The sequence below is a fragment of the Acinetobacter sp. ANC_7511 genome, from assembly GCF_056779975.1.
In genome coordinates this window covers 57,521-115,191 of sequence record NZ_JBWYIY010000012.1, presented here as the reverse complement: position 1 = coordinate 115,191, position 57,671 = coordinate 57,521, and the positions used below count along the sequence as shown (strand labels likewise).

60 protein-coding genes (2 of these 60 running past the window's edge) are annotated in these 57,671 nt (G+C 39.7%); 24 read left to right on the top strand and 36 right to left on the bottom strand.

Features of this window, described 5'->3' with window-relative positions; genetic code table 11:
- Positions 1-4, bottom strand: partial view of a type VI secretion system ATPase TssH gene (tssH, locus tag AC1M9L_RS09875; protein ID WP_481592019.1) — the 5' portion only. Its footprint begins 2,693 nt before the window's first position; the window shows 4 of its 2,697 coding nt (coding positions 1-4); the start codon lies at positions 2-4; its stop codon lies off the left edge, out of view.
- A gap of 434 nt (positions 5-438) precedes the next feature.
- On the opposite strand from tssH, the gene AC1M9L_RS09870 reads away from it, so the two are divergent.
- The 12 genes from AC1M9L_RS09870 to AC1M9L_RS09815 all read left to right on the top strand — a co-directional run bounded on the left by AC1M9L_RS09870 (position 439) and on the right by AC1M9L_RS09815 (position 14,235).
- A complete protein-coding gene (locus AC1M9L_RS09870) occupies positions 439-1,026 on the top strand; it encodes a hypothetical protein (RefSeq protein ID WP_481592011.1) in 588 nt (195 codons plus the stop codon).
- A 28-nt stretch (positions 1,027-1,054) separates the two neighbouring features.
- A complete protein-coding gene (gene tssB, locus AC1M9L_RS09865; RefSeq protein WP_092766613.1) occupies positions 1,055-1,567 on the top strand; it encodes a type VI secretion system contractile sheath small subunit in 513 nt (170 codons plus the stop codon).
- Positions 1,560-3,041: a type VI secretion system contractile sheath large subunit gene (gene tssC / locus AC1M9L_RS09860; RefSeq protein WP_092766612.1), complete on the top strand. Its 1,482-nt coding sequence runs from the start codon at positions 1,560-1,562 to the stop codon at positions 3,039-3,041. Before tssB ends, tssC begins: the two co-directional genes overlap by 8 nt.
- A gap of 44 nt (positions 3,042-3,085) precedes the next feature.
- Positions 3,086-3,589 (top strand): Hcp family type VI secretion system effector, encoded by a 504-nt coding sequence (locus tag AC1M9L_RS09855; RefSeq protein ID WP_092766611.1) that lies wholly within the window; start codon positions 3,086-3,088, stop codon positions 3,587-3,589.
- A gap of 68 nt (positions 3,590-3,657) precedes the next feature.
- Positions 3,658-4,137 (top strand): type VI secretion system baseplate subunit TssE, encoded by a 480-nt coding sequence (tssE, locus tag AC1M9L_RS09850; protein WP_092766610.1) that lies wholly within the window; start codon positions 3,658-3,660, stop codon positions 4,135-4,137.
- 13 nt (positions 4,138-4,150) lie between these two features.
- Entirely contained in the window at positions 4,151-5,959 is a 1,809-nt protein-coding gene (tssF, locus tag AC1M9L_RS09845; protein ID WP_481592010.1) for a type VI secretion system baseplate subunit TssF, read from the top strand.
- The gene (tssG, locus tag AC1M9L_RS09840; RefSeq protein WP_481592009.1) at positions 5,923-6,918 is read left to right on the top strand and encodes a type VI secretion system baseplate subunit TssG; all 996 of its coding nucleotides are present in this window, start codon (positions 5,923-5,925) and stop codon (positions 6,916-6,918) included. The genes tssF and tssG overlap by 37 nt, the downstream gene beginning before the upstream one ends.
- On the top strand, positions 6,915-8,318 hold the full coding sequence (locus AC1M9L_RS09835; protein WP_481592008.1) for a hypothetical protein: 1,404 nt from the start codon (positions 6,915-6,917) through the stop codon (positions 8,316-8,318). Before tssG ends, AC1M9L_RS09835 begins: the two co-directional genes overlap by 4 nt.
- Before the next feature lie 26 nt (positions 8,319-8,344).
- Positions 8,345-12,184, top strand: coding sequence for a type VI secretion system membrane subunit TssM (gene tssM / locus AC1M9L_RS09830; protein WP_481592007.1), 3,840 nt, complete (start codon positions 8,345-8,347; stop codon positions 12,182-12,184).
- 43 nt (positions 12,185-12,227) lie between these two features.
- The gene (gene tagF / locus AC1M9L_RS09825) at positions 12,228-13,187 is read left to right on the top strand and encodes a type VI secretion system-associated protein TagF (protein WP_481592006.1); all 960 of its coding nucleotides are present in this window, start codon (positions 12,228-12,230) and stop codon (positions 13,185-13,187) included.
- Positions 13,187-13,945 (top strand): OmpA family protein, encoded by a 759-nt coding sequence (locus AC1M9L_RS09820; RefSeq protein WP_092766604.1) that lies wholly within the window; start codon positions 13,187-13,189, stop codon positions 13,943-13,945. Before tagF ends, AC1M9L_RS09820 begins: the two co-directional genes overlap by 1 nt.
- A gap of 23 nt (positions 13,946-13,968) precedes the next feature.
- A complete protein-coding gene (locus AC1M9L_RS09815) occupies positions 13,969-14,235 on the top strand; it encodes a PAAR domain-containing protein (RefSeq protein ID WP_092766603.1) in 267 nt (88 codons plus the stop codon).
- Between the two features lie 135 nt (positions 14,236-14,370).
- Here AC1M9L_RS09815 and AC1M9L_RS09810 read toward each other — a convergent pair whose 3' ends face one another.
- The 5 genes from AC1M9L_RS09810 to ribF all read right to left on the bottom strand — a co-directional run bounded on the left by AC1M9L_RS09810 (position 14,371) and on the right by ribF (position 19,953).
- On the bottom strand, positions 14,371-14,913 hold the full coding sequence (locus AC1M9L_RS09810; protein WP_481588750.1) for an NADPH-dependent FMN reductase: 543 nt from the start codon (positions 14,911-14,913) through the stop codon (positions 14,371-14,373).
- A 120-nt stretch (positions 14,914-15,033) separates the two neighbouring features.
- Positions 15,034-15,516 carry an FKBP-type peptidyl-prolyl cis-trans isomerase gene (locus AC1M9L_RS09805; protein ID WP_481592005.1) on the bottom strand — a complete coding sequence of 161 codons (483 nt, stop codon included), beginning with the start codon at positions 15,514-15,516 and terminating at the stop codon, positions 15,034-15,036.
- Positions 15,509-16,051 (bottom strand): signal peptidase II, encoded by a 543-nt coding sequence (gene lspA, locus AC1M9L_RS09800; RefSeq protein ID WP_035270556.1) that lies wholly within the window; start codon positions 16,049-16,051, stop codon positions 15,509-15,511. The genes AC1M9L_RS09805 and lspA overlap by 8 nt, the downstream gene beginning before the upstream one ends.
- Complete coding sequence (gene ileS, locus AC1M9L_RS09795; protein ID WP_481592004.1) at positions 16,044-18,890, bottom strand: isoleucine--tRNA ligase; 2,847 nt, start codon at positions 18,888-18,890, stop codon at positions 16,044-16,046. Before ileS ends, lspA begins: the two co-directional genes overlap by 8 nt.
- A gap of 61 nt (positions 18,891-18,951) precedes the next feature.
- Positions 18,952-19,953 carry a riboflavin biosynthesis protein RibF gene (gene ribF / locus AC1M9L_RS09790; protein WP_481592003.1) on the bottom strand — a complete coding sequence of 334 codons (1,002 nt, stop codon included), beginning with the start codon at positions 19,951-19,953 and terminating at the stop codon, positions 18,952-18,954.
- A 201-nt stretch (positions 19,954-20,154) separates the two neighbouring features.
- On the opposite strand from ribF, the gene AC1M9L_RS09785 reads away from it, so the two are divergent.
- On the top strand, positions 20,155-21,288 hold the full coding sequence (locus tag AC1M9L_RS09785; protein ID WP_481592002.1) for a TDT family transporter: 1,134 nt from the start codon (positions 20,155-20,157) through the stop codon (positions 21,286-21,288).
- Positions 21,289-21,405: 117 nt separating this feature from the next.
- Positions 21,406-21,972, top strand: coding sequence for a 5'-methylthioadenosine/S-adenosylhomocysteine nucleosidase family protein (locus AC1M9L_RS09780; RefSeq protein ID WP_481592001.1), 567 nt, complete (start codon positions 21,406-21,408; stop codon positions 21,970-21,972).
- A 77-nt stretch (positions 21,973-22,049) separates the two neighbouring features.
- Here AC1M9L_RS09780 and AC1M9L_RS09775 read toward each other — a convergent pair whose 3' ends face one another.
- From AC1M9L_RS09775 to AC1M9L_RS09730, 10 genes are all read right to left on the bottom strand, one after another.
- Positions 22,050-22,664 carry a TetR family transcriptional regulator C-terminal domain-containing protein gene (locus tag AC1M9L_RS09775; RefSeq protein WP_481592000.1) on the bottom strand — a complete coding sequence of 205 codons (615 nt, stop codon included), beginning with the start codon at positions 22,662-22,664 and terminating at the stop codon, positions 22,050-22,052.
- A gap of 315 nt (positions 22,665-22,979) precedes the next feature.
- A complete protein-coding gene (locus AC1M9L_RS09770; RefSeq protein WP_481591999.1) occupies positions 22,980-23,774 on the bottom strand; it encodes an ABC transporter ATP-binding protein in 795 nt (264 codons plus the stop codon).
- An 8-nt stretch (positions 23,775-23,782) separates the two neighbouring features.
- Complete coding sequence (gene ssuC / locus AC1M9L_RS09765) at positions 23,783-24,580, bottom strand: aliphatic sulfonate ABC transporter permease SsuC (protein WP_481586967.1); 798 nt, start codon at positions 24,578-24,580, stop codon at positions 23,783-23,785.
- A gap of 53 nt (positions 24,581-24,633) precedes the next feature.
- The gene (ssuD, locus tag AC1M9L_RS09760) at positions 24,634-25,809 is read right to left on the bottom strand and encodes an FMNH2-dependent alkanesulfonate monooxygenase (protein ID WP_092766595.1); all 1,176 of its coding nucleotides are present in this window, start codon (positions 25,807-25,809) and stop codon (positions 24,634-24,636) included.
- 21 nt (positions 25,810-25,830) lie between these two features.
- Positions 25,831-26,823, bottom strand: a complete 993-nt coding sequence (locus AC1M9L_RS09755) for a sulfonate ABC transporter substrate-binding protein (protein WP_481591998.1) — start codon at positions 26,821-26,823, stop codon at positions 25,831-25,833.
- Between the two features lie 21 nt (positions 26,824-26,844).
- On the bottom strand, positions 26,845-27,819 hold the full coding sequence (locus AC1M9L_RS09750) for a sulfonate ABC transporter substrate-binding protein (RefSeq protein ID WP_481591997.1): 975 nt from the start codon (positions 27,817-27,819) through the stop codon (positions 26,845-26,847).
- Between the two features lie 363 nt (positions 27,820-28,182).
- Positions 28,183-29,535, bottom strand: coding sequence for an amino-acid N-acetyltransferase (gene argA / locus AC1M9L_RS09745; protein WP_035264904.1), 1,353 nt, complete (start codon positions 29,533-29,535; stop codon positions 28,183-28,185).
- Between the two features lie 150 nt (positions 29,536-29,685).
- A complete protein-coding gene (locus AC1M9L_RS09740; protein WP_035264902.1) occupies positions 29,686-30,063 on the bottom strand; it encodes an RcnB family protein in 378 nt (125 codons plus the stop codon).
- Positions 30,064-30,242: 179 nt separating this feature from the next.
- Entirely contained in the window at positions 30,243-30,641 is a 399-nt protein-coding gene (locus AC1M9L_RS09735) for an RcnB family protein (protein ID WP_092766593.1), read from the bottom strand.
- 280 nt (positions 30,642-30,921) lie between these two features.
- Positions 30,922-31,077, bottom strand: a complete 156-nt coding sequence (locus tag AC1M9L_RS09730) for a hypothetical protein (RefSeq protein WP_171076739.1) — start codon at positions 31,075-31,077, stop codon at positions 30,922-30,924.
- Positions 31,078-31,297: 220 nt separating this feature from the next.
- On the opposite strand from AC1M9L_RS09730, the gene dapB reads away from it, so the two are divergent.
- Together dapB and AC1M9L_RS09720 are read left to right on the top strand one after the other, a co-directional pair.
- Positions 31,298-32,119: a 4-hydroxy-tetrahydrodipicolinate reductase gene (gene dapB / locus AC1M9L_RS09725; RefSeq protein WP_035264896.1), complete on the top strand. Its 822-nt coding sequence runs from the start codon at positions 31,298-31,300 to the stop codon at positions 32,117-32,119.
- Positions 32,120-32,174: 55 nt separating this feature from the next.
- Complete coding sequence (locus AC1M9L_RS09720; RefSeq protein ID WP_481591996.1) at positions 32,175-32,825, top strand: START domain-containing protein; 651 nt, start codon at positions 32,175-32,177, stop codon at positions 32,823-32,825.
- A gap of 18 nt (positions 32,826-32,843) precedes the next feature.
- Here the strand turns inward: AC1M9L_RS09720 and AC1M9L_RS09715 are convergent, their stop codons facing one another.
- Positions 32,844-33,254 carry a hypothetical protein gene (locus AC1M9L_RS09715; RefSeq protein ID WP_481591995.1) on the bottom strand — a complete coding sequence of 137 codons (411 nt, stop codon included), beginning with the start codon at positions 33,252-33,254 and terminating at the stop codon, positions 32,844-32,846.
- Between the two features lie 94 nt (positions 33,255-33,348).
- On the opposite strand from AC1M9L_RS09715, the gene AC1M9L_RS09710 reads away from it, so the two are divergent.
- Positions 33,349-34,791 carry an aminotransferase-like domain-containing protein gene (locus AC1M9L_RS09710; protein WP_481591994.1) on the top strand — a complete coding sequence of 481 codons (1,443 nt, stop codon included), beginning with the start codon at positions 33,349-33,351 and terminating at the stop codon, positions 34,789-34,791.
- Positions 34,792-34,796: 5 nt separating this feature from the next.
- On the opposite strand, the gene AC1M9L_RS09705 is transcribed toward AC1M9L_RS09710, so the two are convergent.
- The 7 genes from AC1M9L_RS09705 to AC1M9L_RS09675 form a co-directional block, all read right to left on the bottom strand.
- Entirely contained in the window at positions 34,797-35,366 is a 570-nt protein-coding gene (locus AC1M9L_RS09705; protein WP_481591993.1) for a DNA-3-methyladenine glycosylase I, read from the bottom strand.
- An 18-nt stretch (positions 35,367-35,384) separates the two neighbouring features.
- Complete coding sequence (locus AC1M9L_RS09700; RefSeq protein ID WP_035264881.1) at positions 35,385-35,630, bottom strand: hypothetical protein; 246 nt, start codon at positions 35,628-35,630, stop codon at positions 35,385-35,387.
- Between the two features lie 29 nt (positions 35,631-35,659).
- Positions 35,660-36,184: a M23 family metallopeptidase gene (locus AC1M9L_RS09695; protein WP_035264946.1), complete on the bottom strand. Its 525-nt coding sequence runs from the start codon at positions 36,182-36,184 to the stop codon at positions 35,660-35,662.
- A 59-nt stretch (positions 36,185-36,243) separates the two neighbouring features.
- Positions 36,244-37,275 (bottom strand): A/G-specific adenine glycosylase, encoded by a 1,032-nt coding sequence (gene mutY / locus AC1M9L_RS09690; RefSeq protein ID WP_035264874.1) that lies wholly within the window; start codon positions 37,273-37,275, stop codon positions 36,244-36,246.
- A gap of 106 nt (positions 37,276-37,381) precedes the next feature.
- Positions 37,382-37,750 carry an HIT family protein gene (locus AC1M9L_RS09685; protein WP_265596980.1) on the bottom strand — a complete coding sequence of 123 codons (369 nt, stop codon included), beginning with the start codon at positions 37,748-37,750 and terminating at the stop codon, positions 37,382-37,384.
- Between the two features lie 62 nt (positions 37,751-37,812).
- Positions 37,813-38,550: a dienelactone hydrolase family protein gene (locus AC1M9L_RS09680; RefSeq protein ID WP_481591992.1), complete on the bottom strand. Its 738-nt coding sequence runs from the start codon at positions 38,548-38,550 to the stop codon at positions 37,813-37,815.
- Positions 38,551-38,780: 230 nt separating this feature from the next.
- Positions 38,781-38,939, bottom strand: a complete 159-nt coding sequence (locus AC1M9L_RS09675; protein WP_035264869.1) for a DUF1328 domain-containing protein — start codon at positions 38,937-38,939, stop codon at positions 38,781-38,783.
- Positions 38,940-39,129: 190 nt separating this feature from the next.
- Between AC1M9L_RS09675 and AC1M9L_RS09670 the strand changes: the two genes are divergently transcribed.
- From AC1M9L_RS09670 to AC1M9L_RS09660, 3 genes are all read left to right on the top strand, one after another.
- Positions 39,130-39,582, top strand: a complete 453-nt coding sequence (locus tag AC1M9L_RS09670) for a YcgN family cysteine cluster protein (RefSeq protein WP_481591991.1) — start codon at positions 39,130-39,132, stop codon at positions 39,580-39,582.
- A gap of 110 nt (positions 39,583-39,692) precedes the next feature.
- Complete coding sequence (locus AC1M9L_RS09665) at positions 39,693-40,877, top strand: PQQ-dependent sugar dehydrogenase (RefSeq protein WP_481591990.1); 1,185 nt, start codon at positions 39,693-39,695, stop codon at positions 40,875-40,877.
- Between the two features lie 102 nt (positions 40,878-40,979).
- Positions 40,980-42,254 carry a replication-associated recombination protein A gene (locus tag AC1M9L_RS09660; protein WP_092766586.1) on the top strand — a complete coding sequence of 425 codons (1,275 nt, stop codon included), beginning with the start codon at positions 40,980-40,982 and terminating at the stop codon, positions 42,252-42,254.
- Positions 42,255-42,673: 419 nt separating this feature from the next.
- On the opposite strand, the gene purC is transcribed toward AC1M9L_RS09660, so the two are convergent.
- The 3 genes from purC to dapA are packed head-to-tail and all read right to left on the bottom strand — an operon-like array spanning position 42,674 to position 44,953.
- Positions 42,674-43,393 carry a phosphoribosylaminoimidazolesuccinocarboxamide synthase gene (gene purC, locus AC1M9L_RS09655; protein ID WP_092766585.1) on the bottom strand — a complete coding sequence of 240 codons (720 nt, stop codon included), beginning with the start codon at positions 43,391-43,393 and terminating at the stop codon, positions 42,674-42,676.
- A gap of 37 nt (positions 43,394-43,430) precedes the next feature.
- Positions 43,431-44,036 carry a lipoprotein-34 precursor (NlpB) gene (locus AC1M9L_RS09650; RefSeq protein ID WP_481591989.1) on the bottom strand — a complete coding sequence of 202 codons (606 nt, stop codon included), beginning with the start codon at positions 44,034-44,036 and terminating at the stop codon, positions 43,431-43,433.
- Between the two features lie 17 nt (positions 44,037-44,053).
- A complete protein-coding gene (dapA, locus tag AC1M9L_RS09645) occupies positions 44,054-44,953 on the bottom strand; it encodes a 4-hydroxy-tetrahydrodipicolinate synthase (protein WP_481591988.1) in 900 nt (299 codons plus the stop codon).
- Between the two features lie 681 nt (positions 44,954-45,634).
- On the opposite strand from dapA, the gene mhpT reads away from it, so the two are divergent.
- From mhpT to AC1M9L_RS09630, 3 genes are all read left to right on the top strand, one after another.
- Positions 45,635-46,843 (top strand): 3-(3-hydroxy-phenyl)propionate transporter MhpT, encoded by a 1,209-nt coding sequence (gene mhpT, locus AC1M9L_RS09640; protein WP_481591987.1) that lies wholly within the window; start codon positions 45,635-45,637, stop codon positions 46,841-46,843.
- Positions 46,844-46,986: 143 nt separating this feature from the next.
- Entirely contained in the window at positions 46,987-47,640 is a 654-nt protein-coding gene (gene pncA / locus AC1M9L_RS09635; RefSeq protein ID WP_481591986.1) for a bifunctional nicotinamidase/pyrazinamidase, read from the top strand.
- Between the two features lie 49 nt (positions 47,641-47,689).
- Positions 47,690-48,655: a bile acid:sodium symporter family protein gene (locus AC1M9L_RS09630; protein ID WP_481591985.1), complete on the top strand. Its 966-nt coding sequence runs from the start codon at positions 47,690-47,692 to the stop codon at positions 48,653-48,655.
- 6 nt (positions 48,656-48,661) lie between these two features.
- Here AC1M9L_RS09630 and AC1M9L_RS09625 read toward each other — a convergent pair whose 3' ends face one another.
- The 9 genes from AC1M9L_RS09625 to AC1M9L_RS09585 all read right to left on the bottom strand — a co-directional run bounded on the left by AC1M9L_RS09625 (position 48,662) and on the right by AC1M9L_RS09585 (position 57,484).
- Complete coding sequence (locus AC1M9L_RS09625) at positions 48,662-49,126, bottom strand: 2-thiouracil desulfurase family protein (RefSeq protein WP_481591984.1); 465 nt, start codon at positions 49,124-49,126, stop codon at positions 48,662-48,664.
- Positions 49,127-49,187: 61 nt separating this feature from the next.
- Positions 49,188-51,026, bottom strand: coding sequence for a glutamine--fructose-6-phosphate transaminase (isomerizing) (gene glmS, locus AC1M9L_RS09620; RefSeq protein ID WP_481591983.1), 1,839 nt, complete (start codon positions 51,024-51,026; stop codon positions 49,188-49,190).
- Positions 51,027-51,038: 12 nt separating this feature from the next.
- Positions 51,039-52,403: a bifunctional UDP-N-acetylglucosamine diphosphorylase/glucosamine-1-phosphate N-acetyltransferase GlmU gene (glmU, locus tag AC1M9L_RS09615; RefSeq protein WP_481591982.1), complete on the bottom strand. Its 1,365-nt coding sequence runs from the start codon at positions 52,401-52,403 to the stop codon at positions 51,039-51,041.
- Between the two features lie 26 nt (positions 52,404-52,429).
- Positions 52,430-52,936: a phosphatidylglycerophosphatase A family protein gene (locus AC1M9L_RS09610; protein WP_481591981.1), complete on the bottom strand. Its 507-nt coding sequence runs from the start codon at positions 52,934-52,936 to the stop codon at positions 52,430-52,432.
- Complete coding sequence (gene thiL / locus AC1M9L_RS09605) at positions 52,917-53,846, bottom strand: thiamine-phosphate kinase (protein ID WP_481591980.1); 930 nt, start codon at positions 53,844-53,846, stop codon at positions 52,917-52,919. The genes AC1M9L_RS09610 and thiL overlap by 20 nt, the downstream gene beginning before the upstream one ends.
- A 12-nt stretch (positions 53,847-53,858) precedes the next feature.
- Positions 53,859-54,308, bottom strand: coding sequence for a transcription antitermination factor NusB (nusB, locus tag AC1M9L_RS09600; protein WP_035264834.1), 450 nt, complete (start codon positions 54,306-54,308; stop codon positions 53,859-53,861).
- 3 nt (positions 54,309-54,311) lie between these two features.
- Positions 54,312-54,782 carry a 6,7-dimethyl-8-ribityllumazine synthase gene (ribH, locus tag AC1M9L_RS09595; RefSeq protein ID WP_481591979.1) on the bottom strand — a complete coding sequence of 157 codons (471 nt, stop codon included), beginning with the start codon at positions 54,780-54,782 and terminating at the stop codon, positions 54,312-54,314.
- Between the two features lie 24 nt (positions 54,783-54,806).
- On the bottom strand, positions 54,807-55,928 hold the full coding sequence (gene ribBA / locus AC1M9L_RS09590) for a bifunctional 3,4-dihydroxy-2-butanone-4-phosphate synthase/GTP cyclohydrolase II (protein WP_035264829.1): 1,122 nt from the start codon (positions 55,926-55,928) through the stop codon (positions 54,807-54,809).
- A 284-nt stretch (positions 55,929-56,212) separates the two neighbouring features.
- Positions 56,213-57,484, bottom strand: coding sequence for a hypothetical protein (locus AC1M9L_RS09585; RefSeq protein WP_092766563.1), 1,272 nt, complete (start codon positions 57,482-57,484; stop codon positions 56,213-56,215).
- Positions 57,485-57,561: 77 nt separating this feature from the next.
- Between AC1M9L_RS09585 and serB the strand changes: the two genes are divergently transcribed.
- On the top strand, positions 57,562-57,671 hold the 5' end (the start) of the coding sequence (serB, locus tag AC1M9L_RS09580) for a phosphoserine phosphatase SerB (protein ID WP_035264823.1). Its footprint extends 1,111 nt past the window's final position; the window shows 110 of its 1,221 coding nt (coding positions 1-110); it begins with the start codon at positions 57,562-57,564; the stop codon falls past the right edge of the window.

Here is a 57,671-nt window from a genome sequence, read left to right as displayed (position 1 = left end):
TCAGAATTCTCTGTGTTCAAATTATTTATAGTTACTTAAAATAAACCTACATAACGTCTATTTTTAAGATTTTTAACGACTAAATATTTAATAAACAATAATTTTTAGTATGAAAAAATTCACCCATATTTTTTATTCTACCTAAATAAAGGTGATAAAAAAACTATCCTATAGTGTGAATCGTTTACAGAACTATATAATTTTGTAACTTAAAAAACTTAATTGTTTCTTTATTATAATGGTCATAATGTTGACTAAGTTTGCATTTATAAGTTTAAATTTTAATTAAATCTAATATATATAGAAGACATTGCTCTAAACATTGAGTGTGTTAAAAAATGATTCAGTGAATCATATAGTTAATGTAAATTTTATAATAAATGAGGGTGTATTTTGAATACTAAAATTTTGCTTACAACTCTGCTAATTGGGTTGGGGATGGCGTCTACAACTTACGCAGATGAAGTAAAACTCAAAAGAGGTTGTGTTAAAGATCATCCATTAGTAGCGGGTGAAACAGACCAGACATTGCTACAAATTTATGCTCAAGCATGTGATAAAAAAAATAAAGACAATAAAAATGGTTTTCTAGCACAAGCAGCTCAGCGTTTTCAACAAATCGGACAAAATCAGAAAGCACTTCAATTGGTGAACAGTCTTAATGTACAAAATGTTCAGCACTCATCGTTAACAGATACTAAGTTTTTAGCTGGAATCGGAATCGCGAATGAGGCATTAGAGCAAATGCGTGGACCAGAAGTACGTTATTTGACTGAAGAGACTTACGAACCAGCATTGGCACTTTCTGAAGCAGTTAAAAAAGCTAAACCTTTGACTGTAATCGAAACCAAAGTTGAAGAAGCACCTAAGCGTGTTCAAGAGACTCGAACTACTCGACAGCCTGCACGTACGACGCGCCGTGCATCGACTCCAGCAAAAACAACACCCGCTAAAACAACGACACCTGCGAAAGTTGAAAAACCAGCAGCACCAAAACGTGAGAATCCATTTGGCTCGTTGAACTGATCAAATTACAAATTTAGGAAAAAATAATATGGCTAAGCGTGAAAGTGTTCAAAAAAAATTACAACGCATTCGACCACCTCGAGTACAACTGACATATGACGTAGAAGTAGGTGATGGTAAAGAAATAAAAGAACTTCCTTTTGTTGTTGGTGTATTAGGGGACTTCTCAGCAGCATCTGAACTTGAAAGAACCAAACTGAAAGATAAGAAATTTATTAATGTGGATTTGGATAACATTGATGAAGTAATGAGTTCGCTAGCACCAAGAGCAGCCTTTCAAGTTGAAAACACAATTTCGGAAGAGGGTGGAAATATGTCGGTAGATCTTACTTTTAACTCAATGGAAGATTTCCGACCTGAAAATGTTGTTCAACAAGTTGACCCTTTACGCAAATTGGTTGAAGCGCGTGAACGCCTTTCAGATTTGCGTAATAAAATTTCAAATAGTGAACGTCTAGAAGATCTGCTTGATGAAATTCTTCAAAATACAGATCAAGTACGCAAATTAAGTGCTGAAGCAGGAGGCGACGACCGTGAGTAATTTACAAACCGCACCTGCGACAAGCAATGCTGTTGAAGAAACGAGTCTTCTAGATTCGATTGTTGAACAAAGTCGAATTGCGCGTAACGATGATGAACATGTTCGTGCGAAAAATTTAATTGGGGAATTAGCCAAAGAAGTTATGGCTGGAACAATTACTGTTTCAGAAAACATGACGGTCTCAATAGATAAGCGTATTGCTGAAATTGATGCTTTAATTTCTGCTCAATTAAGCAAAATTATGCATCATGAACAGTTTCAAAAGATTGAGTCGACTTGGCGTGGACTTTACTATTTCTGTCAAGAAACACCTTCAAATCCTTTAATTAAAATCCGCATTTTAAATACCACTAAAAAAGAATTGATTAAGGACTTCCAAGGCGCAACTGACTTTGATCAAAGCACATTGTTCAAAAAAGTGTATGAAGAAGAATATGGTTCTTTTGGTGGTGCACCTTACGCAACTTTGATTGGTGATTTTGAATTCGATCGCACACCGTCAGATATGTATCTTTTAGAACAAATCTCTCATGTTGCCGCTGCCTCTCATGCACCCTTTATTTCAGCAGCAAGCCCTTCAATTCTAGGTCTTGAATCTTTCACTGAAATTGATCGTCCTCGTGATGTATCTAAAATTTTTGAAACTGCAGAATATGTACAGTGGCGCTCATTCCGTGAAAGTGATGATTCTCGCTATGTGGCTTTAACTATGCCACGCGTTCTGGGTCGCCTGCCTTATGACCCTAAAGAGGGTTGGGCAACAGAAGGCTTTAACTTCGTTGAAGAAGTCTCAGGTGAAGATCACGATCAATATCTCTGGATGAATGCAGCATACGGTTTCGGTACACGTTTAACGAATGCATTTGATATGCATGGTTGGTGTGCAGCAATTCGTGGAGTTGAAGGTGGTGGTTTAGTAGAAGGCTTGCCAGTACATACCTTCAAAACCAATGATGGTGAAGTCGTATTTAAGTGTCCGACAGAAGTTGCGATTACGGACCGCCGTGAGAAAGAGTTGAGCGATCTCGGTTTTATTCCATTAGTACACTGCAAAAACACAGACTACGCAGCGTTCTTTGGGGCTCAATCGACCCAAAAGCCTAAGAAATATGATAGCGATACAGCGAATGCAAATTCAGCACTCTCAAGCCAGATTCAATACATCATGGCTGTGTCGCGTATTGCGCATTATTTGAAAGCAATGATGCGAGATAAAGTCGGAAGTTTTGCTTCAGCTGGAAATGTAGAAAGCTTCTTGAATGATTGGTTATCTCAATATGTATTACTAGATGATGGTGCATCACAAGAGGCCAAAGCTAAGCGCCCGCTTCGTGAAGCATCTGTAAAAGTTGTGGAAGACCCGGCGAACCCTGGTCACTACAAATCGGTCGTGTTTTTAAGACCGCACTTCCAGTTGGACGAGTTGTCGGTATCTTTGAGACTTGTCACTGAGTTACCTCAGTCCTCTAATTAAATAGAGCAACTTTATAATAACGTTAAATAAAACAGGAAATCTTCATGAAAGATATATATGTTCAATTTCGAGGAAAATACAAAGTAGACGGCGAATCTCGTGACACTGAGCACAAAGATTGGTTGGAAGTTAATTCTTGGTCTCATAACATCCGTCAGCCTAAATCTGCGACATCTTCAAGTGTTGGTGGTCATACTTCTGAGCGTGTTGAACATTCAGACATGTTATTCGTTAAAGATTTAGATGCGACTAGCCCGAAACTTTGGGAAGCATGTTCTGCTGGTTACACTTTTGATGAAGTACAAATCGATTACTACCGTGCGAATGGTGATAAGCGTATTAAGTACCTTCAAATCAAATTGAAACATGTTCTAGTTTCAAGCGTAACACCATCTGTAAATGCTGAAGGTGTTCCGACTGAAGCATTTGGTTTGAAATATGCTGCTGTTGAGTGGACATACAACCAACAAGATATCGATGGTACTCAAAAAGGTGCGATCACGAAGCAATGGTCACTTTCTAACAACACTGCAAGCTACAAAGCTTAAAGTCTTGAAAGTGAGAGGAGTAGGGGCTGACTTAAGTTGGCCTTTATTCATCTTTTAGAGTAGGCAAGATGAAAACAAATTTAGATCATCTTTATCCATTTGGCTTCCGTGCAACTTTATTTGACCGCTTGATTCCAGAATATGAGGATCAGATCAAAGGCTTATCTATGCAAGAGCTACGTGAATCTGTTGCACATGACTTGGAAGATCTACTCAATAGTCGAGTAGCCAAGTTTGATCAAATTGATGACTTCCCTACGGTTAAAGGCTCGATTGCACAGTTTGGCATTATTGATTTTGTTGGATTATCAACAGCCAATCCAATGGATCGAGACAAAATTTGCCAATCTATTCAGCAGTCCATTGCGGCACATGAACCTCGCCTACGACAAATTCAAGTTGAAATGTTGTTAGACAGCGACAATATGGGCGCACTTTGCCTCAGTATTCAAGCATATTTAAATATCCATCCATTGTATGAGCCTGTAGTTTTTGATGCTTTATTGAAACCAACGACACAACAATATGTAATTTCGGCTAGATCTTAAGATTGGGGCTTTTGTGATAGAAGAACTTTTACCGTACTACGAAAAACAATTACAAGAATTTGGACAACAATCTCGTGAATTTGCTCAGAAGTATCCTAAAATTGCCCAACGGCTCTCGCTCAACCAAGAACAGATTGATGATCCACACATTGAGCGCTTAATTCAGGCGTTTTCGTTGATTGCTGCTCGAATTGATAAAAAATTAGCAGACAGTTATGACGTTTTTACACGTGCTTTATTTGAGGTGATGTTCCCTCAATATTTAAGACATTTTCCAAGTTGTACTGTCGTCAGTTTCGAAGATCAAAATAAAATAAAACAATTAACTGAAGCTCACGTCATTCCGCAGGCAACAACGCTAAAATCACGAAGCTTTAAGGGGGTTCAATGTGAATTTAATACCTGTCAAGCTGTACGATTACTTCCCATTCAACTGAATCAAGTTCAATTTAAAACGAACCCAAGTGCTCAAATTCATCTCAATCAAAATGCCACTTTGCAATTAAGTTTTGAAACTTTCAATGAAGCAGGCTTGTGGATTCATCAAGAAAAACTCCCTATTTATTTAGATGCTATTTCAAATTTTCCGCTGCAAGTTTTGGATAGTATTTTCAAAAAAGATACGACTTTTACGGTACGCATTAGAACACAGCTTTATCAAATTTCTAATCCATTTTCCTTAATGGGCTTTGAGGAAGATGAGAGTTTATTGCCTATTGATCAACATACACATCATGCCTATCGCTTGTTGATGGAATATTTTTGTTTTGCAGATAAATTCAGCTTTCTTAATCTTGATTTGTCTTTTTTAAGAAATTTATTAGATCAACAAACGAGTTTTGATCTCCAAATTCATTTTAAGTTAAACCTAAACGATCAGGCGATTATTCGTAATTATTCAGAGCTGAATGTTGCAAATTTCAAATTATTTAGCACGCCGGCTGTTAATCTTTTTGAAAAAAATGCTGAACCACAAAAAATACATCATCGACAACTTGAATATCCATTGATCACGGATGCGCATCATCCTGAGTTTTATCAGGTCTATTCGATTCAGAAAATGCACATGGTTCGTGAAAAGATTAATCAGGAACAGGTTTATCATCCAGTGTTGCCGTTCTTTGGAATGAGTCATTACCATGATGAAAATGTCCAATTTTTCTATGCATTGAACTCATCACAGCTCAACAATAAGTTTGTTGAAACGGGTTATTCCATTATTTCTAAGCATTTACAGCCGTATGATACAAAGTCTGATTTTATTAGCACCGTATTGCTATGTTCGAATCGGAATTTACCGCATGAAGCATTAAGCCAGTCAAATAATATTTTAAATCTAAATGATAGTAGTTTGGCACGTCGTGCTTTGGTATTGAAGCGTCCGAGTTTACCCTATCAATTTGAGCAAAATCAGAAAGAGCAATGGCGCATTATTTCTCATCTTTCATTAAATACTTTAGCACTGATGAAAGGGGATGCGGTAGCGCATTTAAAAGAACTATTAGAGTTATATAACTTACCGTCGAATAAAGAAAATCATCTGTTAATTAATTCGATTAAACAAATTGAATTTAGCCTGACGCATAAGTTGGTTGAAGCCAAACCTTTCCCGCTTTTCGTTCGAGGACTCAAAGTTGTTATCCGAATCGATGAACAAGTATTCAGAGGTCATAGTCTTTATATTTTCAGTCAATTGCTGAGCCATGTGTTTAACTTAAAAGTGCAGTTAAACAGTTTTGTCGATGTCATAATCGAAGATGCTCAATCACAACAGGAGTTATACCAATGCGTGCAGAACGTTGGTGGCAAGAAGCTTCTGTAATAGACCATTTATTTCAACAGCCGACTGCTTATGAATTTATTCAGTCGATTCGATTGTTAAGACATGTGCCCTATGCTCGGCCACATACACCATGGGATCGTGATTTTAAATTTCATCCTTCCTTAGAGCTTAACTTCCCTAAAAAAGAAATTGAATCGCTAGCTTTAGAAGATGAAAAAGTTCAGCTTACAAATTTAATGGTAGGTTTGACTGGCATGCAGGGGGCATTACCCTATAGCTATACCAATAAAGTTAAATCAGCACCACGCAAATTTCGAGTTGAAACAACGCAATTCTTGAGTTTATTTAATCATAAGCTCACTTCACAATTCGTTGATGCGACGGTTAAGTACAATTTACCAGTACGGTATGAGGTCGAGTCTGAAAATCATTATCTGAATATTATCCATGCTTTAAATGGTTATATTAGTCAGCAACATCAACAACAAGAACTTGATGATTATTTTGCTGAATTTGCAGGATTAATGCAGGGGCAAAATAATACAGCACATGCTTTAAAAACCATGATTGCACAGGTATTTAATCAGCATGTGGCAATACAAGAATTTATCCCTGAAAAATTTAAATTAGAGCTTCAGCAGAGAACATCCTTAGGAGGGGCGACGCCAAGCTTGTTAGGATTGAATACATTTTGTGGAGAGACTATTACCCAAATTGATGGCAAAATTGAAATTCAAATTGGACCGTTGGATCGTAAAACTTACCTAGATTTTCTACCACAACAAAAACTAAGTTTAAAATTAAAAAAACTACTACAAAGCTGGTGTAGCCCAACCTTATTGGTTGATGTTCGTTTAATTTTATCAAAACAAGAAATACAGCCTATTACTTTAAATTCGGAGCATTCTATGGGGCTTAGTCAGGGTGCCTTTTTAGCTCATAATCAACCGCTAGACAATGATGAAACTTGCTACCCATTGCTTGGAGTAGCGTCATGATCAAAATCATTGTTGGAGTATTCCTTACTGTTTATCTGGTGATTTCTGCGATTGTGGTGCTGTATTGGCGTGACATCAATTTTGATCCTTCTGGCAGTGATCTACTTATCTTTTTTGGATTGTTACCTGTTGCAATCACTGCTTTTTTGGTGATGCCATATATGATTTATCATTGGATAAAAGAGCAAAAAAATAAACAGAATGATCCTCAACTTAGCGATGAGACCACAATTGAGGAGCTACAGCCTGAGCCTGTGGAGTGGATCAATTTAAATGTCTATCGCGCTTATGCACTCAATGCTTTGGGTGAAAATCATCTGATTATTGATGCGATTCGGGAATTCAAGAGTCCTGAACTTGATGACAAATTATTGAATGGGTATGGCTTGCCTATTCTGAGTTATCGAATTTCTGATTTAGACGTCGAACAAAATGAAGAGGATGAATATAGCTTCAAACGGCAATACCGCATTCATCAATTGATTCTGACTCAACTCGAACAACAAACAGAAATACTCTGGGAAATTAGTGAGCATTTAAAAAAATCAGCGCTTTTCTACGATACTCAAATTAGCCAATCTTATCGTATGCATCCAGCATGGATTGATCCTCAGGCTGAGTATCATGATGGGGAAGATACTCTTTCTGTGCAGCAAGTTTATCGACTGAATAAGCTTAAAATCCACCTGGTTCTCGCTGAAGAATTACTGCATGTTTGGGATGAAAAAGATTCTGAGCAACTCATTTCAGACTACCTGAGTCAGCTCAATTATATTCCTGAAGTGTTTCACGTGGAACACCACTATTGGGGTGCTGAAACAAGCTATAGTGAATGGATTCATCTTTTACAAAGTATTGAAAAAGATGAGTCGTCTATAAGTCTTGTGTTTATCGTTGATTCCGAAATTGATCAAGATACATTGGATGAAAAGATTTGGATTTCAGAACAATATATTCCTGCAGAATATATTTCGAGCTGTTGTTTAGCTTCACCTAAAATTCAAATTGAAAATGTTTTACCTACGAAAACATTAGATATTGCGATAAATGAAAAACAACTGAAACAGAGTTTAGATCGCTATAACATTGATCATCAGTTCAAAGTGGAAAATGAGCAGCCCTTTACAGTTCTGTTGGATGACATTACTCAACTCAAAACACTTAAAAAAATTGAGCAAAATTTTGCCAATACGAATATTGAGCAACATCATTATTTAATGCTTCATCCAACACTTGGGAATACACAAAGCTTAGCTAAAATTTTTGGATTTACTCTCGCTTTTCAGTTTGATGATGCGTTAATGACAATGGTGTATACAACTCAAAACCCTGATGTTCAGACATTTATTCAAACTTATCAATCAGAAACAGACATAAATCCTGAGCAGCAAAACGTTTAAAAATTTACGAAAAAAATGAGAATACAATGCACACGATATTAGGCTATGTATGGCAGTACGTTTCAAACCCAAAGGCAATTATTGCATTGTCATTGTTTGTTGCCTTAGTGTCTGCCTATCACACGATACCTAGACAGTATTTCTGGCCGCTTGCGGTGGCTTATGTACTGGGTCTAATCGGTTATGGAATCTATTGGTTCATTCAACGCAAACGCCATGAGAAGCAAGGGGAAGAATTGGCGGAAGCAATCGAAAAAGATACCCAAGCTGAGTATGGTAAGCAGAAGGATAAAGATGAACTACAATTGGTTCATCAACAGATGAAGGATTCAATTCAGCTCATTCGTAAGTCAAAGCTGGGTGATAAAAAAGGGAATGCAGCGCTATATGAGTTGCCTTGGTATATGGTCATTGGTAACCCTGCTGCCGGTAAGAGTTCTGCCATTTATAACTCGGGCTTAAAGTTCCCATTCGAAGAAACGCATAAAAATGCAGTGTCTTCAGGTTTGAGTGGAACACGTAATTGCGACTGGTTTTTCTCAACAGAAGGGGTGTTGTTGGATACTGCTGGTCGTTATTCAGTCTATGCAGAAGATCACTCTGAGTGGATTGGTTTTTTGAACTTGCTCAAAAAAAATAGATCTAAAGCGCCGATTAATGGACTGATTGTCACCGTCAGTATTGCCGAGTTAGTTAGTCAAAGTCCTGAAAAATCGTTGAAACTTGCTAAAAACTTGAGAGCACGTATACAAGATTTGACGGAACGTTTAGAAATCTTTGCACCTGTATATTTGGTGTTTTCGAAAATGGATTTGATCGCAGGATTCACTGAGTTTTTTGATTGTTATGATCAAGATGAATTTGACCAAGTTTGGGGATCAACGCTGCCTTATAATCCAGATTCATCTGAAAATGCTGTTGATCTATTCGAGCATCATTACAACATTTTGTATGATGGATTGAAAAGCGTGAGTACGACTCATTTAAGTCGCCGTCATGCACAGAATATCTCACCAAGTGTGATGACTTTTCCGCTTGAGTTTAAGACTTTAAAGCCAGCACTCAAAACTTTTATAGGAACACTATTTGAGGAAAACCCGTATCAGTTCAAACCTGTATTCCGTGGTTTTTACTTCACCAGTGCCTTACAAGAAGGAACGATCGAGAGTCCAATGACGGAGCAAATTGCTCAAGAATTTAGACTTCAGAAAATTCCGAACAGCGAACATGGTATTCCACAAAATTCTGTATCACAGAATCATGGGTATTTCTTAAAGGGATTATTTTCAGATGTCATTCTGAAAGATAAAAACTTGGTGAAGCAACATATTAACCCAGCGAAAAAGCGCCAACGTTATTTGAGTTTTATTGCAGCTTTACTTGGGGTATCTGTAATTTTAGGCCTGTGGGTGTGGTCTTACCGTAACAACCAACAGTTGATCGCAGATGTTCAAGCCGATCTGAATAAAGTGATGCAAATGGAGCAGGCATCAGGTCAGCATTTGGCGACACAGCTCGACTCGTTACTAATTTTACAACAGCGTTTAGAACAGTTAGATCAATTTGAAGAAGATCGTCCATTAAAGTTTGGCTTTGGTTTGTATCAAGGCAATGATCTGCGGGAAAAACTTAAAACCGAATATTTAAATGGTGTGCGACAAATTGTTTTAGAACCGTCTCAACAAAATATTGGCCAGTTCTTGCAACGTGTCAAAAATAATGAAGCGACACTAAAAGAAAATCACGTTAATGTTGAAATTCAGCAAGTATCGCCTAAACCTGCACAAAATGCTTTGGAACCTTCTGATTCGAATCCGCAAGATGCTTACAACGCATTGAAAGCTTATTTGATGATGAGCAATTCAAAATATATGGAAGCAAGTCATCTGAGTGATCAGGTTACGCGCTTTTGGCGTTCATGGTTAGATGCGAATCGTGGACAAATGCCACGTGGTGAAATGATCCAAAAAGCGGAGCAGGTGCTGACCTATACCATGACATTGGCGAATGATCCAAAATTCCCACAGTTGTCAGCGGATGCGCAATTGGTTGATCAAAGCCGACAAGTATTGTTGGCGGTGATGAAGGGGATGCCAGCACGTGATCGAGTTTATAATGAGATCAAAATGCGTGCTGCTGTACGATATCCAGCGGTGACAGCAGCTCAAATTGTAGGTGAGAACAATCGTAGTGCCGTATTAGGTTCTTATGCTCTTCCTGGGGTATTTACATATAAGGCATGGAACGAATATATCGATCAAGCCATTGATGAAGCTGCGAATAGTCCGACAGACAGTCGTGACTGGGTGTTGAACAGCAATCAATCAGATGACCTCACCTTTAGTGGTAGTCCAGATCAAATTCGTAAGCAGCTGACTGAACTCTATAAGAAAGAATATATCGCAGAGTGGCGTAAATTCTTGAATGGAATTTATTACGCAAAACAACCTGATTTTGCCCAGCAACATAAAACAATAGATTTATTGGGTGAGCCTCAAAACTCCCCGATACGTTTGCTCATTGAGCATACAGCGAAAGAAACCAATTGGGATAACCCTGTGGTTCAAGCGGAATTGGCGGCTCCACAAACAGGATTTATCGCTTGGTTTAAACGTAAGGTTCTTCGTCAAGATAATACCAATGAAATTCAACGTGCAGCTGAGCGCGCCCAAGGTGCTATCTCAAAAGAATTTAACGTTTTTTATCAGTTGGTTCGTAAACGTGATGATCAGCAAAATAAATCATTACTTGATGAGTATTTAGAAAATCTCGCACAGGTACGCAGTAAGTTTAATGATCTCCGAAATGCAGGGGATATTGGCCCAAATGCGATGGCTTTGGTAAAACAAACCATCAATGAACAAACCTCAGTATTTAATACTACGCAAAAACTTGTCGATGAAAAACTGACGGTCGGTCTGAATGATATTGACAATAAGCTCATTCAAAAGCTTTTGGTGAGTCCACTGACACAATCCTTTGCAAGCTTAATCACGCCAGCACAAGATGAGATTAATAAATTATGGGTGATGCAAGCTTATCAACCGTTTAATCAGACTCTGAGCCAAAAGGTTCCATTCAATACCTCGGCTTCAATCCAAGCGACGAGTAGTGAAATCGGTCAAATCTTCGGTGAGGGCGGTAGTATTGCCAATTTTGTTAAAGAAACGCTCGATCCATTTGTGATTCGTCGTGGCTACACACTGACTTCTAAAACGTGGAAAGACCAAGGCATTATCTTGAATCCACAATTTGTGATGAGTTTCCAACGCTATGTTTCACCACTTAACGGTGTAGCTACAGGTACTTTGTCACAAGGTTCTGCTCCTGCTGCGACCAATCAGTCCAACTTCCAATTCTATCCATTGTCTAATCCACAGTTGCTGTCTTATACGATTGATATTGATGGTCAACGTATGGTCTTTGAAAATGGTATCCAACAGTGGGTGAACTTTGTTTGGCCGAATACTGGTGCTATTCCTGGAGCACGTATTACTGCAGTCGATCTCGAAGGGAAAACGCATACGATTTTTGATGCACCAGGTGAATACGGGATCAATCGTTTGATCGACTCTTCGCAACGTCGTGATCAAAATGGTGTCATCGAAATGACTTGGGCAAGTGTTCAACAACCATCATTAGCGGTAAAAGTAAACTTTCGTTTGATCAGTGGGAATTCAGGTCAAGGTGGAACAGGCGTTGGTTCTAATCGTGATTTAAACGGTTTGCAATTGGTTGATAAGGTGACGACCAACAAGGCGACAGCACGTGTGGTATCTGCTCAAAAGGCACCAACACCAGCACCTCAAGCTGAGAATTCAACGAATACGGCATTGCAAAATGCAACACAAGGAGCACAGCCATGATGTATGGAGTACAACTTAAGATGGATCATCAGTAGGAGGCGATATGTACAGTGTGAAAACAACGCCTTTGTACTATGGTAAGAGTCCTGCTCGTGGCGATTTTCTGAAAACCAAAGGACAGTATTCTTTGATTCAAGTGATTGATCAGTGGATTACTGAAGCGCTTGAAATGGCAATGAGAAATCCAAATTTCGATCAAAATTATCAAAGTTTGGCATCATTAGATTTCTTTATTGCCAATCCGCGTGAAAATATGTTCTTGGTTGCAAACTTAGTGACCAGCAAAGACAGCTCAGGTCGTCAGTTTCCTATGGTGTTGAGTCACTTATTGGAAGTGGATGCACCCTACCAAAATTTGCTCTATGCACCTTATAGCTATAAGCCAGTTTTGATTGACTTATTTCAAAGAAACCGTGTGATTCGTCAAATTCGAGATGCTGATGATTTAATCGAAAAACTGGCTCAGCTCAAAAAAGAAATTCAAGTTCTTGATGTAACTGAATCAACCGCTTTTTTTGAAAATCATACCATGCATTCGTTTGCACAAATGATGAAAATATCGGTCTATGAGCTTGCACAAAGCATGATTGGACTAGGTCTTTTACTCCAACCTGTATTAAAAAATGGAACGAGTAAACTGAATAAGGTGTTAATTTTACCGATTCACAACCCTAGTTTTTGTTATGAAATCGCAGCATTCTGGGTTAGTTTAATCGCAAGATTTTTGCCAAAACATAATACCGAAGTGTTAATTGGTATTCTTCATTCAGAACGTCCAGTTTTATTATTTGGCTTTCAGGGCGCAGATATTGAAGCATTAAGTGATATTTTCAATCAGAACTTAAGCTCTGAACATTGGGTTTCATTGGTACAAGCACAGTGGATTGATCGCTATTTGGAGCAAAATGCAGGTCTTGCTGCACTCGAGCAATCTTTGTGCGAACGACAGTTAAGTTTAAATCAAGGAATGAAATTATTCCGACAGACTTTTATAGAAGAATAATGATGAAGAAAACCTTATTAAAGATTTCATTGCTTAGTTCGATATTGAGTATAAGTGTTATATCGTTTGCGAAAGAAATTATCGTTGAGGGAGTTGTTCCTAACGAGATGAGCAAACAGGCCATATTGAATAAAATGAAAGTGGTCTATAGCCAAGACCAAATTATCGATAAAATTCAGGTTCGTCCTGTCACTGCACCCAATGGATGGAGTGATTCCGTGACACAAGTCATTACACCTGATCTTAAAAAAGTTTCTCAAGGAAAATTGAGTGTAAGAGGAACACAAGTTGAGCTCACAGGTAAAGTCCTCAATCAAAATGATATCGTACCGACTCAAAATACATTTCAAAATTTAGTTGTGGCACCTTATCGCTTTAATGCACAGTTATCTGTGAATCATGCAGAACAAGCCATCATTGATAATGCTTTAAAAAATCGAATTATTGAATTTGCTTCTGGAAGTGCCACACTTTTACCAGCAGGCACACAAATTTTAGACGAAATGGTGGTTGCGCTAAACAAAGTTCAAGGCAAAAATGTCAAAATCATCGGACATACTGACAGTCAAGGTAATCCACAGAAAAACAAAGAATTGAGCTTGCAACGTGCGGATGCAGTAAAACAATATTTGATTGCCAAGAATATTTCACCTTCACGATTAAGTACAGCGGGTATGGGTGCTGATGAACCTGTTGCAGACAATGCAACGGAAGAGGGTCGTAAGAAAAATCGAAGAATCGAGTTTGAAGTTCAATAAAATATTATAAAAGGAACAAGTGTATGGCTTTCCCTTATATTACGATTGGCTCTCCAACCACTGGTGGTGGGCAGGTTATTTCAGCAAATAGTTCTTTCTTAATCGAAGGTAAGCCAGTTGCTTGTGTAGGGGATAAGGCCACCTGTCCTAAACATAAAACGGTGACGACAATTGTTGCGGGTGACAGCAAAATGGTTATTATGGGAAAACCCGCCGCACAGCATAATTCACCTTTGGCATGTGGATGCAAATGTATAGGGAATCAAAGTTTAACGGTTGGACAAAATTAGTTAATTCATTGGGATCTGTATCTAAAAAGAACCCTCTAATTTTAGAGGGTTCACTTTTTCAACTATAATTTTATCTCGATCAAAGTGTCTTCGGTATTTGTAATCGCGCACCTACTGATGATCTGAAGATGATTATTACGCACTTACATATTGCACAATTTTATCAAACGCAGATTTAAGCGCTTTGTCATCGAATTCATTGCCTTCGAATGTTTCATTGCGATTGCGTGCAAAAATATCGCGAATCTCAACCACGGCATTTGAGTCGACTAAACCTAATTGCGTAGCAACTTGACGGATTTGATCGATAGAGCGAGAGCCATTACTACCGCCATAACTGACATAAGCAGCAGGTTTTCCATTCCACTCTTTACCTAAATAGTCGAGTGCATTTTTAAGTGCAGGGCTGTATCCATGATTATATTCAGGACTAATAAATATAAATGCATCACCTTTCGCGATTTGAGCAGCCCATTCTTGTTGCTTAGGTTGATCATATATACCCGTTAGTGGTGGATTTGCTCCAGCGAAAAACGGTAAATCCCATTCTTTTAAGTCCACAATTTCTGTCTTAATCGTGCTGTAGTTATATGATGAAATCGTGTTTTGAACCCAATTTGCAACTTTAATGGCTGTGCGGCCTTCTCGAATGCTTCCCACAATAATTTGAATATTCACCAAATTTATCCTTCTAACTGTTATCACACTGACTTTAAAATGTTTTTTTTAAAAAAGGTAGATCGAAAATGTATCTAAAAAAAAGCGCCATAAGGCGCTTTTTTATGTACGAATCAGGCATTACATAATTTTGATGCCTTGCTGACCTGCTGGTGTTACTTTGAAAATTTCAACTTCAAAAGTAATGTCCTTACCAGCAAGCGGATGGTTAAAGTCGACCTCAGTGATATCATCATCAACCGATTTAACCACACCATATAATGACTGCTTTGCTTTATCTTCAAACTCAATCATTTGACCTTCAGCAGGACGTTGCTCAAATTTAACAGTATCAAATTTTTGCACGTTCTCTTGGTTCCAAGGGCCAAAAGCATCTTCAGCAGGTAAACTTACTGTACGACGGTCACCCGCGCGTAAGCCAAATAAAGCTTTTTCAAAACCAGGCAATAAGCTGCCATCACCTATCACGAGGCTTACAGGTTCTTCGCGACTACGGGTATTATCAATTTCAACACCATTTTCAATGGCTACTGAAAAGTGTAAATGTACTTTTGAACCCGCTTCAATGCGAGTATCTTCATTTGGATTAATAAAATCAGTCATTTTGCGCTTCCGCACGTTGAATACGATGTTTCTCTAAGAAAAAAGTATCGATCAGCATTAAGATGGTACCTAAAGTAATGGCACTATCTGCAAGGTTAAAAGCAGGGAAGTGGCTATTGTTATAGTAGACATGAATAAAATCTACAACATAGCCTAAACTTACTCGATCAATAAGATTACCAATCGCCCCACCTAAGATGAGTGCGATGGCTAAAGGCAATACTTTCATGTTTTTTGGCATACGCATAATCCAAAACACAAAAATAACCGAGACAATTCCTGCAAGTGATGTAAAGAAATAACGTTGCCATCCACCGGCATCGGACAAGAAACTAAAGGCAGCGCCGTAGTTATGTAATAATGTCCAATTTAAAAAAGGTAAAACAGGTACAGGGTCTGCATAAGTCAGATGTGTACTTGCTATCCATTTAGTCCATTGATCCAAAATAATGGCAACAATAGACAATCCTATCCACCACAAATTGTGGGGATAGAATTGGAATAAACCTTTTTTATTATTTTGTGGATTAGGCATATTTTCTCTCTTCGCCTTGACCTGTAGGGAGGTTAATAATACAACGACCACATAGTCCTGGATGTGATGGATGTGTATTCACATCAGGCAGAACATGCCAGCAACGAACGCATTTTTCGCCGTCAGCAGCAGAAACTTTCACATTCAAGCCTTCTAAGTCAGATACTTCACCTTGTGCTGCATCGAAACTATTGACCATCACTTGTGAAGTAATGAGAACGAAACGAAGTTCATCGCCTAATTTGTCTAGAACGGCTTTAAGTTCATCATTCGCCCAAAGCTCAACCTTAGCAGACAAGTTTGAACCCACAGTTTTCGCACCACGTGCTGCCTCGATAAACTTATTCACTGCCGATTTCACATTGATCAATGTTTGCCATTCAGTTTCTGATACGACATTGGCACTTGATGCAGTCGGAATATCATACCATTCAGCAGTGAAGACATATTTCTCAGTTTGACCGGGAATCAATGGCCAAGCTTCTTGTGCGGTGAACGTTAAAATAGGTGCCATCCAACGTACAAATGCTTGAACCAAATGGTACAACGCAGTTTGTGCAGAACGGCGTGCTTGAGAATCTGCTTTGGTGGTGTACTGACGGTCTTTGATAATGTCTAGGTAGAAACCACCTAAATCGTTGATACAGAAATTCGTCAGCGCACTTGTCACGATATGGAAGTTCATATCTTCGTAAGCTTTCTTAATGGTTTCTTGCACTTCTGAAGCACGTTGCAAGATGTATTGATCAAGTGCAATCAAATCATCAATCGCTAAGCAATCAGTCGCAGGTTGGAAACCATTTAAGTTTGCTAACAAGAAACGCAATGTGTTACGAATACGACGGTAACCGTCTGAGGCACGGTTAAAGATTTCTTTACCTGCGGTCATTTCATAACGGTAGTCTGCAGATGCAATCCAGAAACGAAGGCCATCAGCACCCATATCTTTAATGATGTCTTGCGGTGTGATGACGTTACCGATCGATTTCGACATCTTACGGCCTTTCTCATCGACCACGAAGCCGTGTGTCAACAAGCCTTTATACGGTGCGCGTTCGTTGATTGCCATTGAAGTCAACAATGAAGATTGGAACCAACCACGGTGTTGGTCTGAACCTTCAAGGTACAAATCAGCAGGGTCTTGTAGCTCTTCACGTTCACGAAGGACTGCAAAGTGTGTTGTACCTGAATCGAACCATACGTCTAAAGTATCTCGAACAGCGTTATAGCAATCTGCATCATCACCGATGAATTCGCGTGCATCACGGTTATACCAACCATCAATACCTTCTTGCTCGATTAACTTCGCAACTTCTTCAATCAATTCAGGTGTACGAGGGTGTAACTCGTTAGTATCTTTATGAACGAAGAATGGAATTGGCACACCCCAAGTACGTTGGCGAGAGATACACCAATCTGGGCGACCTTCGATCATCGCTTGAATACGGTTTTTACCCCAATCTGGTACAAACTCAATATCATTTTCAATCGCGTTCAATGCACCTTGGCGTAGACCTTGGGCATCCATGCTGATGAACCATTGTGGTGTTGCACGGAAGATAATCGGTGTTTTATGGCGCCAGCAATGTGGGTAGCTATGTTTAATCACAACATGTGCCCAAAGTTTGCCTGCTTCAGTCAATGCTTCAATAATTTTTGGATTGGCTTTGTAGATGTGCTCGCCTGCAAAGAGTGGCGAAGTTGGTAGATACACACCATTACCACCGACTGGGTTTTCAACTTTTAAGTTGTACTGTAAGCCAACTTTATAGTCGTCTACACCATGACCTGGTGCAGTATGTACAGCACCTGTACCGCTACCGTCAGTCACGTGCTCACCTAAGATTACAGGCACTTGGCGTTCAGCGATCAGTGGGTGTTGCAGAACAAGGTTTTCAAGTTTTGCACCAGTGAATTCTGCAATGACTTCAAATGCAGTAAAACCATAACGCTGAGTAGCTGATTCAACCAATGATTTCGCAAGAATGAAGTTTTGAGGTGCTTTGTCTTCACCTGTTGCTTTAACAAGTTGATATTCGAGATCAGCATGAAGCGCAACCGCTTGGTTGGCAGGCATGGTCCAAGGTGTTGTGGTCCAGATCACGATGTCGGTACGTTCAGCAATGTCTACACCCAAACGTGCAGAAAGGTCAGCTAAATCAACAACGCTGAAACCCACATCAATTGCGTCTGATTTTTTATCTTCGTATTCAACTTCAGCTTCAGCCAATGATGAACCACAGTCTAAACACCAGTTGACGGGTTTAAGACCTGGTTCGATATGACCTGCTTTGGCAATAGCACCCAATGAACGCACGATGTCGGCTTCTTGTTTGAAGTTCATCGTTAAGTACGGATTGTCCCAATCACCAAACACGCCCATACGCACGAAGTCTTTCTTTTGCAGTTCAACTTGTGTGTAAGCATATTCACGGCAGGCTTTACGGAATGTAGAAGCATCTACTTTTACGCCGACTTTACCGACTTTTTCTTCAACTTTAAGCTCGATTGGCAGACCGTGACAGTCCCAACCCGGTACGTATGGTGCATCAAAACCATCCATTACTCGGCTTTTAATGATGATGTCTTTTAAGACTTTGTTAACCGCATGACCTAAGTGAATTTGACCATTCGCATAAGGAGGGCCGTCATGAAGCACATATTTTTTCTTGCCAATACGCGACGCACGAATCTGCTGATAAATGTTGTCGGCATACCACTCTTCTAACCATTTCGCTTCACGTACTGCGAGATTTGCTTTCATCGCAAAGTCAGTACCTGGGAGGTTTAGCGTGGCTTTATAGTCCACTGCATTTTCAGGAGTTTGCTTATCGCTCATGCAAGTTGTCTTCCAATTTAATCAGTCTAAAGCTGACGCGTTTTACAAAAATTAAGGAGTATTAATAAGGAAAGTTGGGGTTATTTCGGCGAAACTCAAGCAGTTGCTCAACATCATCATCGATCCCAGCTTTGAGTGCTTCTAGCGAAGGATAATTCTTTTCGCCGTGAACAAAGTTCAAAAATGTTACCCGCATTAACAGGCCATACAGATTAGCAGAAACATCAGGGAAATGTACTTCTAATCGCCACTCTGGATGTTCCTGTTGGATGGCTGGTCGGGTGCCGACATGTCCTGCACCGAAAAGGGCTGTAGACTCATAACCAGCGATACCTGGATATTCGGCATTTTCATTGCGAACTTTGTCTTTTAACGATTCTGTTTCACAAATCACTTCAACACCATAGATACCATGTAAACAGGGCTTATGGCGGTTTAGACGAACATTGATAGTTGGAAAGTTAATGGTGCGACCGATTTGATCACCATATTGAACACGACCCGTAATGCTATACGGGCGACCAAGTAGCTCCGCAGCTTTTTTAAGGTCCCCTGTAGCCAAAGTTTGGCGTATTAAGGTAGAGCTAATACGCTCGCCATTCAGTTCAACGTTATTTAAATCGGTGACTTGAAAACCATAATCGCGCAAGAATTGGCTATTACCTTGTCGGTTTTTACCAAAATGATGATCTTCACCGAGTACTAGGCTTTGGGTATTCAGCTTGTATTTTAAAATATCAGCAAACTCTTCCGCACTTAAATTACGGAATGTGTCATCAAATTTGGCAACAACAATGTAGTCGATACCAAGTGCAGCCAAATGTTCCACTTTTTCACGTAATGAACTAATTCGTGGTGGTGCGTCGTAACTTTTAAAATATTCTAAAGGCTGTGGTTCAAAAATCATCACCACAGTTTTTAAATCTTGTTGTTGTGCTATGTCTTTTAATTGCTGAACCATCGCCTGATGACCCAAATGAACACCATCAAAATTGCCAATGGTGACGGCAGTTTTGGGCAATTGAAAGTTGGGCGCTAAAGCATTCAGACGGAGTAGCTTCATGGGCGAAATGGTGACTAAAATTAATTTGGGCTATATATTGCCATATTCTCACAGTTTCGTCTTGTTGTTGTGTTTTTATTCAATACTTTCATTGCAGATTTTTATATCAATAAAATTTATTTTAAAAATAAATATTAATCAATTTTTCTTATTATGGAATTGGATTATGCTGTTTTTATCTTCAAGGCTATGGAATCAACCATGCGCGGACTTTTTCAAGATTTGACACAAGTGTCTGATGTGATCCGTCATTTTACACCAAACTGGTTTACGGTGAGTATGGGGACAGGTGTGGTTGCACTGATTATATCAGAATTTCCAGTGTTGAAAGGACTGACATGGCAGCTTGGGAAGACTTTATGGTATGTGAACATTGGCCTATTTTTACTGTTTAGTAGCCTCTATCTGTTACGATGGATCTTGTATACCAATGAGGCAAAGCAGATTTTTCAACATCCGATGATGAGTTTGTTTTTCGGTGCTATTCCTATGGCATTGGCAACCATCATCAATGGACTGGTGAAATATGGTCAACCTATCTATGGTGAACAGGCATTACGTTTGGCGGAAAGCTTATGGTATGTCGATGTGATTTTGGCGGTTGCAATTGCTTGGTTCGTGCCTTTTATCATGTATCAACGACAACAACATGAACTAAAAAGCATGACTGCTGTTTGGTTGTTGCCAATTGTGGCTTGTGAAGTCGCAGCCAGTAGTGGTGGCGTGTTACTCGCACATTTACCAGCAACGACACACAGTGTGGGAATATTATTGGGCAGCTATATCCTTTGGGGGATGTCAGTTTTACCGGCATTTGCGATTTTGAGTATTTTGATGTTACGTCTTGCACTACATCGACTACCACCGAAAGAATTAGCCATGAGCAGTTGGTTGGCTTTAGGTCCAATTGGTACAGGGGCACTGGCCTTACTATTACTGGGTGCACAAGCACCAACTATTCTTGCCAGTGTAGGCTTAGCAGGGTTAGGGGAGTTCTTACAGCAAGGTGGCATTTTTGCTAGTCTGATTTTATTAGGCTTTGGGCTGTGGTGGTTCGGGATTGCAGTGTTAACCACTTATCATCATGCCAAGCAAGGTTTGCCTTTTAACTTAGGTTGGTGGGGACTGACTTTTCCACTGGGGGTATTCAGCTTAGCGGTCTTGAGTTTAGCTGAGCAGCTGAATGTAGGCATCATTTATCAATTGGGTTATTTGCTCACAATGCTATTAGTTTTGCTTTGGCTTATTGTGATGAGTAAAACATTGGTCGGCTTTTATCGCGGGCATTTATTATTCTCACCGTGTCTAAAAAGCTATTTAGAAAATAAAGTCTAAGACATGTATAAAATAGATTGAAATCAAAAGCTGAGCGAGGCCTCAGCTTTTTATGTTTGCAGTTTATTCAACCTTGATTTTTAATGAGCAGCAATAATTTAGTCAATGAGTATCTGCATGTCTGATCTAGCTTTAATTATGGCACTACCAAGTGAGTCGAAAGGATTATTCGAACAAGCTGGAATTGAGGTGCATTACAGTGGTATTGGTAAAGTCAACGCCGCTTTTAAAGCTTTTGAAGTGATTCAAAAAACGGGATGCACAACTTTGCTGAATTTAGGAACAGCAGGAAGTTCGCATTTTGATGCGCATTCCTTGGTTGAAGTAACAACATTTGTACAGCGAGATATGGATGTTTCACCGCTTGGCTTTGAAGTTGGTGTTACACCGATGGATCAGGAATTTCCCGCAACGATTAACCTAGAGCCGTATTTCCAACATTTTCCCAAGGGCATTTGTGGGACTGGCGATAGCTTTGAAACTGGTGAACCTAAGGTGCCATGTCAGTTGGTTGATATGGAAGGATATGCGCTCGCCAAAGTATGTAAGAAACTTGGCGTTCGTTTGATTTCCGTGAAATACATTACAGATGGGGCAAACGACACCGCACATTTAGATTGGGAGGAGAACTTGTTGTTGGGCGCTCAAAAATTATTGGCTTTATATCAGAGTATGGAACACTAGATTTTGAAGATTTTGGCGACCATAGAAACTATGGTCGTATGCCAGAGATCAATCTCGAAGAGATTTAGAGAAACCAATTATGGGCGAGGTAAAATACCATATAGCATCATATGCACCGTATGTTCGATGGTACGTTGATACATGGTGCGATTACGTAAGGTTTTTCCCGTCACCATTTCAGTTTGAGTGCTAAAATCAGCATAGTTTTGTGTGATTCCCCAAAGGTTAATAATTAAAACTTCAGGATCGATTTTGTCTGATATTTTGCCTTGCTCTTGCCATGTAGCAATCACTTTGGATTTACGTTTGAAGAGTTTTTTTAATGGACCTTTCAAAATTGGCAGGATATGTGGTGCGCCTTGGATAATTTCTAAAGCAAATAATTTTGATGCTTTATGTTGAGTACGGGAAACCTCAATCTTTTGCATGAGATATTGCGTGATCGCTTCAGCAGGCTCTAAATCAGCTTCCAACATTTGCAGTGGAGCTAACCATTTTTGCATGACAGTAGTCAGCACTTCGACATAGAGCGCTTCTTTATTTTCATAGTAATAGAAAATATTCGATTTGTGCATTTCCGCGAGTTGTGCAATTTCATCTAAGCTTGCACCACTAAAACCATACACAGAAAACACATCTAATGCAGCAGCTAAAAGCTGTTGACGTTTTTGCGTACTCTTCTTTTGTTCCATCTCGTCAGTAAATTATAAAAAGGAACCTCAAATTGTACGGCAAAACGTGCGATTTGTGCACAAGGATTAGGGCATTTGCAAAAGAATATGAAGAATAATTGTGTAGTTAAGTGATAAAACTAATAATAAGACACATGTACAATTTATTTGATAAACAAATACATATTACTCATGTGGGAAATGCTGATCGAGGATATCTTTTAATTTAATTAAAAAAAGCCATTTATCAGTACGAAAAGTGTCTAATTTTCCGACGAAAATTAGACACTTCCATTTACCTCATTCAACAATTCAGAATGTCATATTTTGTATCGCTTAAGTTGAAAGTACGGCTTCTAAAACTTGTTGTTCAAGCTCTGCAAATTTGACATTTTTTTGTCGCGGTCGTGGTAAATCTACTTTGAACTGATGTGCGATATGACCTTTATCGAGCAAAATAATACGATCTGCTAACTGAACAGCTTCACTGACATCATGTGTCACTAAGATGGTGGTGAAGCCTTGTTCTAACCATAGTCTCTCGATTAAATTTTGCATGTCTAAACGCGTAAGCGCATCTAAAGCCCCCAAAGGTTCATCAAGTAATAGTATTCGAGGGGTATGAGACAAGGCACGTGCTAGCGCTGCTCGTTGACGTTGTCCACCTGAAAGTTGTGCAGGCCAAAGTTCAGCTTTTTCATTTAAGCCAACTTTTTCCAATAATGCGTCAGCCTTATCATGCTGGGATTTATCTAAGCCCAATTGCACATTTTTTAAAATGCTTTTCCATGGTAATAGGCGAGGATCTTGGAACATGACGCGGATGTCATCAATGGTAATGCCTTCACGAAAGTTCAGTGCAGATTTAAATTTAATCTCACCATAACTCGGTTGTTCTAAATCCGCGATTAACCGTAACAACGTACTCTTACCACAGCCACTTCGACCCACAATGGCAACAAATTCACCAGGTTCTATATGTAGGTCTAAATCCTCTAATACTTTAACTTTGCCATAGAACTTGTGCAGTTGTTCAATATTGATTTCTGCACCGATCTTTTGTGGAGCTGATCTGGCATGATCTGGAATGACATGTTCATCAGCGAGATTTGAAATACTTAAATCAGTCATACGCATTCCTATTTTTGATAGCCTGGATGCCAGCGTAATAAATATTTTTCTAAGGCAACCGCGAGTACATCCGCTAATTTACCAAGTAGGGCATACAGTAGAATCCCAACTAAAACGACATCTGTTTGTAAAAATTCACGCGCATTCATGGTCATGTAGCCAATTCCAGCTTGTGCTGAGATGGTTTCAGCCACAATTAACAGAACCCAAACTAAACCTAGTGCGAAGCGCAAACCAACTAAAATGGAAGGAAGAGCACCTGGTAAAATAATTTCTTTATATAACTGCCAGCGTGTTAAACCATAACTCTTGCCCATCTCGATCAGCTGAGGATCTACAGATCGGATACCGTGATACGTATTGATATAAATTGGGAAAAACACGCCAATCGCGACCAAAAATAATTTGGCAGATTCGTCAATTCCAAACCATAGAATCACCAATGGAATTAAAGCTAAAGCTGGAATATTACGGATCATTTGTAGGGTCGTGTCGAGTAACGTAGAGGCGACTTTAGATGAGCCATTTAACAATCCTAAAAATAATCCTAAGCCCCCACCAATCAGCAAGCCAATCAGTGCACGTCCCGCACTGACTTGGACATGTGTCCACAGTTCACCACTAAGCAATAGATGCCAAAAAGCCAAAACCACTGCGGTTGGAGCAGGCAAGACACGGCTTTCTAAAATGCCAGTGACTGAAGCAAGTTGCCAAATCACAATAAGAAAAATGGGTACTAACCAAGGCAACAAACGTTGCCCCAGTTGTTTGATTCCTCGAGAGAGAAAACCTTCAGCTTTAACCACCTTGGTTTTACTCAACACGATAGAATGTTTTTGAGTTTTATCTACCGCTGTTGTCATGCCGGCTCCTGAACCTGATCTCCTTTTTTATTTTCTTCAGGAGTATAGTTATTCGCGACAATCTCACCAAAAGGACCAGTCAGATTAGGTTGAGTCAGTTTTTGGCGTGTTTCTAATGGCAGAAGAGGGAATACCAATTCAGCAAAACGAATTGATTCCTCAAGATGCGGATAACCCGAGAAAATAAAGGTATTAATGCCTAAATCTGCATATTCTTGGATACGTGCCGCCACAGTTTCAGGGTCACCTACTAATGCCGTGCCTGCACCCCCACGGACGAGACCTACGCCAGCCCATAAGTTTGGTGACACTTCAAGTTTCGAGCGATCTCCATTATGAAGTTCAGCCATACGACGTTGACCAACAGAGTCCATTTGTTTAAATTTTTTCTGTGCCGCAGCGATGGTTTCATCATCAACATACTGAATTAATTCTTCAGCAGCTCTCCATGCTTCCTCGTTGGTTTCGCGGACGATGACATGTAAACGAATACCGTAATCTAGGGTGCGACCTTTAGCTGCCGCCTTAGCGCGGACATTTTCAATTTTTTCTTTAACCGCTGCTGGAGGCTCTCCCCAAGTTAAATAGGTATCTACTTGATCAGTTGCCAGTTCAACAGCATCATCAGAAGAACCACCAAACCACAATGGTGGATAAGGTTTTTGGACGGGTGGATATAATAATTTTGCATCATCCACGCTTAGACGTTCACCATGGAACGTGAAGCTTTCACCCGTATGAGAGCGTTTTAAAATTTCGCGCCAAATCGTAGTATATTCAGTCGCAGTTTTATAACGCGTTTTATGATCTTCATAGACGCCGTCACCTTTTAACTCTTGCTCATCACCACCAGTGACCAAGTTCAATAGAACACGGCCATTTGAAAGACGGTCAAAGGTTGCTGCCATACGTGCAGCCAGTGCAGGAGTGGTTACCCCTGGACGCAAAGCAACGAGAAATTTAAGATTTTTGGTGGCATCAATTAAACTTGCGGCAGTCAACCATGGATCTTCACAAGAACGACCAGTCGGGATAAGCACACCTTCATAACCTAGATTATCCACCGCCACAGCGATTTGTTTCATGTAGGCATGGTCGACAACACGTCCGCCTTTGCTTGTACCTAGGTAGCGACTATCACCATGAGTAGGAATAAACCAGAAAATTTTCATTACTTAAGTCCTTAATATGAGTTACTGACCAGTCCATACGACTTGGTTAATTTGTATCGGTTTAGGAATGATTTTGAGCTCAGCAAAGCGATCAGCCAGTTGTTGCTGATCTGCAATGACTTTCGCGGTTAAAGGTGCTGCATAAGATGGACGAGGTCGGCGCTGAACAAAGGTTTGGCTCACATTCGGCTTTAAACCTGTTGTTTTGGCAAAAATCGTTGCTGTAGTTTTTAAGTTCTTTTGAACCCATTTATCAGCAAGATTAATCTGTTCAATGACACCTGAAATCGCTTGAGGATGTTTGTCGATAAACTTGCCTGAAGCGAGATAGAACGTGTAATTCGGGCTCAGCCCTTGTCCAGTGGTCAAAACTTTTGCTTTATCTTCAAGTTCAGCAGCAGCGTAATACGGGTCCCAAATGGCCCATGCATCAACAGCACCTTTTTGGAATGCTGCGCGTGCATCAGCAGGACTTAACCAAATTGGTTTTACATCGCTCCATTGCAAACCTGCTTTTCGGACGGCTTGGACCAATAGATAATGTGAACTAGAGCCACGATGTACTGCGACACGCTTGCCTTTGAGGTGTTTAAGCTGAGTAATTTTGGATTTTTGCGGCACTAAGATTGCTGAAGAAAGAGGCTTCGCCGCCTCATAAGCAATGTAATGCAAAGGTTTGTTTCCTGCTTGAGCATAAACAGGGGGGGTATCACCTGTTGCACCAATATCCACTGAACCCACTGCAAGTGCTTCTAAAATTTGAGGACCACCAGGGAACTCATTCCATGTAATTTTGGCATTGGGAAATTCTTGCTCAAACAGTTTTTGCTGTTGAGCAATCACCAAATTTACGGAAGATTTTTGGAAGCCAATGCGTAATTCTTTCACTGAGGGATCAACAGCCCATGCAGCTGAGCAACCCAACATCGCACAGGCAAATAGCATCGTTGTCATTGAATGACTTGAGGTTTTAAACCAAGTGTGTGCTGTATTTCCTGATTGATGTTGAGTCATGTTCATCACCTTTTCATGTTGTTATTTGGGTGTAGGCGCAATAATTGCGGCCTGAATATTGATTTTGTTTGGAATTAACTTCTGTTGATGGAATACATCGGCAACTTTTTGCTGATGTTGAGCAACTTCAGTACTAATTGGATAAACGCCGAAGCTCATACGTCCAATTGAGGTTTGAAGAATTTTGAAATCTAGGCCTGTAGGCTTCACGAGCAGTTGAGCGGCTTCATCTTTATTGGAAGCAATCCAATCTGATGCTTCATTAAGTTCTTGAACAACGGTTTGTATAATTTCAGGATTCTGTTCAACGAACTTACGATCAGCCATATAGAACTGGTAGTTATTGGCATTCCCTTCGCCAGAAGCGAGAACACGTGCGCCGATTTGATGCTCTGCCGCTGCAAAGAACGGATCCCAGATTACCCATGCATCGACTGCACCGCGCTCAAATGCTGCGCGAGCATCCGATGGTGGTAGGTAAACCACTTCAATATCATCAAGCGTCAAATGATTCTTTTCTAAGATCTTCAAGAGAAGATAATGAACGTTAGAACCTTTGTTTAACGCTACACGCTTACCTTTAAGTTGTTGAATATCTTTGATGTTCGAATTTTTTTGAACAATCAACGCTTCAGCGCGTGGAGTCGCAGGTTGATTTGCGACATAAACCAAATTTGAATTCGCTGCTTGGGCAAAAATAGGGGGTGCTTCACCGACTTCACCAAATGAAACACTGCCGACATTCAAACCTTCTAACAGTTGTGGTCCACCTGGGAACTCTACCCATTTCACTTGAATGTTTTGATCCTTCAAAGCGGCTTCTAATTCACCACGTTCTTTAATCACGGGCAGTAAGCCATATTTTTGATAACCGATATTTAACACTTGGGTTTTATCTTCTTTTTTTGAGTCGCAACCAGTGAGTAGCAAAGCACCTGTTAACGCAGAAGACAAAATGAGTGTTTTTTTCCAAAGATTAGCGTTAAAGCTGCTCATATTGAAAATCCTGAAAACTTAAAAATAAAAAAAATCAAAAAAATAAATGCGTCATGTAACGCGCCTAAGTTAATGAATTTTCTATTTCGTAAAAAATAAGAATTCAGGAATTCCTAATGAATAAAAAAGATAAAATTAAAAGAGAAAAAAATATCTAAAAAAATGCAAAAGGCTCAATCTAAGAATAACGATATTTTTGTTTCTAAGTTTATGAAATATATAAATATATATTAAAATATTAAATTGTGATAAGGATATGATTTGTATGAATATATCGAATGATTGTGAAGATAGTTCACCTAGGAATATCGATATATAAAAGAAAGATAAAGCAGTTCATAAGGATGCAATAAAAAAGCCACTTTAGAGTGGCTTTTTACAAACAATTGAGTTTCTTTGGAAATTATAAAGTGCCTGACGCGCTTGTGGTAAGTCATCCACCGATGCTTTGACAAACCCTTGTTCCAAAAACCAATGTGCGGTTCGTGTCGTAAGAATAAATAACTGTTGGATATTAGACTTTTTTGCTTTCTCTTCTAAATAGTGCAAGATTTGGCTACCACGATTTGATTTGCGGTAACTTGGATGTACTGCCACACAGGCTATTTCTGCAGAACGAATTTCATTTGATTCAGTTGGTATTGGATATAATGCTGCACAAGCCAGAACCATACCGTCACGTTCAATCACAGCGAAATGATCAATTTCATTTTCTAAGCGTTCTCTAGAGCGGTATACCAAAATGCCTTCTTGTTCTAATGGCCGTAATAAACTGATTAATCCACCGACATCCTGAATCGTCGCTGTGCGGACTTCTTCATAATGTGCATCGGTGATCATCGTGCCATGCCCATCACGAGTAAATAATTCTTCGATTAATGCACCATCATGTTCATAAGATAATAAATGAACGCGGTTAACGCCATTTAAAGAGGCTTCCTTGGCATTTTGTAAATGCAATGCCAATTCATAATTTTGCTCTAAAGCAACGTCAATATGTTGATCTAGCTGATGCGGGGTCACTTCGCGCAACAACTGCTGTGGGCTTTGCATTAAACCTTGTTCGGAACCGAGAAAAATGAGTTTATCGGCACCGAGTTGGATAGCTGTTTTGGTCGCCACTTCTTCAGCAAGCAAGTTATAAACTTCACCAGTGGTTGAATAACCTGAGGGGCCAAGCAATACAATATTGTGATTGTCCAAATGTTTTTGAATCGCATCTGCATCGACTGAACGCACTTCACCGGTAAGTTGAAAATCGATACCGTTACGAATGCCATAAGGTTTAGCTGTTATAAAATTACCAGATACCACATCAATGCGAGCACCATACATGGGTGAATTTGCAAGTCCCATAGACAATAAGGCTTCGATTTGTAAACGGATTGAGCCTACGGCAGACATGACCGCACCTAATGAGTCACGTGTTGTTACTCTACGATGATTATGAAAAGGGCTATCTAAATTCTTCTCAGCAAGATTTGCACTGATTTGTGGTCGTGCTCCATGAACCAGAATGAGTCGAATGCCGAGAGAATGTAAAAGGGCAATATCATGAATAATATGTTGAAAATTTGGTGATTGAACTGCTTCGCCGCCAAACATTAAAACGAAGGTTTTATTACGATGGGCGTTGATATACGGCGCTGAGTTTCGGAACCAATGCACATATTGCTGTGTCATATTTTGAGTTGTATCTATTGAGTCCGATTGCATGCATGTACCGATAGAAGCGGGAAGTGGTCATCAGATTCTAAACAAAAAAATGATTTTCCACACCTGCATTAAAATAAAGACATAAAAAAGCCCAAACTGAGTTTGGGCTGAGTGCAGGGAAGATCAATTTGAGAAGATCTAGGAATAAGCTTATCCGATGATACGCACGATGCGATCTGTACGCTCATTCACTAAGACATAGTCTCCATTAATTTTGTACCACTGCTGGTTACGCGCCGCTTTAGGTAGATTCTTCGCTTGTCGATCACTTAACTCAAATTTTGAAGAGTTGAATTGACGTGGTAACTGTTGACCTACTCGCCATTGACGGCTTGGATTTACATTTTGGAAGCCACGATTTTGTTCATAGCGGTCATGTTGATATTTCCCAGGCTGACCTTTATTCCAATGCGCTGGTGGTGGAGTTGGTTTTGAATAGTGACGACCATCGTCATGTGGACCAGCCATCGCAGATGTTGCCAATAAACCACTCATTGCTAATGTAAGTACTGATACTAACTTTTTCATGTGGGATACCTCTAACTTTGTTATTTATCCGATATCGCTAAAGTACAAAATGATTTGAGATAAACCGTGGAGAGATATAGTCAATTTGTGAAATGTATGAAGAAGTGATGAAGATGAATGATTAGGATTGAACTCAACAAAAAACCCGACATGAAGTCGGGTCGATTTAAACGTCAAAATTAATCTTGCTGGATTTTCAAAATGCTATTGCTGTTTGAATCCACCAGAATAAAGTCATTATTCACTTTGTACCATTGTTGGTTTTTACCAGGTTTTGGTAGGTTATGATCTTTATATTCGGTTTTATAACTATTGCCACGATAGTGTTGAGGCATGACGTAGCCAGTTTGCCATTTATGTTGACGTAAACGTTTTACGCCACGCTCTTCTCTGTTTTTACGACGATCTTGGAACTCTTGATCTGATGAAGCATCATATTGAGTACGTTTCTCAAATCCTTTACCACGTTCACGTGAACCTTTATCTTGGTAGTCATCAGAGTAAGGAGCAGCATTGGCAATATTTGCTGTAAATATTGCACTTAAAGATAATGTCAAAACTGTCATAATCTTTTTCATATTCCGCCCTCGTTGACCTTATAAATTGGGGTTCACACTAATGTACTGAAAAAATGCAGAGAAACTGTGAAGATAGAATGTAATTTAGATTAAAAATAACGAGATAATAAGAACATATTTTAATAGGAATGAAAATAGAAACCGATGCTTTAGCTGAGCAATCAATGCTTTGAGCAATTTTAAATTTTGAATCCTAATATGATTTTTAAATTGTAAATATTTTAATAACACAGAAGATGATTTTCTTTTAAATAAGAAAAATCATCTGATCCGTTTCATCTCAGTGCCACTGATTATGATATTCCTGCAATTGTTGAATAGCTTCGATAATGATCCACGCAGTTTCGGCATGATCTAAACCTTGAACTAATGAAGCATCCAACTGTAACTGTTCGATCGTTTGGATCGTTGATAATTTTCGAGCTTGGTCTGCCATATTATTTCCTTATAAAAGTGTTGAATTTCATGGCATTGATCATAGTTAAAATTTATAAATATAAAAAACCGAATATTTTTCTAAATTTAATCTGATTATTCGATTAATGTTCGAATCAAATGCTTAGAAGACAGCATAATTTTTTATATCGATAAACTTAGCGTATGTATAGACTTTTGTTATAGTAAGAACAATTTTAAAGCAACACTAGGAATAGGTTATGTCTGTCGCTCCGCGTATTGGGATTTTAGGTGCTGGTGGCCGTATGGGTCGTACATTGATTCAAGCAGTTCAAGATGCTGGTTATCAATTAGCAGCAGCGGTAGAGCGTCCAGGCAGTAGCCTTATTGGCGCGGATGCAGGCGAATTAGCGGGTATTGGTACACTTGGTGTGAAAGTCGTGGGTGATATCCAAGATGTTTTAAATGATTGCGATGTATTTATTGATTTTACTGCACCAGTTGCAACTGAACAGCATTTGAAACTGTGCCGTGAGGCTGGTGTTGCATTAGTGATCGGTACGACGGGAATGAACGATGAGCAAAAAGCATTTTTAGATGAAAGTGCAACGATTGCTCCTGTAGTGTACGCAGCAAACTACTCCGTAGGCGTGAATGTATCCATTAAACTTTTAGAATTAGCATCTAAAGTCTTTGGTGACAGTGTCGATATTGAAGTGATCGAAGCACATCATCGTCATAAAGTTGATGCGCCATCAGGTACTGCTTTAATGATGGGTGAGGCGATTGCTGATGCATTAGGTCGTGATTTGAAGCAAGATGCTGTGTATCACCGTGAAGGGCATACTGGTCCTCGTGAACGTCAAAGTATTGGTTTCCAAACCATTCGTGGTGGCGATATTGTGGGTGAACATACGGTAATGTTTATTGGTGAAGGTGAACGTGTAGAAATCACACATAAAGCCACGAATCGCATGAATTTTGCTGCAGGTGCAGTACGTGCCGCTGCTTGGGTTGTAGGTAAAGCACCGAAAAAATATGACATGAAAGACGTTTTAGGCTTCAACGATATCAAAGTTTAAGTTTAAAAATACTGCGTGATCATCTAAATAATAATGTTAAATATGAAGAATAAAAATGAAGAAAATTTCTATGATCTGCTTGCTTGTCAGTGCCATTGGCCTGACAAGCCAAGTTCAAGCCAATGAAGCCTCTCAACTCACCATTAACAAAAACAATATTAAAGTGTGGACGATGCAAAATCCTGATCATCCTGTGTTGTCCTATCGTGCTGAAACAGTAGTGGATGCTTCACTCGAAAGAGCAGTTGCAATAGTTTTGGATGTGGAAAATGCAAAATCATGGGTACCCAATGTCGGTTCAGCACAGGTGATTTCTCAAGATTTGAAGCAAGGGGAATTTAAACTCTACATGGTGTTAGATTTTCCATTTCCTTTGAAAGATCGAGATCTGATTGTGCAAGGGAAAATGTATAAGGATTCAAAAGGTATTATTCATATTAAGAATAAAGCTTCGCAAACGGGAAAATCGAAGAATCCTCAGTATATTCGGCTGCAACACTATGTTGGAGACTGGAGCTTTGAACAGATTGGACCGAATAAGGTGAAGGTCAGCACTTCAGGATATGCGGATCCAGAAGGTGCAATTCCACAAAGTGTGACCAATATGTTTGTACAACAGCAGCCTTATCAAATGTTGCAAAAAATGAAAACTGAATTAGCAAAATCTCAATCTGCGCAGATATCGTTACCAGATATTTTGAAATAATGACTTTATATCAGTCATTTAATCATTTTTCAAAGTGTAAGCTGTAAATTGCTTTAACTCTGCTGCTTGAGGCAAATGAAAACTCAAAATTGGTTGCTTAGTCTTAGACATCTGATCCAATAGAAAAACTTGATAGGTTTGTTTTTTGGAATCATCACATTGAAAATTTAAATTTTTTTGTGTGGGGCTATTGAGCTTGACTGCATGATCAGAAGACACGGTGTAGAGGTAAATTTTCTGCTGATCTGGAGATTCAATACTTTTTGTAAAACGATAATGACTGTTGTGCGTCACTTTTAAGAATCCATCAATTAACGATGTACAAATAAATTTTTGCTCAAGTGCAGCTTGTTCGATCGCATGCTCTGGTTGGCAAGCTGTCAAAAGTGTTACCAATGGTAATATCAAATATAATTTATCGTTGTTCATGTGGCCTCCTGTGTTTTTTTAGCTGTAAGACCATCATAAATTTGCTAGGTTTATAGATACAGATACACACATTTTATAAAAATGAGCACAGTTCATGTTCCAGTATCAAATCTTAGCCAAACATATCAAACAGAAAATTCTGAGTGGAGAACTGTGTTCAGGACAGAAGCTCATTTCCCTTCGACAATTTTCAGCATTACATGCCGTCAGTTTAAATACAGCAAAAAATTGTTATGCATTATTGGAATCGGAAGGGCTCATCACTGTTAAAAATAAATCAGGTTATTTTGTACAACATTTGAAATCCAGAAACGATTCGCCAGTATTGCCTTATCATCATGAATTTGAAGCTGAAGCAAAGGATATCAGTAACTTAAATTTGCAAATTGAAATACAGGAGTCTTCAACCAATAATCGATCAATTCATTTAGGTGCAGTACAAATCTCTCCAAATCACGTGCCTGTAGATGCAATCCGAAAGTCAATTCAACGTGCTTTAAAACACAGTCAACCAGAAGATTTCCTTTATAGTAATCGACAAGGGCATTTGAGATTGAGACAAGCTTTATCAGACCATTGGGCTGAAGATGGGTTTTATATCAATCCAGACGAGATTTATATCACCAATGGCTGTATGGCTGCGTTATCACTCGTGGTTCAGCTCTTGACCAAGGAAGGGGATGGCATTGTGATTCCAACCCCAAATTTTAATGGTCAATTACAGTTGTTAGGGACACTGAAACGCAAGTTGATTGAGATACCTGCAAATGTGGATGGTTTTGATTTAGAACGCTTAGAAAGAGCAATGCAGCACCCCGATACCAAAGCCTGTCTATTGACTGTGAATTATCAAAATCCACTAGGGTTTGAGCTTTCAAATCATGATAAACAGAAAATTGTGCAATTGGCTGAACAATATCAATGTTATGTGATTGAAGATGATATTTATGCTGAATGTAGTTTTAATTTACAGCGACCTTTACCGATCAAACATTGGGATGAAGCAGGCTATGTCATTTTATGCAGTTCAATATCAAAATCATTGTCGAGCGCATATCGAGTAGGTTGGTTTTGTTTACCGCCGAGGCTTAAATATTTGCATCGTCAAATTGTCATTCAAAATGTCAGTGTGAATACACCTTTGCAATTGGCTTTGGCTGACCTGATGTATAGTAGAGCCTATCGTGAGCATCTACTCCGATTAAAACCAAAATTAAATCATCAAGTTGATGCATATCGAAAAACGATATTAAACGCTTTTCACGGGATCGACATTGGGTTAAGTCAGCCGGATGGTGGTTATGTTTTATGGCTGCAATTGCCGACACATATTGATGGTTTAGAACTCTATTATGCTGCACGTCAACATGGTATTAACATTGTTCCCGGTGATGTTTTTGGAGAAGAACGCCGTTATAAAAATTATATTCGCTTAAATGCAGGGCATGAACTAACTCATGAAATTCATGACTCCATCGTGTTTTTAGCGGATTGGGTGAAACAAAAAATGAGGTCATCATCCCAAGCACCTTCTTAAAAAGATTATGGCGCTAAACTAAGCTTTTTAAAGCAGTGATTTTCATGATCATCAATCATTCCTACCGCTTGCAGATAAGAATAGATAATGGTTGGACCCACGAATTTAAAACCATTCTTTTTTAGAGTTTTAGACAGTTGCAGGCTTAATTCGCTTTGTGTTGGTGCTAAGCGATAGTCTGGCACAGAATGAACTTTGGGTTGATGCCCTACAAAACTCCATAGCCATTTGACCATATCAGGCATGATTTGGCGCATATTCAACCATGCTCGAGCATTATCTCGAATCGCCTTTAGTTTACCTAAATGACGAATTATGCCCGGATCTTGTGCTATTTCGAACAAATGTTCATCTGTAAAAGTCGCAATTTCTTCAATGGTGTATTGAAAGAAATGATATCGATATCGCTCGCGTTTTTTTAAAACAATAATCCAAGCGAGTCCTGCTTGCTGACCTTCTAAACAGAGCATTTCAAATAAGGTGTGTTCATCATATAAAGGAACACCCCATTCTTGATCGTGATAATCAATATAAATCTGCTCATCGGAGCACCAGCTACAGCGTTGAATCGTCATGCGAATGCTCCGAAGTGATCAAATGGTAAAAGCAACCCACTGATCGTTTTGATTGTCCCAAAAGAACAACTCTGCTTGTTCTAAATCCGAAAAATTAATCCAGAAATCTTTACCTGCTTTATCTGCAAAACCAGTGCTAATCAACAGAGCTTCTTCGGTAATTTCCATAATCCAGCCCTGATGGCTTTGTCCATTTAAGACAATACGTTGTTGATTGCCAGATTCTGCAAATTCAACTAGACGATTAATCAAGGCTTCTGACATGAAAACTTCCTAAAAATAAAAACTTTAATTTAACGTAAATAAGGGTATGGATTGACAGGGCCTCGACCGCGACCATCTAAGTAAATTCCATAATGTAAATGAGGGGCAGTATGTCGAGCATTACCCGTATTGCCGACATAACCAATATGGTCACCTCGTCGCACGAAGTCACCCTCATTGAGACCTTTTTTATGCTGATCTAAATGCGCATAATAATGCCAAGAACCAGCGGGTCCTAAAATCCAAATGACTTTCCCACCCAGCTTATTATCGCGCATACTGCGAACAATTCCATCAGTTGCACTATAAACTTTTGTACCACGAGCCGCCAAGATATCAATGCCTTCATGTGTTCGACCGTGACTTCGTGATGCACCCCAAGTGTCTGTCAGTTGTCTCGCTTTTACACCTTGTACTGGGATAGGTAATTTTCGATCCAAAGGAAGCATATGTAAGCGAGCAACGAGGGTTGGATCAAGCGGCGTTTGTTTTGGAGGTTGACTACTGCAGGCGACAAGTAAAATAGCTACACTTAGGATGATGTAATGTCGCAAATACTTAGTCACTCGAACTCCTTGATATGATACAGCCACACTTATTTGAATCGACTATGTCACAATTTCACGGCTGAGATCAATTTTTTCATCGCAGTTGGAATGCCCATTTCTGTTACAACTTGTGGAGCGAGCCATTCACCTCCTAATTCTGTTTGGAGGTATTCCATCTGGTCGAGATCAACATGGAAAATATGTGCATTCAGTAACCAGGTAAAGTGGGTGAAACTGTGTGAAATTTGAGTTGGTAATTGATTACTCACCAAACCATATTGCTGAGTCAATTGACTAAATTCTGAAGTTTCATCAATGATGGGTAAGGTCCATAAACCACCCCATAAGCCTGAATGCGGACGTTGTTGCCATAACCATGTATTTTCAGTACTTCGCAGTAATAAAACATCCGCAGTCTTTATAGGCACTGCTTTTTTTGGCTTTTTAAATGGTAACTCTTGTGTCAGACCCTGCTTTAAAGCTTGGCATTCTGACTGCATTGGACAGTACAGGCAAAGTGGTTTTTTAGGAGTACAAATTGTTGCACCCAAATCCATAATGGCTTGCGTGTAATCATGGTTGCGTTGTTCAGGACAGAGTTGCTCCGCTAATTCCCACATTGCACGTTCATGGACAGGCTTTGATAAATCATCTTCAATGGCAAAGAAACGTGCTAAAACACGCTTAACATTTCCATCCATTATCACGCCGTATTTGCGTAATCCAAGTGACATCAATGCACCAGCAGTTGATCTACCTATTCCTGGCAGGGCCATCCAAGCTTCTAAAGTCTCTGGAAAATGTCCATTTTGACTTACGATTGTGGCTGCTTTATGCAGGTTGCGAGCACGCGCATAATAGCCTAGACCTGCCCAGTAAGGAGCAACTTCATCCCAAGTAGCACGACCTAAATCGGTGACCGTCGGAAAGCGCTCAATAAAACGATCATAGTATTTCAGAACAGTTTTCACTTGGGTTTGCTGCAACATAATTTCAGAGACCCAAACTTTGTAAGGATCATCTGCGACTTGCCATGGCAGGTCATGTCGACCATGTACATCAAACCAATCCAGTAACGCAGTTGAAAAAGAAAACATGAAAATACCATTAATACAATCTGTGCTCAGTATAACCAATCTAGGCAAAGACCTTTTAAAAAAGCATGAAAAAAGGCGCATATTGCGCCTTTTTGTAAAATCAACATTACTCTTGAATAATGCCCCAACGACTATCTAATTTAAGCGGTTGGTTTTTGTAACGAGGAATAATATGGATGTGTAAATGTTCCGACTCTTCATCGCCAAAAACTTTGCCATCATTAAAAGCGATATGAAAGCCTTCCGGATGATGACGGATTTTTAACTCGTTACGTGCCAGTTCTAACAACGACTGTAAACTTTTACGCTCTTTATCGGTAATTTCAAAAAAAGAACTCACATGACGTAAAGGAATAATAACGGAATGTCCTTTAGTCAACGGCTGCTGTTCTGGCAAAATCACACCGAATTCATTTTTATCAATCACATCATATTCATCGTGATTGCAATAAGTACATTGTTCACTCATCCTTATATTCCTCTTATATTTTATCTTCTTTCTTCAATAATCTTAGCGCTAATAAACTTTGAAAGTAATTAATCTAAGTGACGCGACAGTAACTCATACATCGCAGCTAAGCTTTTTTCCTCAGCTGCAGCGTTATAACCGAGATCTACACCATTGGCTTTTGCCCGTTCATCAGCTTGTGGATTGCTAAAACCGTGTTTTGCATCCTCAAAGATAATGACCTCATGCGGCACCTGAGCTGCAAACATTTCTTCTTTAAATTGTGCCACATCATCTAGCGTGACCATGCTATCTAGCTCACCATGCAAAACCAGAATTTCAGCTTTTACTTGACCTTGTTGAGCAGGTGTTTGCGCAGATAAATTAGCATGGAAGGTAGCAACTGCTTTTAAGTTCGCACCAGAGCGAGCAAGATCTAAAACAACTTTTCCGCCGTAACAAAAACCAATCGCAGCTAATCGAGTTGCGTCAACTTCAGGCTGTGCAGATAAAGTGTCTAACGCAGCTGTAGCGCGTTGTACAATCGTTTCAGGCTGTGCGAAAGTTTGCATCATCCACTCATTTGCTTGAGAAGCTTCAGTGGTTACCTTTTTGTCGCCGTACATATCAATGGCAAAAGCAGCATATCCTTGTTCTGCAAGTTCTCGAGCACGTTGTTCTGTATATTCATTACGACCCCACCACTCTGGGGCTACAATAATACCTGCAGCTCCTGAAGAGTTTTCAGGTGCGGCAAAATAACCAATCAATTGTGTACCATCTGCCGCTTTATACTGAATTTCTCTTGTTTGAATTGCTGAAGTCATTATTGAAAGTCCTTTCGTTTATGAAAATCAGCAAAGATTAAAGCATAAATGTTTTCCGAAGTGATGAATTTGCAATAAGAAAGTAAAATCAAATGTGAGAATTTATGAAAGATTGGAATATATAAAACGCGTATCAATGAACAGATAAAAAAGAAATAAAAAAAGAAGAAGGAGTACCTTCTTCTTTTCATCAATCTTGTGTTTTCAATTTAATCTAGTGATTTAGAACACTAGACTTTGCCTCTTGAGATAAAGCCTACAATTGCGAGAATCACTGCAATCACAAGTAAGATAATTGCGAAATCTTTAGATAAGCCTGCTACACCACCAAACCCTAGCAAACTTGCTATCAATGCAATCACTGCAAAAATAATCGCCCAACGGAACATTTTGATTCTCCATAAATTTTTATTAATGTTCATTCAGTATAAGAAAATAAACTGAGCAAAATGTATACAAAGGGTATTTTAACGTAGAGTATTGATATTCTTTAGTTAATCAACTGTAACTGAGATTGGTGAAATTTTATGAGAATTATTAGTGATATACTGACTCAAATTTTTGATATTTAGCTGAATCATGAGCACATCTTTACGCCCTGAATTTTGGAAACATTATTCACTGTTTGAAATGAACCAAGCAGAATGGGAGGCACTGTGTGATGGTTGTGGTATGTGTTGTTTGGTTAAATTAGAAGATGATGAAACCGAAGAAATCGCATATACCAAAGTTGCGTGCAAACTTCTAGATTGTCAGACGGGGCATTGTTCAGATTATGAAAATCGTCAGGTGCATGTACCTGACTGTATTCAGTTAACGCCTGAAAAATTACAACAAATACGATGGCTACCTTCGAGTTGTGCATATCGACGTATTAATGAAGGTAAAAAGCTACCGAATTGGCATCACTTGGTGACAGGCAATAAACAAAGTGTGATTAGTGCTCGAAAATCTGTAGCAGGTCGTTGTATATCTGAACAGCTTGTTAATGAAAATGAAATAGATGAATACATCGTGCGGTGGGTACGCTAGTACATTCAATTGCTAGACTACACATATTTTGTAATATAAAAACACTTTTAAAATGATCATTGCCGTTTAATCCTTGAGACTGATATTCAAGGATTTAAAAAGGGAAAGGCATGTTAAAAGCTGCAAAACTGATTTGGATTGTTGGTTTGAGCGGAATCATAATGGCGTGTCATGCCAATCAAAATAAAGCCACTGAAGCACAGAATCCGCAGGAATCAACAGTCAAAAACGAAAATTCAAAAGCTCAAGAACAACGATATCAAGTTGAAAAAATTGCTCTATTTAATGAACCATGGGCGATTGCAACTTTACCAAATGGTCAACTGTTAATTACAGAAAAGTCAGGCATACTTAAGTTGTTTGACCCACAATCAAAACGTAGTTTTAACGTGGCTGGTGTGCCTCAAGTTGCTTATGGCGGACAAGGTGGGTTAGGTGATGTTTCGATTCATCCTAATTTCAATAATAACGCTTGGTTATATCTCAGTTATGCCGAAGAAAAAAATGGATTATTTGGTGCAGTGGTAATCCGAGCGAAATTGGATTTATCGAATATCGAAGCACCGAAACTGACGGATATCGAACGCATATGGGAGCAAGTCCCTAAAGTGTCGGGGCAGGGGCATTATGCACATCGTATAGTGTTTGACCAGCAAGCGAATTTATGGATTAGTTCAGGGGAACGGCAGAAGTTTCAGCCTGCACAAGATATGCAGTCTAATCTAGGTAAAATTGTATATTTGTATGATGATGGTCGTGCTCAAGAATCTAATCCATTTGCCAAACAAGGTGGTGTCTCAGCGCAGATTTGGAGTTTAGGTCATCGTAATCCTTTAGGTATGGCATTCGATCATCAAAATCGTTTGTGGGTGGCAGAAATGGGCCCTAAAGGTGGTGATGAGTTCAATCTTATTGAAAAAGGTAAGAATTATGGCTATCCAATTGTATCTAATGGTGATCACTATGATGGTAAACAGATTCCGAATCATGAAACGCGACCTGAATTTATAGCCCCTAAACTTGATTGGTCTCCAGTGATTTCACCCTCGAGTCTGATTTTTTATAAATCTAACTATTTTCCACAATGGAAGAACAAAGCCTTAATCGGTGGATTATCATCGAAAGCCATTATTGTGGTAGATCCACAATCTGAACCTGTACGAGAAATTCAGCGCTTGGATATGGGGGTTCGAGTACGAGACTTGCATGAAGCAAAGGATGGCACAATTTGGGGAATAGAAGATGGACCGCAAGCTTATTTATTCAAATTAAAACCAAAACTCGAATCTGAGTAAAATGAAAAATGTTGAATAGTGATGGTTGTTTTGACTATTAATATTGGAATTTGACTATTACATAGTAGACTAGTCAACAGCACTTTGAGATCTATAAAAAATATGTCCGATACACAAATTCCGCTACCTGAACGCTTACGTCCACGTGATTTGTCTGAGATTATCGGACAAGATCATTTACTTGGTGAAGACGCACCTTTACGTCAAATGATTGACCAAGGACATTTACCTTCGATTATTTTTTGGGGGCCTCCAGGGGTCGGCAAGACCACCATTGCGCTATTGTTAGCTCAAGCTGTAGATCGTACTTTTATTAGCTTGTCTGCACTCAACACTGGTGTTAAAGAGCTTCGAGAAATTATTGGGGAAAGTGGCGATCTCATTGTGCCAGTGGTTTTTATTGATGAAATTCATCGCTTTAATAAATCTCAACAAGATGCCTTACTGAGCGCAGTAGAAAAAGGCAAGATTACTCTGGTTGGTGCAACCACAGAAAATCCTTCTTTTGAAGTCAATAATGCTTTGTTGTCGCGCTGTCAGGTGTATACGCTGAATGCATTATCTGAGCATGATATTCAACATTTAATTGAACGTGCACTCAAGCAAGACCAATTTTTGAAAGACCGTCATATTCACATCGAAGAATATGATGCATTAATTCAATTTGCCGCAGGCGATGCTCGTAAAGCACTCAATTTATTGGATCTCATTGCGAGCACATTTGAAGCAGATGTTGAAAATATTGTCACCAATGCCATCGTGGTAAAAGTAGCTCAACAAAATATTGCGCGATATGACAAATCTGGTGAGCAGCACTATGATTTAGTCTCAGCTTTCATTAAATCAATTCGTGGAAGTGATCCTGACGCTGCACTATATTGGATGGCGAGAATGTTAAAGGGGGGGGAAGATCCAGTCTTTATTGCGCGTCGGATGTTGATAGCCGCTTCGGAAGATATTGGAAATTCTAATCCTAATGCGTTGTTATTGGCTGGGGAGTGTTTTAGGTCCGTTCAAGCGGTTGGGATGCCAGAATGCCGTATTATTTTAGGACAATGTGCAGTGTATTTGGCCACAAGCGCGAAAAGTAACAGCACTTACTTAGCAATCAATAAAGCATTAGAGTTGGCTGAACGTACGTCAAATCTTCCAGTTCCATTGCATTTAAGAAATGCTCCAACCAAGTTAATGAAAGAGCAGGGATATGGTGTAGATTACTTATATCCACATCACTATCCAGAACATTTCGTGTTGCAGGATTATATGCCTCCAGAGCTGAAAGGCACCAAATTGTACGAATCAGCTCGTAATAAGCGTGAAGTCGAAGCAGAGCGTTTACAGCAGCGACGTTGGCAGCAAGAGCAGCAACAACAATAAAAAAAGCCCAGTTCTATGGGAAGCTGGGCGAAAAGCGATTCATCTGGTCGGCAACTACAGTCTCTCTCTTGAGCCACCAACTCCTGTAGTTGCCTGGTATAAAAATATATTAGTTGAACTTAGTAATATTGTAAAAACGATCATTTTAATAAATAGCATTAATTTATTCGATTAATGGGTGTAAATTTAAAAACAAAAACAACAATTGAGTTTTTTAATGATCAAGACCCCAGATTTGTCATCTTATTTAAATATCGATTCGATAAATTAATAGCATTACCAATGAGGAGAGAGCATTGGTAATGCTACTTAACAAAAATAATGAATGTATAACAACAATTTGAAAATATAAAAATAATATCAACAGATACAAAAAAGCCGAGTCATATGACTCGGCTTCATTTTATCTAAATTTTGATTTAGATATCAGAAAGGTCAACACCGATACGTGTCGCAACTTCTTCATATGCTTCAACCACACCACCTAAACCTTGGCGGAAACGGTCTTTATCTAATTTTTTCTTGGTATCTTTGTCCCATAGACGGCAACCATCTGGAGAGAATTCATCACCAAGAACGATACGATCATGGAACACACCAAATTCAAGTTTAAAATCAACTAAAAGCATGTTGCCTTGAGCAAAAAGATCTTTTAACACCACGTTTACTTGGTGAGTTAACTCTTTCATACGCTCAAGTTGTTCAGCAGTAGCCCAACCTAAAGCAATTGCTTGAGATTCATTCACCATTGGGTCGCCCAAAGCGTCATCTTTGAAAAATAATTCAAATGTAGGTGGTGTAAGTTCTAAACCTTCTTCAACACCCAAACGACGGCAAAGCGAACCAGCTGCATAGTTACGGATTACACATTCAACTGGAATCATGTTTAACTTTTTAACCAAAACTTCGTTTGGTGTTAAAAGTTTTTCGAAATGAGTTTCGATACCTGCAGCTGCAAGTTTTTCCATGATAAAGGCGTTAAAACGGTTGTTCACCTTACCTTTGCGATCTAGCTGTTCGATTTTTTCGCCATTAAATGCTGAGGCATCATCACGAAAGACTAAAATCAGGTGGTCTGCACTATCGGTTTCATAAACGGATTTAGCTTTACCAGTATAGAGCAAGGTTTGTTTTAACATGGTGGAACCTTTTTCAGAAAAAATATGCCTAGAACGACTAGGCTGGCCAGTTTTGATAAATCTGGGTTAACAGGCTCGCAGCTTTTTGTTTGTCTGCAAACGCGTTAGTTGGGGTAAACACGGCCAAGGTATGACTCGAACCTACAGATGTCAGTTTAAGCACTAAACTTTCACCATCCACTTGAATTGTCGCGGAATGGTGATTCTTAGGTTGATTGACAAAGTTGTAGTTGAGGCTACTGAGGGTGGCGATTGTGTATTGCCAAATTGTAGCAGAATTTCCGTCAATTTTGATCAACGGATTGCCATTTCCATCAGTTAAAAGTTGTGGACGACCGACAGCAGTTGATTGTTCACTCTCAACAGGATTAGAAACGGTTGGTGCCACATTAGGACGAGGTAGCTCAAAACGATTACCTCGCTTATTAACCATTTGTGGCGCATTGTCTATTGCAAGCTGTTCAACAACAGGCGCTGGATAAAGCGGTGTTGCTGGTCTAACCATTGAACCTTCAGGGAATTTAAGCGGGGCTTGTGCAGTAGATTTTTTATAATCGAGTGAACCATTATCGATACCAATCGTACTACAACCGACCATGCTGAGGGCTGAAAGGGCAAGGGGTAAACCAAAACGTAGTTGCATAGTTGTTAAACTCTTCTTTAAATAATGCTCGCAGCTTTTAATGCATCACGCAGTGAAGCTCGATATTGTTCTGCTAATGGAGTAAGTGGTAAACGGATACCTGTACCAATTAATCCCATTTCATGAAGTGCCCATTTCACAGGAATTGGGTTTGATTCACAAAATAGAATTTCGTGTAAATTTGCAACTTGATCATTAATTGCTTTTGCTTGAGCTGCATTACCCACTAAACCAGCGGCACACACTTGGCTCATTTGCTTTGGAGCAACGTTAGCGGTCACAGAAATATTACCTTTCGCACCATGCTCAATCAGTTGATATGCTGTTGCATCATCACCTGAATAGACCACCATATCTTTGCCTTCAAGTGCTTTTAAAAGCTCAGCACCGCGAGGAACATCACCTGTTGCATCTTTAATCCCTACGATTTGAGGAATATCAGCAAGACGAACTACAGTTTCATTGCTCATATCAACGCCAGTACGGCCAGGTACGTTATAAAGAATTTGCGGTAAATCAACAGCTTCAGCAATTGCTTTGTAATGCTGATACAAGCCTTCTTGAGTCGGTTTGTTATAATATGGCGTTACTAAAAGTGCAGCATCTGCACCAAGCTCTTTAGCTTCTTTGGTAAGCTCAATCGCCTCATGCGTTGAGTTTGCGCCTGTTCCGGCAATAATTGGAATGCGTTTATTGGCTACACGAATGATTTCTTTGATCACTTGAGTGTGTTCAGCCATGCTTAAGGTCGAAGCTTCACCTGTTGTTCCCACGGCAACGATACTATTTGTACCTTGCTCAATATGCCATTCAACAAGCTTCTCGAGACCCTTCCAATCAACAGTACCATCTTCAAACATTGGAGTGACGATTGCGACGATTGAGCCTTGAATTACATGAGCTTGCTGAGTAGTCATTTTAAAACACGATCCTATTTTTCCATCCAGTGAAGGTTGAGAAGCGAAGTTTGGATGGGTATGTATTTTGATTTATATCACGATCCAATATGCCTGCATACTGGATAATGCGTATGCAAATTATGAACTAAGCTACCAATAAGAACAATATGAATTCACTTCAGTCAAAAAAAAGTTTAGTTAAAACAAGTAACTTTTTTTAAAAAAAGCAATTTTAAGACCTTATGGTTAGGCATTTAAATAACAGTGAAGATAGATGTTCGTCTATGAAAGTATTGCGGATAAAAATGAAAATTCGAACTAAAATCTGACCAATTTACCCTGAATTAATAGCTTATATCACTTACATCAGATTTAAGATGTATGTATATAAAGGTGAATAAACTAATAATTTTTAAATTATGTGATTATTATAATTTATAAAACGTCTTAATTTTTTTACTTAAAGGTTAAATTATTCTAATACTTACAGATTTTATAATAGATTTTTCTTGGTTTTTTTTTAAATAAAAAAAATAATTAATCGTTTTGAAGACTAGAATTTATTTTGGTTGGCAAGAGGTATGAAATTTAATCTTATTTTGATTACATTTTATTACACCATTTGATAACTCTCACTTTCATTGACTTACATAGATAATCGGGCATCGGACTCAAATGCTGATGAGTGAGGGAAGTTCAATGCAAGAATCAGTAAGTAACAAACATGCAATTTTGACGGTAGGTATCTGCTTCCTCATTGCAGTAATTGAAGGCTTAGATATTCAGGCTGCAGGTATTGCAGCTGCGGGTATTCGTGAACATTTTAGTTTAGATAGTTCACAATTAGGTGTGTTTTTTAGTGCTGGTATTTTAGGTCTGTTACCTGGGGCACTGGTAGGTGGGCGTATTGCGGACCGTATTGGTCGTAAAACAGTTTTAATTTGGTCTGTTGCTGTTTTCGCTGTATTCACTTTATGTACGGTATGGGTAAATAGTTTTAACAGTTTATTGGCTGTACGTTTCCTTGCAGGTGCAGGACTAGGTGCAGCAATGCCAATTCTCATCACTTTGGCTTCTGAAGCAGTAACCCCACAAAATCGTGGTCGTGCTGTAGGGCTAATGTACTGTGGTATGCCTGTCGGTGCTGCGATCTTATCTTTAATTGCAAGTACAGATTTCGGTGCTAATTGGAAAAATATTTTCTATCTTGGTGGTTTATTACCATTAATTGTTATACCAGTGATGATGAAATTCTTACCTGAATCTAAAGAATTTTTGAAAACGCAAAATAGAACTGAAGCTGAAATTGCAGAAGCTCCACAAGGTTCGTTTAAAGATTTGTTTAATTCACAGAATCTTCTTCGTACGATGTTCATCTGGTGTAGCTATTTCTTCACGCTCATGGTGGTTTACATCATGCTCAGCTGGTTACCTTCTCTATTCCAAGAATTAGGTTTTTCGAGAAAAGAAGGTGCGACAGCGCAATTCTACTTCATGGTAAGTGCTACTGTAGGTACTGTGATTTTAGGTGTATTAACTGACCGCTGGAAAAAAGCTTATGTGATCTTGTTAATGTACGGTGGTATTTTGGCTGGCCTTCTTGCGTTGAATGCAGCAAGCTCACTCACACAAATGTATTTGGCTTCAGCATTGGTTGGTGCTTTCGTGATTGGCTGTCAAGGCGTGCTTTACGCATTTGGTGGTATTGTGTACCCAACAGAAGTACGTGGTACAGGTGTTGGTGTAGCATCAGCAGTAGGTCGTATCGGTGCTATGCTTGGGCCAGCAATTGCAGGATCATTATTAACGGCTGGATTTGGTGCAGCAGGCGTAATCTCTGCAGCAATCCCTTGTATTATTATTTCTGCAATCTTCATGTTAATGTTGGTACGTCGTATCCAGAATTAAGACAAAAACATAGATTAAAGCCTGCTTGATGCAGGCTTTTTTTATAGAATTTTGATATCAAATTTTCAACTCAAGCAATTGTAGTTCTCTTGATCCTATGCAATAGTCCCTAACAATTTTAAAAATATTGGGAGCTGAAAAGGATGTTCCAACCACAACAAAGTGCACTTATCGTTGTTGATGTTCAGAATGGATTTACCCCTGGGGGAAATTTGGCGGTAGCAAATTCAGATCAAATTATTCCAACCATTAATTCACTTTCTCGGCATTTTGACAATGTTGTCCTTACCCAAGATTGGCATCCTCAAGACCATATTTCATTTTTTGAAAATCATCCTGGAAAGTCTGCTTATGAGACGATTGAATTAGCTTATGGCCGCCAGGTGTTATGGCCTTCACATTGTGTGCAGGGTACACATGATGCAGATTTTCATCCAGACTTGAATATATCCAAAGCGCAGTTGGTCATTCGTAAAGGTTTTCATCCACATATTGATAGTTATTCTGCCTTTTTAGAAGCTGATCATCGAACATCGACTGGCTTAGCAGGTTATCTGCGTGAGCGTGGAATTCGTGACATCTTCATTGTCGGGATCGCCACTGATTTTTGTGTGGCTTGGACGGCAATTGATGCTGCAAAATTAGGTTTTAACAGTTATGTCGTGTCAGATGCGACTAAAGGCATTGATTTAAATGGTTCGTTGCAACATGCATGGCAAGAAATGCTTGCACAAGGTGTGAAACGAATTTACGCCAAAGAACTGATGACTCTCAGACACTCAGCGCAGACCATTTAAAGGCATGGCTCAAGATCATACGTCGTTAATCCAACAAGTGAACTTCTAAATGAAAGCTATCAATCAATTCGTGCAGAAAACCTTTGCGCTGTGGGTACTCCTATTTGCAGGAATTGCCATGTATATGCCAGAAGCTTTTATTTGGCTTAAGTCTTATATCACTTGGATGCTCGGGATTATCATGTTTGGCATGGGAATGACCCTGTCGTGGGAAGATTTTAAAAGTGTTTTCAGCCAGCCTAAGGCGGTTGCCGTTGGCGTGAGTGCTCAATTTATAGTGATGCCATTATTGGCATGGGGATTGTGCATAGCATTTCGATTACCCGCTGAAATTGCCGTTGGCGTACTCCTTGTTGGATGTTGTCCCGGAGGTACAGCATCTAACGTCATTGCTTATATGGCAAAGGCAAATGTGGCTTTGTCCGTCGCGTGTACCTCAGTTTCAACGATGTTAGCACCTTTGCTGACACCATTGATTTTTTATCTCTTAGCGAGTCAGTGGATCGATATAGATGCGGTAGCAATGCTTGTATCGGTAATGCAAGTGATTTTGTTCCCTATCATTTTAGGGGTGATCGTGAGCGGCCTATTTAAGCAAAAAATAGATCGATATATCGCAATGATGCCTATGGTTTCAGTCATCGCGATTGTATTGATTGTGGCTGCGATTATTGCTGGAAGCAAAATGCAAATTTTACAGTCAGGGTTACTGATCCTTGCTGTTGTAATTTTACATAATGGATTAGGATATTTTATAGGTTATTGGGCTGCAAAATTATTGCAGCTTAATCAAGCAGATGCTAAAGCAGTTTCGATAGAAGTAGGGATGCAAAATTCTGGCTTAGGCATTGCTTTAGCTGCGGTTCATTTTGCGGCAACACCCATTACAGCACTTCCAAGTGCGATTTTTAGTTTATGGCACAATATTTCGGGACCCATCTTGGCGAGTTATTGGGCGACGCGTGACAAAGCTCACCTTAAAAAACATGAATATGACGATGATGTGATTAAGTAGCTGATTTTATTTCATTAACTGATCTAGAAATTCTTTTTCAGTCATGATGTGAATACCATGTTGCTTTAAAAGCGCTGCTGTAACACCGTCCGCATTTATTTTTGACCCCGAAAAAGAGCCATCATAAATCTGACCAAAACCACATGATGGACTTTTAGCTTTCAAAATCGCATGAGTAATCCCATGTTTTTTCGCAAAAGCTAAGGTCTGTTTGGCACCTAAAATAAATGCTTCGGTAACATCTTTTCCCGAAAGATCAAATACTTTTGCATGGCCACTCAAAACATCGGAGCCTGTTCCTTTTTGAATTTCAGCAGGGGCTCTGGGAGTGCTAAGTCCTCCAGAAATTTCAGGGCAGATTACGACGGCCTGATTGGCATCAATCAGCGTTTTAATTTTTTCTTGAAGGCAATGTTGACCATCGTAGCGAACTGGATGTCCGACTAAACATGCACTGATAAGATATTTCATTTGATAAAAAAAAGACCGATAATTTTCATTATCGATCTTTTTAAGTGTAGATCAAATTGAATTATTCAACCGTAACTGACTTTGCTAAGTTACGCGGCTGATCTACATCGGTACCACGTAGTACAGCGACATGATAAGACAAAAGCTGCACAGGAATACTGTATACGATTGGTGATAATAGTGCTGAAACGCTCGGAACTTGAACTACGTGTTGGCGCTCTTTCTCCTTAATGCCACTATTTTCATCTGCAAATACAAACAGCTCACCACCACGTGCTTGAACCTCTTCCATATTTGATTTGAGCTTATCAAGCATGTCATCCTGAGGAGCAAGAATGACAACAGGCATATCATTATCAACTAAGGCCAATGGGCCGTGTTTCAACTCACCAGCTGCATAACCTTCAGCATGAATATATGAAATTTCTTTCAGTTTAAGCGCTCCTTCAAGCGCGATTGGGAACTGTGTTCCACGACCTAAAAATAGGCAATGTTGTTTTTCAACAAACAATTCAGATAGGCGTAAAATTTCTTTATCACATTGTAATGTGTCAAGAATCACTTTAGGTGTATGCCACAATCCAGTAATGATTTCTGATACTTGTTTATTAGAAATCGTTTGTTTAACTTGACCGAACTTAAGCACGAGAAGCATCAAGGCAGCAAGTTGTGTGGTGAATGCTTTGGTCGACGCAACCCCAATTTCTGGACCTGCTAATGTCAATAAGCTGTAATCTGTTTCACGCACCATGGAAGATGTTGCAACGTTACAGATCGTCATCGTGGTGATATTAATATTTTTCGCTTTGGCACGTTTTTGTGTATCACGAAGAGCAGCCAATGTGTCGGCAGTTTCACCTGATTGAGAAATACACACATAGAGTGTATTGTTCACGATGACTGGAGTGCGATAGCGGAACTCACTTGCAATTTCAACTTGGCAAGGTACATCAATCAGTTGTTCAAACCAATATTTTGCGATCATGCCTGCATGGTAACTGGTACCGCAAGCGATGATTTGAACTTGCTGAATCTGAGAAAAATCTTCTACAGCATTTGCAAGAAAATCATCACGTAAGTGATCGGCATTTAAGGCTTGAGAGATAGTTTGCTTGATCGCTTCAGGTTGCTCATAAATTTCTTTCAGCATGTAATGCTTATATTCACCTTTTGAAGCATTACTCACTGTCGCATCAAGTTCTTTGACAGGGCGTTCAACGCGCTCACCTTGTACATAGACTTCAATCGTATCACGTGTTAAACGCGCAATATCACCTTCTTCAAGGTATATAAAACGATTGGTAATCGGTAATAGGGCCAATTGATCAGAACTGATAAAGTTCTCACCAATTCCCACACCGATCACGAGCGGTGAACCTTCACGAACAGTGATCAATTCATTTGGGTAATCTGTATGTACGATACCGAGTGCAAATGCACCTTTGAGTTGAGGCACAACTTGTTCAACGGCTTTAAGCAGGTTAGGAGCAGACTTCAGTGCATCGTGAACTAAGTGTGCAACAACTTCAGTATCTGTTTGGGATGTAAACACATATCCTAATGCTTCAAGATCATCTTTAAGCTCTTGGTAATTTTCAATAATACCGTTATGTACCACAGCGACTTGACCAGATATATGCGGATGTGCATTATTTTCTGTAGGTTTGCCATGAGTAGCCCAACGTGTATGTGCGATACCAAGCGCGCCAGTGATCGCTGCTTCTGAAACCGCTTCTTCAAGGTTGATAACTTTACCGACACGACGTTCACGTAAAACTTGACCTGCATTGATTAAAGCTAATCCCGCTGAGTCATAACCACGGTATTCAAGACGCTTTAAGCCTTCAATTAGAATATTCGTTATGCTTCGTTCTGCTACACCGCCGACGATACCACACATATTGTAATCCCCTTAATTCTTAATCTTTTGTGGACGTGGATAATTGTCTTTCACAAATTGTTTAGAGCGTTCTACGGCTAAACTATGATCATCCACATCACGAGTAATCGTCGATCCAGCACCAACTGTTGCACCATTACCAATTTTAACCGGCGCGACTAAAGAGCTGTTTGAACCTATAAAGGCTTGGTCACCAATGATCGTTTTAAACTTGTTGGCACCATCATAATTACATGTGATCGTACCCGCACCGATATTTGAACCCTCACCCACTTCAGCATCACCTAAGTACGTAAAATGATTGGCTTTAGAGCCTAAACCAATGGTGGTGTTTTTCACTTCAACAAAGTTGCCAATGTGTACTTCATTTGCCAATTTAGCACCAGGGCGCAAACGTGCGAATGGTCCAATTTGAGCCTGCTCACCCACAATGGCTGAATCAAATACGCTATACGGTTGAACTTTCGTGCCTGCAGCAATTTTGGAGTTTTTAATTACACATCCTGCACCGATTTCGACATTGTCACCAAGTTCACATTCGCCCTCGATAATGACATTGATATCGATACGCACATCTTGACCAACCTTGAGTGAACCTCGGAGATCGAAACGACTCGGGTCGATCAAATGTACACCTTGCTGCATCAGTAATTTCGCTTGGTAGTTTTGGTATTCTCTTTCCAATGCTGCCAATTGCACACGATCATTTACACCTTCAACTTCGAAAGCTAAAGCAGGTTCAACTGAAGCAATTTCGAGTCCATCGTCAATAGCCATTGCTACGATATCTGTTAAATAATATTCGCCTTGCGCATTATTATTATTCAGACGTGGCAACCACTCGTGCAATTTGGCATTGCTTACTGCATAAATGCCAGTATTAATTTCTTGAATTAAACGTTGCGCTTCAGAAGCATCTTTATGTTCAACAATGGCTTGGATTTTACCATTTTCTCTCACGATACGACCGTAACCTGAAGCATTGTCTAGTGTAAGTGTGACTAAGCCAATACCTTTAGATTGTGTAGCTTCAAGTAAATTTTGTAATGTATCGGCGGTAATACAAGGCACATCACCGGATAAAATTAAAGAAATACCATCTTTGGGTAAGACAGGTAAGGTCATTTGAACAGCGTGACCTGTACCAAGTTGTTCAGCTTGTTCAACCCAGTCAATATTTTCTGTCGAAAATGCTTGTTTAACTAGAGCGCCGCCGTGACCGAAAATAGTAATAATATTTTCAGCTTGTATTTTTTTTGCGGTTTCAATGACATGCCCTAAGAGTGGACGTCCTGCTAAAGGCTGTAATACTTTTGGTAGTTTTGAACGCATTCGCGTCCCTTTACCTGCAGCAAGAATAACAACTGTGGTTGACATACAACATCCTTTCTTTGGAGCTTGGCTTAAGCCATATCAATATAGAGATAAATTATAATACAAAGTGCTGCCCACAGACCTGCGATCAGATCATCAAGCATAATGCCGAAACCACCGTCGACTTGACGATCAATGACGCGAATCGGCCAAGGTTTCCAAACATCAAAGAGACGGAAAAGTGCAAAACCAATAAAAAGCCATACCCAATTCATCAGGCCTAGATAGATTAAAGGGAGAAACGTGATCGATTGACCCGCAAATTCATCCCACACAATTCGTCCGTCATCATGGACGCGCATTATATCAGCGGCTCTTCCACAAATATATATTCCAATCAATGACATAACGATTATGGCAATCGTGCTATACAAAAAACCTATTGTCATGAAAGCAGGGATAAACAGCAACGCAAAAGCTGAACCAAAAGTACCCGGTGCTTTTGGTGCCAAACCAGAGCCGAATCCAACGCCACAAAAAACAATGAAACGTTCAGACCAAGTCATCGCTTTAAAATTAATTGGTTGTTTTGGCAAAGTGCTGATATCCCTGTAATTCTAGTTCTTGTGGTTGTTGATGATGATAAAAATCTAATTGCTGAGTCTCTTTTACGACACCAATCACCGTGATCGGTGTATCGCAGTGTCGAGCTTTTAATTCATCCAAGGCAGGTGAAGGAATGGTAAAACACAATTCATAATCATCACCACCTGCTAAAGCCAATTTCCATTTTTGCTGATTGGACAATGCTTGTAAGGCAGGACTAAGTGGAAGTTGATCTAAGTGTAGGTCGGCACCAACATGAGATGCTTTGAGAATATGTCCTAAATCTTGTGCTAAACCATCGGATACGTCAATCATACTATGCGCCAATCCTTTAAGCGCTTGACCGAGTTCACAACGTGGAGTGGGATAATCGAGACGTTTTTTTAAAGCATGATCGGGATATTTTAATCCGAATGCAGCATCACCGACAGTCCCGGATACACAGATTAAATCACCTGCTTGAGCACCAGAACGTGGCACGGCTTTTCCAATATCCACCCAGCCTAGAGCGGTAACTGATAATGTGAGATGTGGGCTTTGCGTTGTGTCGCCGCCAATTAAACTTACTCCAAATTGATCGCAACAATCATACAAACCCTGACTAAACCCTTTTAGCCAGTGATGATCAATTTGGGGTAGGCTCAATGCCAAGAGAATGCTTTGAGGTTTTGCACCCATGGCTGCAATGTCTGAAAGATTCACAGCTACAGATTTCCATCCAATCGCATGGGGATCTGTATCGATGGGGAAATGTCGACCAGCAACGAGGGTATCGGCACAAATGACCAATTGTTGCTGTGGAGGCGGGGTGAGCAGGGCTGAGTCATCACCGACACCTAGATCGACTGAAGAATAGCTCGGTCGATTGAAATAGGTGTCAATAATAGAAAACTCAGCCATTTCAACAACAACTTATTTTGCTTGTTGCTTTTCTGCTTCACGTAGGCTTTGTGCCAAACGGTCTAATACACCATTGATGTATTTGTGACTATCTGCACCGCCGAAGTGTTTAGCCAATTCAATTGCTTCATCGAGAACGACGCGATATGGAATTTCAAGATGCTCTTTCAATTCATACGCGCCAAGACGCAAAGTAGCTAATTCAACGCCGTCCAGTGCCGAGATCTCACGATCTAGTACTGGAATTAATAACGCATCCAATGCTTCATGATTTGCAATCACTTGTGTGAGCAACTCGTGATAATAGCTGAGATCCACTTTATGCATGGCATTTTCAGCACGTGTACGTGCTTCAATTTCATGCACAGGGTTGTGGCTCATTTGCCATTCATAAATCCCTTGTACAGCAAAACGACGTGCTTTGCGTTTAGCTGCATAAGTAGCTTGGAGTGTCTGCGACATGCTTTAGATCGCCTTTAGCAAGTTAACCATTTCAATTGCAGTCAAGGCAGCTTCGCCACCTTTATTACCTGCTTTTGTACCTGAACGCTCGATGGCTTGTTCAATGCTGTCTGTGGTCAATACGCCATTGATCACAGGTAAACCAGCTTCTAAACCAACAACACCAAGGCCTTTTGCACATTCACCAGCAACAAAGTCAAAGTGAGGAGTGCTACCGCGAATAACTGCACCAAGTGCAATTACCGCATCAAACTTACCAGAATTTGCGAGTTTTTTCGCCACAACCGGAAGTTCCCAAGCGCCTGGCGCGTGAACGATAGTGATATTATCGTCTTTAACACCATGTCGATGCAATGTATCAATTGCACCTTCTAATAAATGTTCAACAACAAAGCTGTTAAAACGACCAACTAGAATCGCGTAACGATCTTCGCTCGCGAGATGTAATAAACCTTCAATACGGCGAATCGCCATAGCAACCTCGATATTTAATAAGAGTTATGAATGAGAGCTCTGATCAGCTGTGATGTATTCGACCACTTCTAAATTAAAGCCAGACAATGCATTGAAGCGTAAAGGTGAGCTCAGGAGCTTCATTTTCTGTACGCCTAAATCACGTAAAATTTGTGCACCCACACCAATGGTTTGGTATTGCTGCGATAAGGCAGCATTTGACTTGGCTGGTTTTGGCGCAGTTAATGCTTCTAATGCTGGACCTAAATCAGACGGCTGACGTTGTCCAATCCATACCAAGACACCACGATCGCTTTGAGCAATTTCTTTTAAAGCACGATCTAAATTCCAAGCTGCTTCACCATCTTGCTTATTAAGCTTTAATAAGTCTCGCGCCGGATTGAAGCCATGAACGCGAACAGTCGTCACACCCTCTTCAGGTTGACCTTTAACCAATGCCAAATGAATATCAGGATTCCCGACTTCACGATAACGGTAAAGATCAAAAGTACCATACTCTGTATCGAGTTTTTGTTGATCCAAACGCTCTACCGTTTGTTCATTGGTCATACGGTAGTGAATAAGATCAGCAATTGTACCAATTTTTAGACCGTGTTTTTCAGCAAAAATTTCAAGGTCAGCACGACGGGCCATAGTCCCGTCTTCATTGATAATTTCACAAATCACAGAAGCTGGTTCAAGACCTGCAAGACGAGCTAAATCACAACCTGCTTCGGTATGACCTGCACGATGGAGCACACCACCTGGTTGTGCCATGAGTGGAAAAATATGGCCTGGCTGAACGATATCTGCTGGTTTTGCATGTGCCGCAACTGCTGTTTGAATCGTGTGCGCACGTTCTGCTGGAGAAATACCTGTAGAAATGCCATTTGCAGCTTCAATAGAAAGCGTGAAGTTTGTCCCGTGTTGAGCGCCATTCGCATCAACCATTAACGGTAAATTTAATTGTTTGCAGCGTTCACGGCTTAAGGTTAAACAAACTAAGCCACGAGCATGCGTGATCATGAAATTAATGTCTTCAGGTCGTACGTGCGTTGCAGCAATAACGAGGTCGCCTTCATTTTCACGATCTTCATCATCCATCAGGATGACCATTTTTCCTGCACGGATATCTGCTACAAGTTCTTCTACAGTATTGAGCGACATCAACCTTCACCTTTTTGTTATGTCATTCTGACATTTGAATAAATTTGTTGCGCCATAGTCTAACGCTTTTTTAGTCAGTTTGCCTATGCTTATGACTGTACCATTCAATACAGTCCAACATACACCTTCATAGCACATTGAAAAGAGAGATAAAATTACCAAAAGAGCACTTTTGTATACAAACTAGACGCTTAGTCTAACTTTTCACGACTGTGAGCTTTTAAAAAGAAAAACCAGATTTAACTTAGCATCAAATCTGGTTTACTTATTAAAATTTAATCTAATTAAGAGCTGATTGTACGATCCGTCGAGGAGCTTTGGGCTTTGCCTTTCAAAATCTCAGTACGGATATTTTGTGCGAGTTCGGCACAGGCTTCGTTCATACCATTAATCATGAAAGCGTGACGTGTTAACACACTGGTTGGATTCGGCATCGGAACCAATTGGTAGCATTCACCAATATGCTTTAACTGATCGTGGGTCAAATATAGCGCCATTTCTTTCGCAATCAGGTGATGTGTGAGTCTTTCCGCCGCTTGTACTGAATCGAGTTGCATTGCCTCCACTGGTGCGGTTACAGCACAACGTGTTTGCAATACGAACCGTTTATCCTCACGGTAACGTTTATAGAGTACTTCTGACAATAATTGAAACACCGAACCAATCATTAAGATGCAAGCAATCGAGTTATTCTTGAGTGAAGAAATACTGATGACAGCGCCTTGTTGATCAAAACTACGATTCACAACGATATCATCAACATTCAAATGATAATGCGCTGTACACAGTTCGATGCTCTTATTTAAGAAAATTTGACATAAATTAAAATAAGGTAAAGAGACAGATTTGTTGACCGTATTAATTAATTGTTTCGGATCATAAAATTGGATATTCAGTGATAAAGCATCCTGATCTAACTGCAGAGTCGGTACTTTTGGCGTAATTGCAGCTTGTTCTTTATTTTGCTCTGGCGTATGAGGTTGTTTAGGCTGACTCTTTTCCAGTTCTAATGCTTCAGTGAGCAGCTTGATCTCATGACGTAAACGGGACTCATTATTTAATCTCGCAAGATATTCGCTACGCGTAGGGCGAGCAATGGCACGATAAGCCAACCATAATAAGCCATGAATAAAGAGTGACGAGAGGATCGCCAGCCATTGTGTTCTTAATATTTCACCGATACTTGGTTTAACCAATGTGATTTCCACACTGCCAATTTTCTTTTCATTTTGTAGTGCATCTCGAACGAAGATTTCACCCTGACGCGTCTTAGACAAGCCTGCAGTTGCGAGAACTTGATCTCCTGTGCCAAGAATACGTATATATGCAACACTTGGATTCGTTGCATAGCGGTTGGCTAATAATGCAAGAGATACAGTATTGGCAGGTTCAAGTTCAGTTAAGCTATCTGCGACCAGTTGAGTCGTCATTAGCAAACCTTGGCTTGCACGGTTTTCATTTAATTGATGTGTCGTTGCAATAACCAATAAAAAGGTATGCAAGGCAAAACTTACAATCAGCAGGCTAGCAAATAGCCCTTGTCTAGGCGCATTCAACGTAAACTTCCAAAGAAAATTAATTCAATTTCGATTATGATTCTTACAATATTCGTAGCTCAGACCCGAGTCAATTCATGCGAGAAATCATTCTTATTTCATTTTTAGGACCTGACCAACCGAATCAGTTTACTCGATTGATGCAGGTGTTGTCCGTACATTCTTTGCAAATTTTAGATGTAGGACA

Excerpts from the sequence above, each read along its gene's own strand:
- AC1M9L_RS09870 (WP_481592011.1), top strand. The coding sequence starts at position 439 with ATGGCGTCTACAACTTACGCAGATGAAGTAAAACTCAAAAGAGGTTGT.
- tssB (WP_092766613.1), top strand. The coding sequence starts at position 1,055 with ATGGCTAAGCGTGAAAGTGTTCAAAAAAAATTACAACGCATTCGACCA.
- AC1M9L_RS09855 (WP_092766611.1), top strand. The coding sequence starts at position 3,086 with ATGAAAGATATATATGTTCAATTTCGAGGAAAATACAAAGTAGACGGC.
- tssE (WP_092766610.1), top strand. The coding sequence starts at position 3,658 with ATGAAAACAAATTTAGATCATCTTTATCCATTTGGCTTCCGTGCAACT.
- tssG (WP_481592009.1), top strand. The coding sequence starts at position 5,923 with ATGCGTGCAGAACGTTGGTGGCAAGAAGCTTCTGTAATAGACCATTTA.
- AC1M9L_RS09835 (WP_481592008.1), top strand. The coding sequence starts at position 6,915 with ATGATCAAAATCATTGTTGGAGTATTCCTTACTGTTTATCTGGTGATT.
- tssM (WP_481592007.1), top strand. The coding sequence starts at position 8,345 with ATGCACACGATATTAGGCTATGTATGGCAGTACGTTTCAAACCCAAAG.
- tagF (WP_481592006.1), top strand. The coding sequence starts at position 12,228 with ATGTACAGTGTGAAAACAACGCCTTTGTACTATGGTAAGAGTCCTGCT.
- AC1M9L_RS09820 (WP_092766604.1), top strand. The coding sequence starts at position 13,187 with ATGATGAAGAAAACCTTATTAAAGATTTCATTGCTTAGTTCGATATTG.
- AC1M9L_RS09815 (WP_092766603.1), top strand. The coding sequence starts at position 13,969 with ATGGCTTTCCCTTATATTACGATTGGCTCTCCAACCACTGGTGGTGGG.
- AC1M9L_RS09805 (WP_481592005.1), bottom strand. The coding sequence starts at position 15,516 with ATGACTGATTTTATTAATCCAAATGAAGATACTCGCATTGAAGCGGGT.
- lspA (WP_035270556.1), bottom strand. The coding sequence starts at position 16,051 with ATGCCTAATCCACAAAATAATAAAAAAGGTTTATTCCAATTCTATCCC.
- ileS (WP_481592004.1), bottom strand. The coding sequence starts at position 18,890 with ATGAGCGATAAGCAAACTCCTGAAAATGCAGTGGACTATAAAGCCACG.
- ribF (WP_481592003.1), bottom strand. The coding sequence starts at position 19,953 with ATGAAGCTACTCCGTCTGAATGCTTTAGCGCCCAACTTTCAATTGCCC.
- AC1M9L_RS09785 (WP_481592002.1), top strand. The coding sequence starts at position 20,155 with ATGCGCGGACTTTTTCAAGATTTGACACAAGTGTCTGATGTGATCCGT.
- AC1M9L_RS09780 (WP_481592001.1), top strand. The coding sequence starts at position 21,406 with ATGTCTGATCTAGCTTTAATTATGGCACTACCAAGTGAGTCGAAAGGA.
- AC1M9L_RS09775 (WP_481592000.1), bottom strand. The coding sequence starts at position 22,664 with ATGGAACAAAAGAAGAGTACGCAAAAACGTCAACAGCTTTTAGCTGCT.
- AC1M9L_RS09770 (WP_481591999.1), bottom strand. The coding sequence starts at position 23,774 with ATGACTGATTTAAGTATTTCAAATCTCGCTGATGAACATGTCATTCCA.
- ssuD (WP_092766595.1), bottom strand. The coding sequence starts at position 25,809 with ATGAAAATTTTCTGGTTTATTCCTACTCATGGTGATAGTCGCTACCTA.
- AC1M9L_RS09755 (WP_481591998.1), bottom strand. The coding sequence starts at position 26,823 with ATGACTCAACATCAATCAGGAAATACAGCACACACTTGGTTTAAAACC.
- AC1M9L_RS09750 (WP_481591997.1), bottom strand. The coding sequence starts at position 27,819 with ATGAGCAGCTTTAACGCTAATCTTTGGAAAAAAACACTCATTTTGTCT.
- argA (WP_035264904.1), bottom strand. The coding sequence starts at position 29,535 with ATGCAATCGGACTCAATAGATACAACTCAAAATATGACACAGCAATAT.
- AC1M9L_RS09740 (WP_035264902.1), bottom strand. The coding sequence starts at position 30,063 with ATGAAAAAGTTAGTATCAGTACTTACATTAGCAATGAGTGGTTTATTG.
- AC1M9L_RS09735 (WP_092766593.1), bottom strand. The coding sequence starts at position 30,641 with ATGAAAAAGATTATGACAGTTTTGACATTATCTTTAAGTGCAATATTT.
- AC1M9L_RS09730 (WP_171076739.1), bottom strand. The coding sequence starts at position 31,077 with ATGGCAGACCAAGCTCGAAAATTATCAACGATCCAAACGATCGAACAG.
- dapB (WP_035264896.1), top strand. The coding sequence starts at position 31,298 with ATGTCTGTCGCTCCGCGTATTGGGATTTTAGGTGCTGGTGGCCGTATG.
- AC1M9L_RS09720 (WP_481591996.1), top strand. The coding sequence starts at position 32,175 with ATGAAGAAAATTTCTATGATCTGCTTGCTTGTCAGTGCCATTGGCCTG.
- AC1M9L_RS09715 (WP_481591995.1), bottom strand. The coding sequence starts at position 33,254 with ATGAACAACGATAAATTATATTTGATATTACCATTGGTAACACTTTTG.
- AC1M9L_RS09710 (WP_481591994.1), top strand. The coding sequence starts at position 33,349 with ATGTTCCAGTATCAAATCTTAGCCAAACATATCAAACAGAAAATTCTG.
- AC1M9L_RS09705 (WP_481591993.1), bottom strand. The coding sequence starts at position 35,366 with ATGACGATTCAACGCTGTAGCTGGTGCTCCGATGAGCAGATTTATATT.
- AC1M9L_RS09700 (WP_035264881.1), bottom strand. The coding sequence starts at position 35,630 with ATGTCAGAAGCCTTGATTAATCGTCTAGTTGAATTTGCAGAATCTGGC.
- mutY (WP_035264874.1), bottom strand. The coding sequence starts at position 37,275 with ATGTTTTCTTTTTCAACTGCGTTACTGGATTGGTTTGATGTACATGGT.
- AC1M9L_RS09680 (WP_481591992.1), bottom strand. The coding sequence starts at position 38,550 with ATGACTTCAGCAATTCAAACAAGAGAAATTCAGTATAAAGCGGCAGAT.
- AC1M9L_RS09675 (WP_035264869.1), bottom strand. The coding sequence starts at position 38,939 with ATGTTCCGTTGGGCGATTATTTTTGCAGTGATTGCATTGATAGCAAGT.
- AC1M9L_RS09670 (WP_481591991.1), top strand. The coding sequence starts at position 39,130 with ATGAGCACATCTTTACGCCCTGAATTTTGGAAACATTATTCACTGTTT.
- AC1M9L_RS09665 (WP_481591990.1), top strand. The coding sequence starts at position 39,693 with ATGTTAAAAGCTGCAAAACTGATTTGGATTGTTGGTTTGAGCGGAATC.
- AC1M9L_RS09660 (WP_092766586.1), top strand. The coding sequence starts at position 40,980 with ATGTCCGATACACAAATTCCGCTACCTGAACGCTTACGTCCACGTGAT.
- purC (WP_092766585.1), bottom strand. The coding sequence starts at position 43,393 with ATGTTAAAACAAACCTTGCTCTATACTGGTAAAGCTAAATCCGTTTAT.
- AC1M9L_RS09650 (WP_481591989.1), bottom strand. The coding sequence starts at position 44,036 with ATGCAACTACGTTTTGGTTTACCCCTTGCCCTTTCAGCCCTCAGCATG.
- dapA (WP_481591988.1), bottom strand. The coding sequence starts at position 44,953 with ATGACTACTCAGCAAGCTCATGTAATTCAAGGCTCAATCGTCGCAATC.
- mhpT (WP_481591987.1), top strand. The coding sequence starts at position 45,635 with ATGCAAGAATCAGTAAGTAACAAACATGCAATTTTGACGGTAGGTATC.
- pncA (WP_481591986.1), top strand. The coding sequence starts at position 46,987 with ATGTTCCAACCACAACAAAGTGCACTTATCGTTGTTGATGTTCAGAAT.
- AC1M9L_RS09630 (WP_481591985.1), top strand. The coding sequence starts at position 47,690 with ATGAAAGCTATCAATCAATTCGTGCAGAAAACCTTTGCGCTGTGGGTA.
- AC1M9L_RS09625 (WP_481591984.1), bottom strand. The coding sequence starts at position 49,126 with ATGAAATATCTTATCAGTGCATGTTTAGTCGGACATCCAGTTCGCTAC.
- glmS (WP_481591983.1), bottom strand. The coding sequence starts at position 51,026 with ATGTGTGGTATCGTCGGCGGTGTAGCAGAACGAAGCATAACGAATATT.
- glmU (WP_481591982.1), bottom strand. The coding sequence starts at position 52,403 with ATGTCAACCACAGTTGTTATTCTTGCTGCAGGTAAAGGGACGCGAATG.
- thiL (WP_481591980.1), bottom strand. The coding sequence starts at position 53,846 with ATGGCTGAGTTTTCTATTATTGACACCTATTTCAATCGACCGAGCTAT.
- nusB (WP_035264834.1), bottom strand. The coding sequence starts at position 54,308 with ATGTCGCAGACACTCCAAGCTACTTATGCAGCTAAACGCAAAGCACGT.
- ribH (WP_481591979.1), bottom strand. The coding sequence starts at position 54,782 with ATGGCGATTCGCCGTATTGAAGGTTTATTACATCTCGCGAGCGAAGAT.
- ribBA (WP_035264829.1), bottom strand. The coding sequence starts at position 55,928 with ATGTCGCTCAATACTGTAGAAGAACTTGTAGCAGATATCCGTGCAGGA.